The organism is Stenotrophomonas sp. LARHCG68 (assembly GCF_052871705.1).
This window is the reverse complement of record NZ_JBIXJV010000005.1, coordinates 1-56,152: the sequence shown is the minus strand read 5'-3', so window position 1 is coordinate 56,152 and position 56,152 is coordinate 1. Positions and strand designations below refer to the sequence as shown.

Here is a 56,152-nt window from a genome sequence, read left to right as displayed (position 1 = left end):
AGCTACAGCCTGGTGCTGGCCGGCCACGCGCCGCAGCACGCCGCGCTGTGGAACCAGGTGCTGGCAACGCTGGCGCGCCCGCTCCCGACCACGCCGTCGCCCGAACTTGCCGGCTGGGGCTGGGCCGGCGAGCGCAACGTGTTGTGTGGCCTGTCGGCCGACGCACAGGCCATTGCCCCGGACGGCGCGCGCAGCGCCCTGCTGGCCGATCCACAGGCAGGCAACTGCAGTGGCTGGTGGCCGACGCAGGCCGGTTGGCAAACCCTTGCCGCCGGTTCGGCGCAGGCGACGATGCTGCTGCTGGAACCGCAGCAAGCCAGGGCACTGCACGCAACGCAACAGCGGGATGCAACGCTGGCGCTGCGTGGCACCGCCGGCACCGCGCAGGCCGCCATCCGCGTTCCCGGCCCACGCTGGCCATGGCTGTTGGCATTCGTGCTGGTCGCCGCATTGCTGTGGTGGCTGGAGCGCCGCAAGCCCGTCGTGGCAGCGGCCTGAGCCGCGAAGCCGATACCGCATCCTGCCGCGACACGTCGTCTGGTTTTCCCGAAGCATGCATCAGGCGACCGGAAGCCTTCGTGGTTTCGCGGCCAAGGCCGCTCCTGCGCTGCGCCCGCACCGCGGGTGAGGCGCGTCACATACCGGCACGCTCTTCACCCACGGGCGGCCGCGATCCGGTAGAACCACAGCGGCAGGGGGTTCCAACTGAAGGGGTCCTATCGATGATGCACCGTCATACCGCCGTGCTGCTGTCTGCCGTCATCACCAGTATCGTGGCCGCACCCGCGCTCGCCCAAACCTCGCTCAAGGCAGCGCAGGCCGATTCCAGCCAGGCGCTGGACATGCAGTTGAAGATGGAAGAAGCCGTGCTGGCACCGCAGCGCGCGATGTTCCGCCGCTACTTCCAGCAGGCCTACCGCCGCTATCCCTCCATCCCGTCCGGCACGCTGGAGGCGATGGCCTTCGTGCAGAGCCGCTGGTCCAACCTGCAGCCGCGGCAGGCACAGGACGCCAACCACCTGCGCATGCCCGCCTCCTGGGGCGTGATGGGCCTGTACGCCGGCCAGGGCTTCGAAGACCAGGTCGGTGAAGGCGCACGGTTGCTCGGCGTCAGCAGCGACGCGGTGCGCACCGACGTGGCCACCAACATCCTGGCCGCCGCCGCGCTGCTGGATGCGCAGATCCGCCAGGACATCCCCGATGCCGATGCGCGGACCAACGCCACGCCCGAGGCCATCCGCCCCGCGCTGATGCGCTATGCCGGCTTCGCCCCGGCCGGCGCACAGGCCGCGCGCAGCGGCGGCAACATCGACACCTACGCGCGCACCAGCTTCGCCTATGACGTGCTGCTGGCGCAGGACCGCGGCGTCAACGACCGCGGCATCGTGGTGCCGGAACGGCCCATCGCCTGGGAGGATGCCTTCGACGCGCCGCAGCTGGTCACCCTGCGTGCCCCGATGGTGCGCCTGGATGTCAGCGGCGACCGCGTGGACACCGGCGCCTACCACATCGACCCGGTCAGCGAGACCCTGCAGGCCAACGCCGCGCGCGCCGATGCACGGGCCACGGCCGGCATCGACGCGACCATCCAGAGCACCGACTATGGCCCTGCGATCTGGAGCGCCGCGTCCAGTTCCAACTACGCCGCCTCGCGCGCGGCCTCGATCAGCGCGGTCACCGTGCACACCACCCAGGGCAGCTACGCCGGCACCATCTCGTGGTTCAAGAACGCCAGCGCCCAGGTCAGCGCGCACTACGTGATCCGTTCCTCCGATGGCCAGGTCACGCAGATGGTGCGCGACGCGCACACCGCCTGGCACGTGGGCAGCCAGAACAGCTACACGCTGGGCATCGAGCACGAGGGTTACGTCGACAACAGCTCCTGGTACACCAACGCCATGTACGAGGCCTCGGCGGCGCTGGTACGCAACTTCTGCGCCAAGTACAGCGCGATCAGCTGCGCCAGCGCCTACAGCGGCCCGTCCAGCAGCGGCATCAACGTGCTTGCCACCAGTGTCAAGATCAAGGGCCACCAGCACTACAGCGGGCAGACCCACACCGACCCGGGCATCAACTGGAACTGGTCCAAGTACTACGCGCTGATCAACCCGGGCAGCGGCGGCGGCACCGGCGCGGTCACTTACCTGGACCGCTTCGAGAGCAGCGTGGGGCATTTCGACACCAGTCCCAGCTATTCCGGCAGCACCACCGGCATCAGCACCGCTTCCACCGCCACCCGCGACTGCACCACGCAGAAGAACGGCAGCTGTTCGCTGCGCGTGCTGCTGAAGGACAACACCGCCAGCACCGCTTCGTGGGCGGTGCGCCTGCTGTCCGGAGCAGGCACGCCGGCCAACAACACCGCGCTGGCGCGCAGCAACGGCGTGGTCGGCTTCTGGGTGTGGACCGGTGGCAGCGGCGTGAGCGTGGGCGTGGGCATCGACGACAGCGATGGCACCGAGCGATCGACCAGCAAGGCCATCGCCGCCAATACCTGGACCTACGTGTCATGGCCGCTGACCGATGCGGCGCAATGGAACGCCTGGGTCGACGGCAATGGTGCGATCACCGCCTCCAGCGTCAAGCTCGATGCGATCTGGCTGTACCACGCCAACACCGCGTATGACATCAACGTCTACATCGACGACGTGCAGATCAAGAACTGACCTGCGGCAGCAGGCAGCCATGCATCGCGGGGCACCACCGGTTTGTGTTGCAGTGCCTCCGTGCCGGGCAGCGCCCGGCACGGTCACTCACTTCCTGGCGCTGAGGATCGGCGTCAGGTAGTCGGTGCTGCCTTCGATGCGCTCCAGCACCGGATAACGCAGGCCGCCCTGGTAGTCGATGCTCAGGGTGCGGTACACGTCCATCTCCTTGACCAGCAGGCGCACCGGCTGCGGATGGGCCTTGGCCGCACGTACCGCTTCCTCCAGCTCGTCGGCGCTGTACTGCAGGTCGTTGACCGCCAGCACCTGCATGCCGGTGCCCAGGCCGGCGTTGAAGGCCGGGCTGTCCCAGCGCACTTCGCCAACGCGGCCGGCACTGTCCAGCGACATGCCCAGCGAGTAGATGAAGTTGGCGCCCCGGCCCTTCATCATCGCCTTGTAGTAGGCGCTGGGCTTGTCCTGGTAGACCAGCTTCCAACCGGCGGCGGCGATGCCGTCGGTCAGCCCGCGGCGGCCATCCACGCGCTCGCGCAGGAACTGCGTCCAGTCACCGGTGGGCTGCACCTGCTCCAGCGTCGCGGCGACATCCTCGAAGGTATAGGTATCCGGGCGTTCCCATTGGCCATCGTTCTGGCCGAAGAAGGCCTTGGCGAAATCATCCAGGCTGCGCTTGCCGCCACTGAGCCTGCGGATGCGCACGTCGGTTTCCAGCCACAGCATCTGGCCACCCTGGTAGTAGTCCTCGCTCATCTGGTAGCCACGGTACGGCTTGGGCTTGCGGCGGGCGATCACCGGGTCGTTGGTGGTGTCGCCCAGCGAGCGCCATTCCAGCCCCGGGCGGTTGTCTGCGTAGGTGGCGGCCACCAGCGCCAGCGCGTCACGCGAGGCCTCCAGCGGGCGGATGCCGGCGCGCGCGGTGAGCACGTTGCCCCAGTACTGGGTCTGGCCCTCGTACACCCACAACAAGCTGCCCTGCATCGGCACGTTGTAGTTCAACGTGGCCAGGTCGGCCGGGCGGCGGTACTTGCCGTCCCAGGAGTGGGTGTATTCGTGGCCGAGCAGGTCACTGCTGCCGACCTTCGCGTCCCAGCCGCTGAAGTAGTCGCGGTCCTCGCTGTTCTCGCTGGAGCGCTGGTGCTCCAGGCCGATGCCGCCCAGCTGGCTGGTCACCGCGAACAGGAAGTCGTAATGGTCGTAGTGCTCGGCACCGAACAGCTTGCGCGCCTGGGTGACCAGCGCGCGGTGCTGCTCGATGTGCTCGGGCTTGGCCTCCAGGTCCTTGGCGCGGTCGGCGAACACGTTCAGGCGCACCGGGCGGGTGCCGGCCGGGGCCAGGTCGAAGCGGCGGTGGTAGCGGCCGGCGAACACCGGCGAGTCCACCAGGATTTCCAGGTTGGTCGGCGCGTAGTGCACGGTGTCGCCGTCACGGCGCGCCACGGTCAGCGCGCTGGCTGCTTCCCAGCCCTGCGGGTAGCGCGCGTTGGCCTGGTAGGTGATGGCATGGGCGGCATGCCCGGCCGGGTACAGCAGCATCGCGTTCCACTGCAGGTTGAGCATGTTCGGCGTCATCACCGTGCGGCCCTGCGCCGAATCGGTGGGGCTCAGGAACTGGTACTCCATGCGCAGCTCGCCGACGCCTTCGGGCACCTGCACGTTGAAGGTGTAGACGTCGAGCGGGTCGCGCACCCAGTCCAGGCGCTGGCCGTTGCCGGTGATGACCAGGCCGGCCAGCTTCTCGATCTGGCCGGTGGGCGAATGGTTGCCCGGCAACCAGGCCGGGTAGTGGAAGCGCTGCAGGCCAGCCTGCACCGGCACGGTCTGCTTCACCTTGAACACGCGCTGGCCCAGGTCGGTGGCGTCCACGTCGAGCACGATGGTGCCCGGGTAGGCGGCCTCGCTGATCCTGACGCCCCGTGCGTCGGTATCGGGCACGTCCGGTGCCGCATTCGCCAAGCCGATGGCGGCCATCAGGGCCAGCCCCAGCGCCGCAGGACGGAATACATGCATCACCAACCTCTCGTTTGTCTGAGAGCCCCATGATGCGTCGACGCGCACGGCCCTGACACGGGCCGTTAGGCATGGTCGCGGACACCCACGCCGCGGGAGCCGCCTTGGCCGCGATGCATCACCCGACCCCGCTCCTAGGTGCGGACGAAGATCTCCACGCGGCGGTTGAGCTGGCGGCCACCCGGGTTGTCCTTGCCGTTGATCTCGTTGGGCGCGACCGGCTGCGTTTCGCCGTAGCCGTGGGCGCTTGCCCCGGCCGCCGCACCCCGCTGCTGCAGCGCGGCCACCACCGAACGCGCGCGGCGCTCGGACAGGTCCTGGTTGTAATCGTCGCTGCCCTTGGCATCGGTGTGGCCGCGGACCTCGAGGGAGCTGGCCTGCACCGTGCCCAGCGCGGTGGCCAGGGTATCGAGCACCTTGCCGGCATCAGGACGGATGTCGGCCTTGTCGAAGTCGAACAACACCTGGTCGTTGAGCGTGATGACGAAACCACACGGCGCACCGGACGGCTTGAACTTGTCCAGCAACGGGAAGCGGCCGGCCGGCGGCAGCGGCGGCAGCGGCGCCATGCGCACCTCGCGGGCGACCGCGCCCACGGTGCCGGTACCGTCGCCACGGTTCTCGACGATGCCCTCCGGGCCACCGATCCACTTGCCCGAGCCATCGGCATTGATCTCGATGCTGCCCTCCGCGCCGACCCAGCGGCCCGAGCCATCGCCATGGTTCTCGATGTTGCCGAACTCGCCGACCCAGTTGCCGCCCCCCTTGCCGTCCAGCTCGATGTTGCCGTACGCGCCGACGTAGGTGCCCGAGCCATCGGCCTGCACTTCGAAGGTGCCGGCGCTGTTGATGATGCTGCCGCTGCCGTCGGGCGCCACTTCGACCACGTCGTCGCCGGTGACCGCATGGCCACTGCCATCGGCGCCGATCTCGAACACGCCCTGGCCGCTGACGCGCTGCAGGTTGCCCTGCGCATCGACGTTGGTGAAGCCGCTCTCGTTGACCAGCCCGCCGTCGGTGGCGCAGTTGGCCGGACGCACGGTGATGCCGTCGATCGGGTTGATCAGCGCCTGCATCGAGGCCTCCAGCTGCTTCTGCGCCGGGCCGCTGCCGATGATGCTGGGCACCATGATCGGCGGGATCACCGGGAACTCGATGCTGCCGGCGGTCAAGCCTTCCGCTGCCGGGGCGGCGGCGGGGGCCGGGGCGCCTGCGGTGGGCGCGGCGTCACCGGACGCCGGCGCGGCGGGTGGGGTGCGCCCACAGGCGGCAAGCAACAACGACAGACAGGTCAGCGTGGCGATTCCATGGCGCATGCAGGGCGCTCCTTTGCGAGTGATCGACCAAGTTCACCAACGGCATGTGCATTTCCTGTGACTGTCCCCGGTTCAGGATCGATCGCGCCGTCGCCGGCTCAGGATTCGTCCAGCTCGGCGAAGCGCGCGGCGAGGAAATCGATGAACTCGCGCACCGACGGCAACAGCCCGCGCCGCGACGGGAACACCGCGTGCACGATCTCCTTCGGCGGGGCCCAGTCCGGTGCCACGCGCAGCAGGCGGCCCTGCTCCACCGACTCGCGCACGATCATCGAGGGCAGCTGGGCCACCCCGACACCGGCCCAGGCCGCTTCGCGCAGGGCCGTCATCCCGCGCGTGACCAGCCGCGGCGCATGCGCCACCACCGCCTCGGCGCCACCGGGGCCGATCAACCGCCAGACATGCTCGGCCTGCGGCACGCCCAGCGCCACGCTCGGCAGCAGGTGCAGGTCGGCCGGGCCATGCGCCATGCCATGCCGCTCGACCAGCGACGGCGCCGCCACCAGGCATTGGGTGCGCTCGGCCAGCACCTTCAGCACCAGCTCGCTGTCCTCCAGCGGCGGCGGGCGCACGCGGATGGCCAGGTCGAAGCCTTCGGCGATCACGTCGACGCGGCGGTTGGTGGCCTCCAGGTGCACCTGTACGTCGGGGCACTGCGCCATGAAGTCGGCCACCATCTTCGCCACCCGGAAGTCCAGCAGCATGGTCGGGCAGCTCACCCGCACGATGCCGCGTGGCTGCGAGCGGGTCATCTCGATGGATTCGGCCGCCGCCTCGGCCTCGACCAGCATCGCCCGGCAATGCGCGTGGAAGGTCTGCCCGATCTCGGTCACCGAGAAATGCCGGGTCGAACGCTGGATCAGCCGCACCCCCAGCCGTTCCTCCAGCAGGGCGATGCGCCGGCTCAGCTTGGACTTGGGCTCGCCCAGCGCCCGCCCGGCCGGCGCGAAGCCGCCGTAGTCGACCACCTTGGCGAAGTAGTACAGGTCGTTCAGGTCCTGCATGGCGCGTCCCATCGTTCACCAGATAGGACTATGAGACCATTTTTTGCCGTCTACCGGGGGTATCGTCCCAATCCTAATCTTCGCTTCAACGAAGGCGCACCCGCGCCGCCACTGGAGCAAAGACATGAAGAAGATCAGCGGCCTCTACAGCGCCCCCCGCCCGCACTGGGTCGGCGACGGCTTCCCGGTCCGTTCGTTGTTCTCCTACAACACCCACGGCCGCCAGCTCAGCCCGTTCCTGCTGCTGGACCACGCCGGCCCGGCCGAGTTCAGCCCCACCGACACCCCGCGCGGGGTCGGCCAGCACCCGCACCGCGGGTTCGAGACGGTCACCATCGTCTATGACGGCGAAGTGGCCCATCGCGACTCCACCGGTGCCGGCGGCGAGATCGGCCCGGGCGACGTGCAGTGGATGACGGCCGCCTCCGGCATCCTGCACGAGGAGTTCCACTCCGAGGCCTTCACCCGCCGCGGCGGCAAGCTGGAGATGGTGCAGCTGTGGGTGAACCTGCCGGCCAGCGACAAGATGGCCACGCCGGGCTACCAGAACATCGGCAACGCCGACATCCCGGTCGTGCCCCTGGCCGATGGCGCCGGCTCCGTCCGCGTGATTGCCGGTGCGTTCGGTGGCCAGCATGGTCCGGCCCGCACCCACACGCCGATGGATGTCTGGGACCTGCGCCTGCAGCGTGATCACCACGCCACGCTGGACTTCGCCGAAGGCCACACCGTGGCGATGGTGGTGCTGCACGGCACGGTGCTGTTCAACGGCAGCCAGGTGGCCCGCGAAGGCCAGATGGTGCTGTTCGACCGTACCGCCGGCGAGGTGGCGCTGGAAGCCAACGCCGATGCCACCGTGCTGGTGCTGGCCGGTGAGCCGATCGATGAGCCCATCGCCGGCTACGGCCCGTTCGTGATGAACACGCAGGAAGAAATCCGCCAGGCGATGGAGGACTTCAACTCCGGCCGCTTCGGCCAGATCGCCGCTTGAACCCATGACCGGGCGTAACCGCCCGGTCACTTCCCCGTCGCGCCTGCATTACCGATGCAGCGCGACCGTCCCATCGCTACTCAATGAGAGCCCCGCCATGAATGCCTTCCCGTACGCGGCCAACTTCAACGGCGCCAAGCCGGTGATCGACCCGGACAACGTCGCCATGCTGCTGATCGACCACCAGAGCGGCCTGTTCCAGACCGTGCATGACATGCCGTTCACCACGCTGCGCCGCCTGGCCGCCACGCTGGCCAAGCTCGCATCGCTGGCCAGGATCCCGGTCATCACCACCGCCTCGGTGCCGCAGGGCCCGAACGGCCCGCTGATCCCGGAGATCCACCAGAACGCACCGCACGCCAAGTACGTGGCGCGCAAGGGCGAGATCAACGCCTGGGACAACCCCGACTTCGTGCAGGCGGTGAAGGACACCGGCAAGCAGCAGCTGATCATCGCCGGCACCATCACCAGCGTGTGCATGGCGTTCCCGTCGATCGCGGCGGTGGCCGAGGGCTACCAGGTGTTCGCGGTGATCGATGCCTCGGGCACCTATTCCAAGCAGGCCCAGGAAATCACCCTGGCGCGGATGATGCAGGCCGGCGTGGTGGTCATCGACGTGGCCGCCGTGGCCTCGGAGCTGCAGAAGACCTGGAACCGCGCCGACGCCGCCGAATGGGCGCAGGCCTACACGCAGATCTTCCCGAACTACCAGCTGTTGATCGAGAGCTACAGCAAGGCGCAGGAAGTGGTGACCAACCACGAACCGCTGGATTCGCAGCGCGATTGATCCGTTTTCCCCCGCACCGCGTGCGCCCTGCGCGCGGTGCATCCCTCCCTGCAAAGGAGCTTTGTGATGACCAGCGAAACCAAGCGTGACCCGAAGACCGACGATCTGCTGACCCCGGAGAACTCCGCCCTGATCGTCATCGATTACCAGCCGGTGCAGGTGAACTCCATCGCCTCGATGGACCGCCAGTTGCTGGTCAACCACATCGTCGGCGTCGCCAAGGCCGCAAAGGTCTATGGACTGCCGATCGTGCACTCCACGGTCAACGTCAAGACCGGCTTGAACAAGCCGCCGATCCCGCAGCTGCGCAAGGTGCTGAAGGACGAGCCCACCTACGACCGCACCACCATCAACTCGTGGGAAGACGTGGAGTTCCGCAAGGCCGTGGAGGCCACCGGCCGCAGGAAGCTGATCATGACCGCGCTGTGGACCGAGGCCTGCCTCACCTTCCCGGCGCTGGACGCGCTGCGCGAGGGCTACGAGGTGTACGTGCCGGTCGATGCGGTGGGCGGCACCTCGCTGGCTGCCCATGACGCCGCCCTGCGCCGCGTCGAGCAGGCCGGCGCCAAGCTGATCAGCGTGCCGCAGCTGTTCTGCGAGCTGCAGCGCGACTGGAACCGTGCCGACACCGCCAAGCAGTTCATGGAGCTGTTCATCAGCACCGGCGGCACGGCGGGCATCCAGTTCGGCTACGACGCGGCGGAGTGATGCAGGAGTGGATGGGGAGCTCAACCGCATTACCCCACCCCAGCCCTCCCCTTGGCTTACGCCAAAGGGAGGGAGCTGAAAGCACCACTCTGCAGGCTGATCGAACGGCACGAATCGCCCCCTCCCTTTGGCGTAAGCCAAGGGGAGGGCTGGGGAGAGTCGGCATTGGCGGGCAAATCCCTTCAAGCTGAACCCGCCCCTCCATCCAAAAGTCCAGTTCCCCCCGCCTGCACGGGATTGCTACCGTCGCGTCGTAGTCCTCAACCGATAGCCCCCATGCAGACTCCCCAAGACACCGCCTCGGCGCGATTCGCCATCCGCTGCGCCCAGTTCGCCGAGCGCTGGTTCCCCGACTCCTGGGTGTTCGCCGCCCTCGCCCTGGCTGCCGTGTCGCTGGCCGCACTGGCCATCGGCGCCCCGGCCACCGAAACCGCCAAGGCCTTCGGCGATGGCTTCTGGAGCCTGATCCCCTTCACCATGCAGATGGCCTTCGTGGTCATCGGCGGTTACGTGGTGGCCTCCTCCGGCCCGGCCTCGCGGCTGATCGACCGGCTTGCCCGGGTACCGCGCAACGGCCGCACCGCGGTGGCGCTGGTGGCCACCGTGTCGATGCTGGCCTCGCTGTTGAACTGGGGCCTGAGCCTGGTGTTCGCCGGCCTGCTGGTGCGGGCGCTGGCGCGCCGCAGCGAGCTGAAGATGGACTACCGCGCCGCCGGCGCGGCGGGCTATCTCGGCCTGGGTGCAGTATGGGCACTGGGCCTGTCGTCCTCGGCCGCGCAGCTGCAGGCCAACCCGGCCAGCCTGCCGCCGTCGATCCTGTCCATCACCGGCGTCATCCCGTTCACCGAAACCATCTTCCTGTGGCAGTCCGGCGTGCTGCTGGCAGCCTTGGTGGTGGTGTCGCTGGTGATCTCCTACGTCACCGCGCCCAACGCCAACTCCGCGCGTGACGCGGCCGACTGCGGCGTGGACGTGCACCACGACGTCGCCACGCCCAAGGCCACGCCGACCCGCCCCGGCGAATGGCTGGAACACAGCCCGCTGCTGATCCTGCTGCTGGTGCTGCTGGCCGCCGGCTGGCTGGTGCATGAGTTCTCGACCAAGCCGGCCATCCAGGCGATCTCCGGCCTGAACACCTACAACCTGCTGTTCCTGATGCTGGGCGCGCTGCTGCACTGGCGCCCGCGCAATTTCCTGGACGCGGTGGCGCGCGCGGTGCCATCCACCACCGGCGTGCTGATCCAGTTCCCGCTGTATGGCTCCATCGCCGCGATCATGACCACCGTCAACGGCAGCGACGGCCACAGCGTGGCCCACCTGATCTCCACCTTCTTCACCCGGATCGCCAGCCACGACACCTACGCGCTGCTGATGGGCAGCTATTCGGCGGTGCTGGGCTTCTTCATCCCCTCCGGTGGCGGCAAGTGGATCATCGAAGCGCCGTACGTGATGCAGGTGGCCAACGACCTGCAATACCACCTGGGCTGGTCGGTGCAGATCTACAACGCCGCCGAAGCGCTACCCAACCTGATCAACCCGTTCTACATGCTGCCGCTGCTCGGCGTGCTGGGCCTGAAGGCACGCGACCTGATCGGCTTCACCTTCGTGCAGCTGCTGGTGCACATCCCGCTGGTGCTGCTCCTGCTGTGGGCGCTGGGCGCGACCCTGGCCTACGTGCCACCGGTGATGCCGTAAGGCTTTGGCTTTGGCTCCAGCCCCTCTCCCGCCAGCGGGAGAGGGGTTGGGGAGAGGGCAAGAAGCAAAACCCTGCTGACCTCAGCGACACAGTGCCTAGCCCGAACCCTCATCCGCCCTTCGGGCACCTTCTCCGGCAGGGAGAAGGGCGGCTACGACGATGCCTGGAAATTCAGTCAGCCCCCTCCGCCAGTAAAAACAGGAACAACTCCTCGTCCTTGCCCGGCAGCGTCACCACGCCTTCCGCCACGAACCCCAGCTTCTCCAGCAGCGCCACCGAACGCGCATTGCCCTTGGACACGATCGCGCACAGCGTCCCGATGCGCAGCGCATCGCGCGCATACGCCACCACCGCGCGCGCGGCTTCCAGCGCGTAGCCGCGCCCGCCGAATTCCCCCAGCAGCGCGTAACCCACGTCGACGTGGGCCAGGCCATCACGACGCACCAACCCGGCGTTGCCCATCCACGCACCGTCCTCGCGCCGCTCGATCACGTACATGCCGAAGCCGTTGGCCACGTAGCTGGCGAACGGGCCGTTGCGGATGTAGTCGCGGGCCTGCTCCTGCGTGCGCACGCCGCGGTCGCCGATGTACTGGTGGAAACCCGGCTCGTTGAGCAGGGCCAGCATGCCGGCCGCGTCGGTGTCGTCATCGCGCAGCAGGCGCAGGGTGAGGCGTTCGGTCTGGATCAGGGGCTGGGGCATTGCCGGGTTCCGTGCGGGATGTGCAGGCCGAGCTTACCGCTCCCCGGCCCTCCCCTCCGCCTGCGGCGCAAGGGAGGGAGCAAAGCGGTACACGTTGACCTGACCGACCGTCATGATCCGCCCCCTCCCTTTGCCGAAGGCGGAGGGGGTGAAGAGCAGCGTTTGCACGCCATTGGTGTGCGGTCCGATGAACGCCCGAAGGCTGTGCCTGAGGGCCGGGCGGGCTGGGGAGGGGTCAGTCAAACAACGCCTGGATCGCCGCCAACCCCGCCTTCGCGCGCTCCTGCTTGTGCGCGGCATCGGCCACCGGGTCGGCGCCATCGCGCTGGATCTCACTGGCCGGCAGCTCATCGAAGAAGCGGCTGGGCTTGAGCCGGATGTGCTCGCCGAACTTGCGGGTCAGGCGGCTGAAGCTCATCCACAGCTGCACCTTGGCGCGGGTGATGCCCACGTACAGCAGGCGGCGCTCTTCCTGCAGGTTGCCCTCATCCAGGCTGACCTGGTGTGGCAGCACGCCGTCCTCGCAGCCGACGATGAACACATACGGGAACTCCAGTCCCTTGGACGCATGCAGCGTCATCATCCGCACCTGGTTGCCGCCGTCGTCCTTGTCGTTGCGCGAGATCAGCGCCAGCTGCGCGGCCATGTCGGCGGCGCTGGCACCGCGCGGGCCGCTCTCGAACCACGAGGCCAGTTCCTCGACGTTGTTGGCACGGCGCTCGTAGCTGGTGGTGTCCTTGGCCTGGTGGCGCATTTCCGCCAGCAGGCCGGAGTCCTTGGCCACGCGCCGCACCAGGTCACCCGAGCTCATCTGGCGCATGTCCATGCGCAGCGCGCGAAGGATGTCGGTGAACTTGCTCAGGCTGTTGGCCGCGCGCGGCGGCAGCTGCGCCAGCGCGCCCATCGCCTCGGCGGCCTGCGCCATCGGCATGCCCTTCTCCGAGGCCAGCTCGGCCAGCTTGGCCAGCGTGCTGGCGCCAACGTCGCGCTTGGGCGACTGCACCGCGCGCATGAACGCGGTGTCGTCGTCCGGGTTCACCAGCAGGCGCAGCCAGGACAGCGTGTCCTTCACTTCCTGCCGCTCCAGGAACACCGTGCCGCCGTTGAGGTGGTACGGCACGCCGACCAGCTGCATCGCCTTCTCCAGCGGCCGCGACTGGAAGTTGCCGCGGAACAGGATGCAGAAATCACTCCACGGGATCTTGCGGTTGGTGGCCAGGAAATGGATCTCCGAGGCCACCTTCTCGGCCTCGTGCTCGCTGTTGCGGCATTCCCACACGCGGATGCGCTCGCCGTCGGCCTGGTCGGACCACAGCGTCTTCAGGTGCTCGTGCGGGTTGTGCGCGATCAGGGCGTTGGCCGCGCGCAGCACGCGGTTGGAGCAACGGTAGTTCTGCTCCAGCTTGATGATCTTCAGCGCCGGGTAGTCGCGGCCCATCTGTTGCAGGTTTTCCGGGTTGGCGCCACGCCAGGCGTAGATCGACTGGTCGTCGTCCCCCACGCAGGTGAAGTTGCCACGCGGCCCGGCCAGTTGCTTGAGCAGCCGGTACTGGGCGTCGTTGGTGTCCTGGCATTCGTCCACCAGCAGGTAGCCGATGCGCTCGCGCCAGGCCAGGGCGATGTCCGGGTTTTCTTCCAGCACCTGCACCGGCAGGCGGATCAGGTCATCGAAGTCCACCGCGTTGAACGAGGTCAGCCGCGCCTGGTACAGCTCGTAGACCATGGCCGCGTTCTTCTCGCGGCTGCTGCGCGCCGCCGCCATCGCCTGCTCCGGCGACAGGCCGGCGTTCTTGGCCCGCGAGATCAGGTTCTTCATGTCCTCGATGTCGTCGGGCTTGGCATTGCTGCCGCCCAGCAGGTCCTTGATCTGGCCGCCCGCGTCATCGGCATCGAAGATCGAGAAGCTGCGCTTCAACCCCACCTGTTCATGTTCGATCTGCAGGAACTTCAGCCCCAGCGCGTGGAACGTGCAGATGGTCACCTCGGCGGCATCCTCCGCGCGCAGGCGCTTGGCCACGCGCTCGCGCATTTCCTTGGCGGACTTGTTGGTGAAGGTGATCGCCGCGATGCGCCGCGCCGGGTAGCGGTTGCTGCCGATCAAGTGGGCGATTTTCTCGACGATCACGCGCGTCTTGCCACTGCCTGCACCGGCCAGCACCAGCAGGGGACCTTCGGCGTGCACCGCCGCCGCGCGTTGGGGGGGATTGAGGGAGTCGAGCATGGGGTCGAATCAGTCGCAGGGCGGCAGTGTAATCCATCGCCCGTGAGCGCCGGCCGGCGCGGTAAAATGGCCCATGGCCAAGCTTTATTTCTACTACTCGGCGATGAACGCCGGCAAGACCACCACCCTGCTGCAGTCCGCCCACAACTACCGTGAGCGCGGCATGCGGGTGGCCCTGCTCACCCCGCGTCTGGACCACCGCGCCGGCACCGGCGTGGTCGCCTCGCGGATCGGCCTGCAGGCCGAAGCCACCGCTTTCGAGCACGACACCGACCTGCAGAAGCTGATCGAGCAGGACATCGCCCGCCACGGCAAGCTTGGCTGCGTGCTGGTGGACGAGGCCCAGTTCCTGAGCAAGGCGCAGGTCTGGCAGCTGTCCGAGGTGGTCGATGAACTGCGTATCCCGGTGCTGTGCTACGGCCTGCGCACCGACTTCCGCGGCGAGCTGTTCGAGGGCAGCCAGTACCTGCTGGCCTGGGCCGACGAGATGCAGGAGATCAAGACCATCTGCCACAGCGGCAAGAAGGCGACGATGACCGTGCGCGTGGATGAGAATGGTTTTGCCGTGCAGGACGGCCCGCAGGTGGAAATCGGCGGCAACGAGCGCTACGTGTCGGTCAGCCGCGCCGAGTTCAAGAAGATCACGCGCGGCGAAGGACGCATCGACCCGATGCAGGCACCGCTGCCGTTGTGAGGTGATGTGCGGAGGGCACATGCGTTACCCCTCCCCAACCCTCCCCTTGGCTACGCCAAAGGGAGGGGGTGATTTCTGCAGGTCGGTCGAATCACAGTGAGGCCCAGCTTCTGCTCCCTCCCTTTGGCGTAGCCAAGGGGAGGGTTGGGGAGGGGTGCCTCAAGCAGGGACTCGAGCCAATCAATACAACGTCCGCTCCGGCGCATCGGCCGGCGGCGGGCTGTACTGGTAGAGCCACGTCTCGGTCAGGGTCTTGCCGGCGCTGCGCAGGTACAGGCGGACGTCGATCTGGTCGTAACTGCCTTCCGGCGGCACCAGGTCGAACATGGCGCGGTAGCCCTTGATCTCGCGCAACGGGCGCGCCGAGACGATCTCGACCTTGCCGCGGCTGGTTTCCACCACCGCCTCGACCTCGGCCTTGTCGATCAGGCCGGCCAGTTCGCCGCCTTCGAAATCCACCGCGAAGCGCCACGAGAAGTACTCGCGCTTCTTGCCGATGATCCCGCCCAGGCCGGTGCGGCTGGCCACGCAATGCGCCAGCGGCGGCCGAGCCGGCGGCTGCGCGCCCCAGTACAGGCGGTAGCCGACCAGCAGTTCCTGGCCGGGCTGCGGCTTGGCCGTGGGGTTCCAGAACGCGACGATGTTGTCGAAGGTTTCATCGACGGTGGGGATCTCCACCAGCTGCACCGAACCCTCGCCCCACTGCCCCTTCGGCTCCACCCACAGGCAGGGGCGCTTCTCGTAGAACACGCCATCGTCCTGGTAATGGTCGAAGTTGCGGTCACGCTGCAGCAGGCCGAAACCGCGCGGGTTGTTGTCCATGAACATGTTGAAGCGCAGGTGCCGCGGGTTGCACAGTGGGCGCCAGATCCATTCGCCGGCACCGTTCCACATCGACAGGCCGTCGGTGTCGTGGATCTCCGGGCGCCAGTCCCAGTCCATGCGGCGGTCGTTCTCGCCGACCTGGTACATGCTGGTGCACGGCGCGATGCCCAGCCGCTCGATCTGACTGCGCGGGTACAACGCGCTGTCGATGTCCATCAGCAGCACCTCGCCATTGGTGATCGCGAAGCGATACGCACCGGCCACGCTGGGTGAGTCCAGCAGGCCATAGACCACGAGCGTGTCGGAGTCACCGCTGGGCTGTTCCAGGTAATAGGCGATGAAGTCCGGGAATTCCTCCGGCTTGCCCATGCCGGTGTCGATCGCCAGGCCGCGCGCGGACTGGCCGTACTGGCCCTCCTTGCCCACCGCGCGGAAATAGCTCGCGCCGAGGAAGGCGGCGAAGTCGCGATCGGTGTCGGCACGGGTGTTCAGGCGGAACCCGGCAAAGCCCAGGTCGGCCGGCAGGCGCTTGCCGTGCACGCCACTGCTGCCGTAGTCGAACGCATCACCGTCGTAGGCCAGCTCCTGCGCCTTGCCATCGGCCACGTCGAACATGCGCACCGGCGAATGGAAGTACAGCCCCAGGTGGAAGAACTTGGCCTGGAACTTGCCCGGCTGGTTGGCCCACAGGGCATGGTCCTGGCGGTAGCGGATGGACTGGTACTGGTCCCAGTCCAGCGCTTCCAGCTCGGCTGGCAAGGTGCGCTTGTGGCTCTGGTACGGCGCGGCCGCCAGCGCCCGCGCCTGGCCCTTGAGCGCGGCGAAATCGAAGGGCTGTGGCTGGCCGATGCGGCGCAGGCCCAACTGGGTCGGCGTGGCCGCGCAGGCGGCGAAGGAAGGCAGGCCGAAGGCAGCCAGTGCGGCGGCGGCATTGCGCAGGAAATCACGACGTTGCATGCAGTCGTCCGGAGCAAAAAAGGTTGCGCATGATAGGCATACGCCGGCTAACTCTGGAGTGAGCGCCTGCGCGGGGCCGTGGGTAGATCAACCGCAACGGCACCCCTCCCCGACCCTCCCCTGCTGCGCAAGGGAGGGGGCGGTCCCTGCAGATCGGCCAGGTAGCAGCGCAGCCCTGCTTTTGCCCCCTCCCTTTGGCATCGCCAAGGGGAGGGCCGGGGAGGGGTGCCGTTGCTGTTGCAATTGCCCCTGCGCCGCCGCCAGCCACTCACCGCTGGCAATGCCCGCACCACACCGTCGCCCGCTGGCCGATGGTGGCGTGGCGCAGCGCGCGCCCGCACTGCTTGCAGGCCTCCCCCTCGCGCCCGTACACCAACAGCTCCTGCTCGAAGTAGCCGGGAGCACCGTCGGGGCTGATGAAGTCACGCAGCGTGGTGCCGCCGCGCACGATGGCGTGGCCGAGGATGGCCTTCACCGCATCGGCCAGCCGCTGGTAGCGCGCACGCGAGACCTTGCCCGCTTCGCGCAGCGGGTTGATGCCGGCCATGAACAGGCTTTCGGCCGCGTAGATGTTGCCCACCCCGACGACGATGCCCTGGTCCATCAGGAAGGTCTTCACCGCCGCGCTGCGGCCACGGCTGCGCTGGAACAGGTAGTCGCCGTCGAAGTCATCATCCAGCGGCTCCGGGCCCAGGCCGCGCAGCAGTTCATGGGTTTCCCCGGGCGGTTGCCACAGCAGGCAACCGAACCGGCGCGGGTCGTTGAAGCGCAGCAGGCGGCCATCCTCCAGGCTGATGTCGACGTGGTCGTGCGCACGCACCGGCGTATCGCCGGGCAGCACGCGCAGGCTGCCGGACATGCCCAGGTGCAACACCGCGCTGCCCGCTTCGGTGTCCAGCAGCAGGTACTTGGCACGGCGGCGGATCGCGGCGATGCGCTGGCCCGGCAGCTCGGCCTCGATCTCCGCCGGGATCGGCCAGCGCAGGTCCGGCCGGCGCAGGATCACGCCATGGATGCGCCGCCCCTGCAGGTGTGGCTCCAGCCCACGGCGGGTGGTTTCTACTTCGGGTAATTCGGGCATGTCGCGTTCCAGAATCGTTTTTCGTAGGAGCGGCCTCGGCCGCGAAGCTGGCGTTGTTGAACGACCCGCTTCAACCGCCGATGTGCATTGCCTTGCCAGTGCAGGACGTGGTTTCGGTTCCGCGGCCAAGGCCGCCCCTGCGCCGCGCCGTCGCTCAACGCGGCGGTGCCATCAGCTCGCGGGCGCTGAGGAACCCGTCGCCATTGGCGTCCTGCCGCGCGAACCGCGCCAGGATCACCTGCCGCTGTTCCTCGCGGGTGATCGGCTTGCCACGGCCACCGGGTTGTTCTTCCGGCTCCAGCACGCCATTGCCGTTGCGATCCATGCGGTCGAAGGCGTACAGCATCCACTGCAGGTACTCGTCCGGGCTGACCTTGCCGTCGCCATCGGCGTCCATGCGTTGCAGGTATTCGTGGGTGTCCTGTACCTGCGCCATCGCCGGGCCGGCCAGCAGCAGGCCCATCAGCACCGTCACCGTCCTCATGCGGCGCTGAGCGCGTAGCCCTTCAGGCGCGCGGCATAGGCCTGCAGCACCGCACTGCCACTGGCCTCGGCGTCCTGGCACCACTGCTGCAGCTGGCGCAGGCGCTCGGCGGCATCGTGGCTGCGGGCCTCCAGCAGGGCCGACAAGCGCGCACGGTAGTCGACCAGCAGCTGGATGCGCGGGCGCTGCTGCACCCAGTCCTGCAACTGCTCGCGGCAGGCCGGCTTGAGCCAACGGCCATCGTTGACCAGACCCTTGCGCAGGCGCCGCGGCAGCAGTTTGCGCAGCTTGGCACCGGCGGCGGTGGCTTCGTCCTTCAACGCCGGTGCGAACACGTTGCGCTGGTAGTCGGTCATGGCCTGGAAGCGGTGCGAGAGCAGCGCCTTGAGCGTGTCCGCATCGGGCACGGTGATGTTGGGGCGGATGTCCATGCTCGGTGCCACGCGCAGCACCTTGGCCAGGCGCAGCGCCTGCAGCAGCCGGATCGCCTGCCAGCCGATGTCGAACTCCCAGCGCCGCATCGAGAAGCGCGCCGAGCTCGGGAAGGCGTGGTGGTTGTTGTGCAGCTCCTCGCCGCCGATCCAGAACGCCCACGGGGTGAGATTGGTGGAGGTGTCGGCCGACTCGAAGTTGCGGTAGCCCCACCAGTGGCCCAGGCCGTTGACCACACCGGCGGCCCAGAACGGGATCCACGCCATCTGGATCGCCCACAGCGCGATGCCCGGCAGGCCGAACAGCACCATGTTGACCACGAACAACAGCACCGGCCCGAGGTTGGCGTGCGGCGTGTACAGGTGCCGCTCGATCCAGTCCTCCGGCGCGCCGCGCCCGTACTGCTCGATGTCGCCGCGCAGCGCGCGGGCTTCGCGGTACAGCTCCACGCCGCGCCAGAACACGCGGTCGATGCCCTTGGTCACCGGGCTGTGCGGGTCGTCCTCGGTCTCGACCTTGGCGTGGTGCTTGCGATGGATGGCCACCCACTCGCGGGTGATCATCGAGGTGGTCAGCCACACCCAGAAGCGGAAGAAGTGGGCGATGAGCGGATGGAAATCCACGCCGCGATGGGCCTGGCTGCGGTGCAGGTACAGGGTCACCGCGAAGATGGTCAGCTGGGTGACCACCAGCAGCACCGCCAGCATGCCCCACCAGCCCAGGCCGGCGATGCCACCAGTGAGGAAATCAAACAGGGCGTCAGGCATGGCGGGACTCCGTGGCAGGTCGGTGCCAGATGAAACAACCGCTACACATGATGGGGGCTGTCGGCGCAAACTTCATCCACCGGCGGGTCGTCCGTTGGTCGAATCCTCAGCTGCCGCTCACCTCCTGATGTCCATCGCCCCCGCCGCCAGCCCGGCCCCCCTGATCGAACTGGACCATGCCTGCGTCATCCGCGGCCAGGTCCGCGTCCTGCATGAATTGAAACTGCGCATCGAGCAGGGACAGCACACGGCGATCCTCGGCCCCAACGGCTGCGGCAAATCCTCGTTCATCAAGCTGATCACCCGCGAGCTGTACCCGCTGGCACGTGCGGACGGTCACATACCGGTGCAGGTGCTGGGCCAGACCCGCTGGCAGGTGGACCGGCTGCGCTCGCAGCTGGGCATCGTCACCGGCGACCTGTCCAGCAACCTGTCCGACATGCCCGGGTTGAGCGTGGAGGAAGCGGTGATCTCCGGCTTCTTCGCCAGCTACGTGGTGCCGGCGCACCGCGACGTCACCGACGCCATGCGCCAGCGTGCCCGCCAGGCGCTGGAACTGGCCCGCGCCCTGCCCCTGCTGGGCCGCAGCTACGCCGAGCTGTCGGCCGGGGAAACCCGCCGCGTGCTGATCGCGCGGGCGCTGGTCAACCAGCCACGCGCCCTGCTGCTGGACGAACCCTCCACCGGGCTGGACCTGATCTCGCGCCAGCACCTGGTCGACACCATGCAGCACCTGGCCCGGGAGGGCATCACCCTGGTGCTGGTCACCCACCACATCGAGGAAGTGATCCCGGAAATCGGCCGCGTTGTGCTGATGAAGGGCGGCCGCATCCTGGCCGACGGCCCGCGCGCGGAGCTGTTGTGCTCCGGGCCGCTGTCCGAGCTGTTCGGCGGGCCGGTCCAGGTCCGCGAGGACGAAGGCCGGCTGACCGCCTGGGTCGGGTAAACGGGCCATCGCCACTGCCCCGATCCACCGGGGCGGTGCCGGCAATGCGATGATGCCGGTCCGTTCCGTCGTTTCCGCCGTACCCGAATGTCCCGTACCCGCTTCCCGCTGCGCCTTGCCGCAGCCGTTTCGCTGGCCGCCGCCCTGGCCGCCTGTTCCAGCACTCCCACCCGTTCCGGTGCGCCGGACGAGGACCCCACCCAGCACGCCAGCGGCTACCTGCAGGGCGATGCCATTCCCGACAGCCTGGCGCTGAGCCCGGCCCCGCCGGCCCCGGGCTCGGTCTGGGCGCAGCTGGACGAGGCCGTGGCCCGCGAGGCCATCGGCATGCGCGGCAGCGCGCGCTTCCAGCAGGCCCATGCCGACGCCGACCTGTCCTTCCCGGCCGGCGCCGAGCAGTTCAGCTGCGCGCTGGGCGTGGCGGTCACCGCGCAGGACACGCCGACGCTGTACACCCTGCTCGAACGCAGCCGCATCGATGCCAGCGCCGCCACCAAGGCCGCCAAGCACCACTACCAGCGCCCGCGTCCGTTCATGGTCAACAACGAGCCGACCTGCACCCCGGAGGACGAGCAGGACCTGCGCAAGAGTGGCTCCTACCCGTCCGGGCACACCTCGATCGGCTGGGCCTGGGCGTTGATCCTGGCCGAGATCGATCCGGAGCACGCCACCGCCCTGATCGAGCGCGGCCGCAACTACGGCCACAGCCGGCTGGTCTGCAACGTGCACTGGTTCAGTGACGTGCAACAGGGACGCTTCATGGGTGCGGCCACGGTCGCCCGCCTGCACGACAACCCCGAGTTCGTCGCCGACCTGGCCAAGGCACGCCGCGAGCTGGCGTACGCCCGCACGCTGAAGCGATCGTTGCCGCGTGACTGCGCCGCCGAGACCGCCGCGCTCACCTCCGACATCTCCGAAGCGCGCTGAGCAATGCGGGGGAGTGCCGGGCCATGCTCGGCAAGGGGCGTTACCGTTGAAGCCCCAGCCGAGCATGGCTCGGCACTACGGAAATGAAGAAGGCGCGGATTGCTCCGCGCCTTCTTCGTTCAACCTGCAGACCGGCGCTTAGAAGCGGGTCTTGAACTCCACGCCCCACAGGCGCGGCTCGTTGATGAAGCCGGTGAGGTTGTTGAAGTCGATGCCGCCAGTGGCGCGGATCTGGTTGGTGATGTTGCGGCCGTACAGCGCCACGTCGTAGTCCCCGTCGTTCCACTGGTAACCCAGGCGCAGGCCGCCTTCCAGCAACGACTTGCCGGTGAATTCCCTGGACTCGTACAGGAAGAAATTCACTTCGCTGCGGTACGCCCAGTCGGTGAACACGTAGAACTGCGCACCATCGGCCAGCGGCAGCGACCAGCGTGCGGTCAGGTTGTGGGTCCACTCCGGTGCCTGCGGCAGTGAGTTGCCGTTGATCCGCGCCTTGCCATCGATGACAGGGTTGGTCACGGTGCACGAGAAGCACGGTGCAACGCTGAGATCGGCGTCCTTGATCTCGGTGTGGTTGTACCCGCTGCCCAGCGTGACCAGCAGGTTGTCGGTCAGGTAGGCCTGCAGGTCCAGCTCGAAGCCCTGGCCCACGCTCTTGTCGGCGTTGAGCAGGATGTTGGCGTTACCCAGCTCGCCGCCCACGGCGGTCAGCTGCTGGTCCTTGACCCGGTAGTGGTAGACGCTGGCATTCAGGCGTGCACGGTTGTCCCAGAAGTCCGCCTTCACGCCGGCTTCGAAGGACAGCACGGTTTCCGGGTCGGCCACGGTCTTGTCGTTGAAGGCGCCGGCCGACTGGATCGAGCTGCCGCGGAAGCCGGTGGCAACGCGCCCGTAGACGTTGACGGTGTCGTTGACGGCGTAGGTGGCCGAGAAGTCCCAGTTGAACTTCTTGTCCTTGGTCGAGGCCGACAGGTACGGGTCCACCGCGTCACCACGGGCGAAGGCCGCCTGCTGGGCGGCGAGCAGGCCGGCCAGGTCGCACTTGGCCGACAGCACGCACGGGGAGAAGCCGGTGTTCCAGTAGTCCTTGACCACCAGGTCCTTCTTGTCGACGGTGTAACGCACGCCGGCGCGCAACTCCAGCTTGTCGGTGGCCTGGAAGGTCACCCCACCGAACGCCGCCCAGGCATCGTTGGTCTGGTTGATGCGCTGGAAGCCATCCTGCCTGCTGCCGTTGGTGGTGTCGTAGCTGTAGCTGTCGACGTCGTAGTCTTCCTTGAAATAGAACAGGCCGGCCTGCCAGTTCAGCGGCCCGTCGTTGAGCGATTCCAGGCGCAGTTCCTGCGTCCACTGCGAATGGCTCGGGATGCCGTCGGCGGTTTCGGAGGCAAACGGCACTTCAGGGGTGAAGTACGGGCCGGAGGTGCCGTCGATGTCACCCACGCTGTAGGTGTCCACGGTTTCGTAGCCGGTGATCGAGGACAGCTTGAGGTTGCCGAAGTCCCAGCTCAGGCGCGCGTTGGCACCGCTGCTGTCCAGCTCGGAGTGGTTCAGGCCGTCGATGGACACCTTGTCCTCGTCGAAGCCGGCGACGAAGTCGTTCGTGCCCGGCTTGAAGATGTTGCCGCGGAACAGGCGCGCGGTGCCGTTGAGGTGGCGCTTGTGCGCACCCAGCAGCGCCTCGAAGTTGTCGCTTTCGTACAGGAACTGCACGCGCACGGCGGACTCGTCATAGCCTTCCAGGCCGTCGTTCGGGCCGGTGCCGGTGTTCTTCACCCAATCGTCGCGACGCTGGTACAGCGCCGACACGCGGGCCGACCAGCGCGCGCTCAGCGCGCCGCCGACGGCGGCCTCGACGTTCCACAGGTTGTCGCTGCCGTAGCCGACCTTGCCGTAGCCGTTGAACTCCTGGGTCGGGCGCACCGAGTCGAACTTCACCACGCCGGCCGGGGTGTTGCGGCCGAACAGCGAGCCCTGCGGGCCGCGCAGCACTTCCACCTGCTCCACGTCGAAGATCGGGAAGCCCTTCAGGATCGGGTTCTCCTGCACCACGTCGTCGTACACCAGCGACACCGGCTGCGAGGTGTTCAGGCGGAAATCGGTGTTGCCGTAACCGCGGATGTAGAAGCGCGGGAACGCACGGCCGAACGAGGATTCGATGTTGAGGCTGGGCACGCGGCCGGACAGGTAGCGCACGTCGGTGCCGCCGGAGGCCAGCGCGTCGAGCTTCTCGCCGCTGACGGTGCTGATCGAGACCGGCACGTCCTGGATGTTCTCCACCTTGCGCGCGGCCGTGACCTTCACGGCGTCCAGCGTGGCGGCTTCCTTCTGTGCGGGGGTGGCGTCCTGGGCCATCGCGGCCAGGGGGAGCAGGGCGGCTACAGCGACGAACAGCGGATGCGCAGCCGGGAAGCGGCCGCGGACAGTACGGGTCGGGGACATGGCGAAGAAGGGCCTGTTGGGAGGAATGGGGAACTGCGCCTAGCACGGAATTGTTGCAGTACAACATTCGTATCGCAATCGTTCAGGTATTCAGACGCATGACGCCTGTCAGGGGTGAAAAAGCCACCGCACTGCATAGACTTGGGCTTCCTTACCCACACCAGGCGATGCGCCATGACCCAGTGGTATTTCCATGTTCCCGGCCAGTCCGACCGGGTCGGCCCGCTCGATGAGGCAGCGGCCCGCGCCTACGCCCAGGCCAACCGCCAGGCACTGGCCTGGCGGACCGGCATGCAGGGCTGGCAGCCGGTCGGCGAAATCGCCGAGTTCGGCGGCCAGGCCGCCCCGCCGCCGATGCCGCCGCCGGTCGGGGGCAACCGTAGCCGGGCCGATGATATCGACTTCCGCATCGTCGGCCATGAGATGCAGTTCGTCGAAATCGAACTGGACCCGGGCGAGAGTGCCATCGCCGAAGCCGGCGCGCTGATGTTCAAGGACGCCTCCGTGCAGATGGACACCGTGTTCGGCGACGGCCGCCACGAGGGCCAGGGCGGCTTCATGGACAAGCTGCTGTCGGCCGGCAAGCGCGTGATCACCGGTGAAAGCCTGTTCGCCACCGTCTACACCCATACCGGCCAGGGCAAGGCCAAGGTCGCTTTCGCCGCGCCCTACCCCGGCACGGTGCTGGCGATGAAGCTGGACCAGCACGGCGGCAAGCTGGTCTGCCAGAAGGACAGCTTCCTGGCCGGCGCCCGTGGCGTGCAGGTCGGCGTGCACCTGCAGCGCAAGGTGATGACCGGCCTGTTCGGCGGCGAGGGGTTCATCATGCAGAAGCTGGAGGGCGACGGCTGGGTGTTCGTGCACGCCGGTGGCTGCGTGGTCGAACGCGAGCTGGCCGCCGGCGAGCGCATCGACGTGGATACCGGCTGCGTGGTGGCCTACCACGCCGGCGTGGACATGGACGTGCGCCGCGTCGCCGGCCTGAAGAGCATGTTCTTCGGTGGCGAAGGCGTGTTCCTGGCCACCCTGACCGGCCCGGGCAAGGTGTGGCTGCAGTCGCTGCCGTTCTCGCGCCTGGCCGGCCGCATGTTCGCCGCCGCCCCGCAGGGCGGTGGCCAGAGCCGCGGCGAAGGCTCGGTGCTGGGCGGGCTGGGCCGCATCCTGGACGGTGACAACCGCTTCTGAAGCCGTCGCGGTCCCGGGCCTCCGGCATGCCGGATGGTCCCGGGCCCGGGGGCGCTGCGCCTGCCCGGGCGACGCCTGGCGTCCTTGCCTGTGCGTGGCCGGTTGTCTACCCTCCGCGTTCGTTTTCCGGGGGGAACCGGCCACGCATGGACGCACACGACAACATCTACGCACCCCCACAGGTGCCACTGGAAACCCGCACCGCCGAGCGCCCGGCGCTGCCGCCGTTCTACGTGGTGTCCCTCCGCAAGCTGGTGCTGCTTTCCATCGCCACCGTGGGGCTGTATTCGCTGTATTGGTTCTGGCGGCACTGGAAGCTGCACAAGCTCGACCGGAAGCTGGACATCTGGCCGGTCCCGCGCGCCATCTTCGCCATCTTCTTCGCGCATGGCCTGAACGAGGAAATCGACCACCGGCTGCGGCGCGCGGGCCAGCGCCACGACTGGTCGCCGGGCACGTGGGCCACGGTGTACGTGGTCTCGGCGATCATCGGGCAGATCATCAGCCGCCTCCCGGATGCCATGCTGGCACCGGGTCCGAGTTTCGGATTGGCCATGCTGACCGTCGGCGGCGGCACGCTGGCGATGGTCCAGGCCCAGCGCGCGGCCAACCTGGCCTGCGGCGACCCGACGGGCTCGGCCAATGCCCGGCTCACGCCGCTGAACTGGCTGTGGCTGGTGCTCGGCGGCCTGTTCTGGTTGCTGGTGCTGGTGGGCCTGGCGCTTTCCCTGGGCGACAGCTGAGCCGGGGCCCCTGGCCCAGCGAAGCCCCGCCTAAACGGCGCGGCCACCGGCACGGTCCCTGCCCGGCGCAAAGCGCTATGCTGGCGCCCTTTTCAACGCCCCCTGTTCATCATGAAGCCGCGCAACGCCCGCCTGCTGCTGTCCCTTGCCCTGTTCGGCCTGCTGGCCGCATGCGGTGGTGAAAACACCAAGCCGACGCCGCCGCAGGCGGCGCGACCGAGCACCCCGCTCAAGCCGGTGAAGATCGGCGTGGCGCTGGGTGGCGGCGCGGCCAAGGGCTTCGCCCACATCGGCGTGATCAAGATGCTCGAAGCCAACGGCTTCGAGCCGGTGGTGGTGTCCGGCACCAGCGCCGGCAGCGTGGTCGGTGCGTTGTACGCCAGCGGCATGGATGCCTTCCAGATGCAGCAGAAGGCCGTGGCCCTGGACGAGGCCAGCATCCGCGACGTGCGCCTGTTCTCCGGCGGCCTGGTACAGGGCCAGAAGCTGCAGGACTACGTCAACGCCCAGGTCGGCAACAAGCCCGCCGAACAGCTGCGCAAGCCGTTCGCGGCGGTCGCCACCCAGCTGGAGACCGGTGACCGCGCGGTGTTCGTGCGCGGCAACGTCGGCCAGGCGGTGCGTGCTTCCAGCTCCATCCCCGGCGTGTTCGAACCGGTCACCATCGGCGGCAAGACCTACGTCGACGGCGGCGTGGTCAGCCCGGTGCCGGTGGATGCCGCGCGCCAGCTCGGCGCCGAGTTCGTCATCGCCGTGGACATCTCCAGCCGCGCCAACGGACAGCGCCCGACCAGCCTGCTCGGTGCGGTCAACCAGTCCATCACCATCATGGGCCAGCGCCTGGGCGAGCAGGAGCTGGGCCGCGCCGACGTGGTGATCCGCCCGGCGGTGCTGGACATCGGTGCGGCCGATTTCGAGCAGCGTGGCCGCGCCATCCTGGAAGGCGAGAAGGCCGCGATGGCCGCGATGCCGCAGATCCGCGCCGGCGTTGCCCGCCTGCAGCAGGCCCAGGCCACGGCGATCCGCACCGCCGAAGCCCGCACCGCCGCCGCCCAGGCCGAAGCCCACCAGCGTTGCCAGGACAGCCGTTCGCGCATCGAGAAGCTGCGCGGCGTGGTGAAGGACTGCAGCGCCCCGGCGCGTTGATGCTTCAAGCCGCTCCCCTTTGGCGTAGCCAAGGGGGAGGTTGGGAGGGGGCGCTTCCGGTTCTGCGCAGTGGATGACATCACCGCAGAAAGCGCCCTCACCCCAACCCCTCTCCCGCACACGGGAGAGGGGCTTCAAAGCTGCAACATCCGTTCATTACCGCCCCAGCTGCGACAGCGGCAGCGCGCGGAACTCCTTGACCGTGCGCAGCACGAAGCTCGAGTTGACGTCGGCCACGCCGGCCGCATCGAGCAGCTTGTCCAGCAGGAAGGCCGAGAAGTGGTCCAGGTCGCGCACGTAGACGTGCAGCAGGTAGTCCATGTCGCCGGTGAGCGCGTGGCAGGCCACCACTTCATCCCACAGCTGCACCGCCTCCACGAAATGATTGATGGCCGCCTGGCCGTGCTTGGACAGCTGCACCCGTACGAACGCCTGCAGGCCCAGCCCGATCGCACGCGGCTCCAGGCGAGCGCCATAGCCGGCAATGACACCCTCCGCTTCCAGCCGTTGCACCCGCCGCAGGCAGGCGGACGGTGACAGGTTCACCCGTGCTGCGAGCTCGGCATTGGTGGCGCGCCCATGCTGCTGTATTTCGGCCAGAAGCCGAAGATCCGTGCGATCAAGCGTGACTGAAGCCATGTTTGTTGCTCCGCAACATTAAATCGCCGCAACAATATTGCGCCAGGAGCGGCTGACGGGGCAATTTCGCAAACCTGTTGCGCGGCAAGCTTCCTACCATGCGGTTATCTATTCCCTTATGGAGCTGCCGCCATGGAAGCCAACCCGCGCCGCGTCGAACACCAGCAGACCGACAAGGGTTACGTGCCGGTCTATACCACCGCCGTGGTGGAGCAGCCGTGGGACAGCTACAGCGCCGACGACCATGCCACCTGGAGCACGCTGTACCAGCGCCAGCGCGAGCTGCTGGTCGGCCGTGCCTGCCAGGAGTTCCTGGACGCGCAGGACGAGATGGGCATGAGCGAGCACATGATCCCGCGCTTCGACCAGCTCAACGAAGTGCTGGGGGCCGCCACCGGCTGGACCCTGGTCGGCGTGGAAGGCCTGCTGCCGGAACTGGATTTCTTCGACCACCTGGCCAACCGCCGCTTCCCGGTGACGTGGTGGATCCGCCGCCCGGACCAGATCGACTACATCGCCGAGCCGGACCTGTTCCACGACCTGTTCGGCCACGTGCCGCTGCTGATGAACCCGGTGTTCGCCGACTACATGGCCGCCTACGGCCGTGGCGGGGTCAAGGCGCATGCGATCGGCCCGGAGGCACTGCAGAACCTGACCCGCCTGTACTGGTACACGGTGGAGTTCGGCCTGATCAACACCGCTGACGGGCTGCGCATCTACGGCGCCGGCATCGTCTCGTCCAAGGGCGAATCGCTGTACTCGCTGGAGTCGGCCGCGCCCAACCGCATTGGCTTCGACCTGGAGCGGATCATGCGCACCCGCTACCGCATCGACACCTTCCAGAAGAGCTACTTCGTCATCGACGGCTTCGAGCAGCTGATGGCCGCCACCGACCCGGACTTCACCCCGATCTACGCGCGGCTGGCCGCGCAGGAGCATTTCCCGGCCGGTGACGTGCAGGACGGCGACCGCGTGTTCCAGCGCGGCACCGGCGAAGGCTGGGCCAGCGACGGCGACGTCTGAGCCACGCAGCGCCTCCACGCTCCCGGGGACCGCGACCGCCGGCACTCACTCCGCCGGCGATTGCATCCGCGGCGACGGCGTCGGCCGGGTTCCGCGGCGCCCGCCATACTTGCGGTTCAAGCCGTAGCCGATGAGCACGGCCACCAGCACCGGCGCCGCCCACGGGAACAGCTCGATCAGCAGCGGCGGCACGGGCGTGTGCGCCTGCAGCCACTGCCACACCGGGCGCATGCCGATGCTCAGGAACGCCACATGGGTGGCAATGCCCGCCCCCAGCATCGACTGGTAGTGCTGGCGGAACGCCCAGTCCGGCCGCCCCGGGCCACGGCGGCTGAAGTTCCACATGCGCCAGCCTGCCCACAGGCCGATCACCGAAAAGCCCAGGAACAGCATCTGGCCGCGCTGCACGCCCACCACCAGCACCGCCCCTGCCAGCAGCACCATCGGCCACAACGCCAGCTTCCAGCCCACACGCGCCACCATCTGCTTCCAGTCGCGCTTGTCGGTGACCGCCCGCCACGCCAGCCAACTGGCATTGCCGGTGATGGCGATCAGGTACGCCAGGAACAGCGCGGTCAACGGCTGGTGGCGGAAGAAGGCGAACTGCACGGTGATCGGCACCGCGGTGACCACGATGGCGGCCATCGCCCCCAGGTACACCTTGCCGAGCAGGCGGTGGCGCGGTGAGCCCTTCTTCATCAGCGCCGCGGCCCAGAACCCGGCCAGCGCGACCACACCGGCCACCACGTGCAACATGACGATCAACGAATATCCAGGCATGACGGCGTTCTCTCCAGGCAATGCCGTCCGGATGCAACGGCTGGTGCACAGGCTCGCGCAGGCGACAGCGCGCGGGCAGTCACCGCGGTCACCCGCGGACCCTGCCGGAAGTCACTTTCTGCATCCACCCCCTTGCCGCCGGCGCTGCGCGCCACCAGCATGCCGGCATGGAAATCGGCCCTCAGCCGCGCTGGCGCGGACTCCTCCACCCCCTCAACCTCGCCGGCCTGCTCACCTGGCTGGCGGTGGCCTTCACCCTGCGCTACGGCGAGGCCGCGCAGCTGCCGTGGCGCTGGGGCTGCGCGGCGGTGTTCCTTGCAGCCTTCCTGGTCGCCACCGTGCTGCCGCGCCGGACCTGGCAGCGCCCGGTGTTGCTGCTGGTTGAAGCGGTGAGCGCGCTGGCGCTGGTCCGGCTGGCCCACTACAGCGGCGTGGCGCCGGCCCTGCTGGTGATGCTGGCCGCGCAGATCGCCGCCACCTGGCCGCTGCGCATCACGCTGCTGCTCATCGCCGCGGTGAACGTGGGCATGTACCTGGTCCTGCGCGACGTGCACGCGCATGCCGGCGTGGTGGTGCTGATCTTCGCCGGCTTCCAGGCCTTCGCCATGCTGACCACCCACTACGCGCACAGCGCCGAGCAGGCACGCGACCGCCTGGCACTGGTCAACGCCGACCTGCTCGCCACCCGTGCCCTGCTCGCGGAAAGCTCGCGCGATGCCGAACGGCTGCGGCTCTCGCGCGAACTGCACGATGTGGCCGGCCACAAGCTCACTGCGTTGCGCCTGCAGCTGCGCGCGCTGGCCGGGCGCAGCGACGCGCCGGCCGAACTGGCCCTGTGCGAGCAGCTTTCGGCCGAACTGCTGGGGGACATCCGGGCGGTGGTGCATTCCCTGCGCGACGGCGGCCAGCTCGACATCGCCACCGCGCTGCATGCGCTGGCCGCACCGCTGCCGCGGCCCCGCCTGCACCTGGCGATGGACGAGGCGGTGCAGGTGAGCACCACCGCCAAGGCCGAAACCCTGCTGCGCTGCGTGCAGGAAGCGTTGACCAACAGCGCCCGCCATGGCGAAGCACAGGTCCTGCAGGTGACACTGCACCAACACGAAGGGAGATTGCTGCTGGACATGCACGACGATGGCAGGCTGCGCGGCCAACTGCGCGAAGGCAACGGACTGACCGGCATGCGCGAGCGCGTGGCGGAGCAGCACGGCACGCTGGAACTGCAACGCACCGCCACCGGCGCACTGCACATCCACGTGGAGTTGCCGGCATGAGCACCCACCCTCGCATCGCCCTGGTCGACGACCAGGCGCTGATCCGCGCCGGCCTGCGCGCCTTGCTGCAACAGCAGGGCGTGGAGATCGTGTTCGAGGCCGACAGCGGCCAGGCCCTGCTGGAGCAACTGCCGCACCAACCGGTGCAGCTGATCGTCTCGGACATCCGCATGCCCGGCATGGACGGCATCCAGGCACTGCAGGCACTGCGCGAGCGCGGCGACGCCACGCCCTGCCTGTTCCTGACCACCTTCGATGAAAGCGACCTGCTGCTGCGCGCCACCGACGCCGGCGCACAGGGCTTCCTGCTCAAGGACGCCGCGCCGGAGGACCTGCGCCAGGCCATCGACCGCATCATCGCCGGCACCACCCTGCTGCAGCCGGTCAGCACCGACCCGGTGCGGCAGCGCTACCGCTATCACGCCGATGACGCGCCGAAGGAGCTGTTCAGCCAGAAGGAAGTGGCGGTACTGCGGTTGATGGCCGGCGGCTACAGCAACCGCGAGATCGCCGGCAGCCTGTTCCTGGCCGAGGGCACGGTGAAGAACTACGTCTCGACCATCCTGGACAAGCTGGACACCCGCGACCGTACGCGGGCAGTGCTGAAAGCCATCACGCTGCGGATCATCTGAGGCGCACGCATGACCGCCCCCTCCCTTGCATAGCGGGGAGGGCTGGGGAGGGGTGCCTTTCACGATGCACGCAATCACCGCTCCAACAGCAACCCCTCCCCAACCCTCCCCTTTGCTCCGCAAAAGGGAGGGAGCAAAAGCGCCAGCTCCGCAACCTGCACGCACACGCAGAACCGCCCCCTCCCTTGCGCAGCAGGGGAGAGCCGGGGAGGGGTGCCTTTCACGACGCACCCAATCACCGCGCCAACAGCAACCCTTCCCAAACCCTCCCCTTTGCTCCGCAAAAGGGAGGGGGCAAAAGCGCCAGCTCCGCAACCTGCACGCACACGCAGAACCGCCCCCTCCCTTGCGCAGCAGGGGAGGGTCGGGGAGGGGTGCCTTTCACGACAGACCCAATCACCACGTCAACCGCGCGCCCTCCCCCCAACCCTCCACCGTTGCTCCGCAAAGAAAGGGAGAGAGCAACAGCAGCCGCCGCACCTAGCCGGCGCTGCGCACTTCCACCGTCACGTGCACGATCTCCTCATGGATCGACAGCGCGCGGTGGAACACATCCGCACCGACACCCGGCGCGGTCACCACTTCCATCGCGCAGGAAAAGCGCCCACGACCCACCTGCCAGACATGCAGGTCGCTGATGCGCGCCGGTACGTCGCCCTGCTCCACCGCTTCGCGGATCTCGGCCACCACCGGTGCATCCATCTCCGCATCCAGCAGTACGCGGCCGGTCTGGCGGATCAGTCCCCAGGCCCAGACCGATACCAGCACCGCGCCAACGATGCCCATCAGCGGGTCCAGCCAGGACGCGTTGAAGTACAGCCCACCCAGCAGGGCGATGATCGCCAGTACCGAGGTGGCCGCATCGGCCAGCACGTGCAGGTAGGCCGAGCGCTGGTTCAGGTCATGATGGTGGTGGTGATGGTCGTGTCCGTGATGGTGACCGTGGCCATGACCGTGGCCATGATGATGGTGCGCGTGCTGGTCGCGCAGCCACCACGCGCACAGCAGGTTCACCGCCAGGCCCACCACCGCGATCGCGATGGCCTGCTGGTAGTGGATGGGGCTGGGCTTGAACATCCGCGCGATCGACTCGAACGCCATGATCCCGGCCACGCCCAGCAGCAGGATCGCGCTGGTGTAGCCAGCCAGGATCTCGATCTTCCAGGTACCGAAGGCGAAGCGCGGGTCGTCCCGGTACCGCCGCGCGCAGGCATAGGCGAAAGCGGCCAGCCCCAATGCCAAGGCATGCGAGCTCATGTGCCAACCGTCGGCCAGTACCGCCATCGAGTTGAACCACCAGCCACCGGCGATCTCCACCACCATCATCACGACGGTCAGGGCCATGGCCCGGCGCGTGTTCTTCTCCGCCATCGGGTTGCCGTCGCTGAAGGCGTGGCTGTGCTGGCGGGACTGGGCAAGGGTTTCAAGGTTCATCATGGCGGCCTTCTCATATACCCCATAGGGTATACGATCCCGACCATGGCACATATCCAACGTGACAGGAAGAAGCTGCTCGCCCGGGTCCGCCGCATCGCCGGCCAGGTGGCCGCGCTGGAACAGGCGCTGGAAGCCGGCGACGACTGCGACGCCGTGCTGGTGCAGATCGCCGCCGCCAAGGGCGCGATGCACGGGCTGATGATGGAAGTGATGGCCGGTCACCTGAACGACCATGTCGTCGCCGAGAAGGACCCGGCCAAGCGCGCCAGCGAAGCCGAGGTGCTGCTGGACCTGCTCAAGCGCCACGCCAGGTGAGAAAAGGCACGCTGCAGGTGCGGCCTTGGCCGCGAAACACGTCGCGCTTCAGGTTGCTGCGGAGCATGCAACCGCATTGATCCCTTTGTCGGCGTTGGCCGACGCATCACCAGCTTCGCAGCCAAGGCCGCTCCGACAGAAAATCCGCACGCCTTTCGCGCTGCCGGGCGCTGGCGGTAGTGCCGAGCCATGCTCGGCAGGCGCCGTCCCGGCCCAACCACAGCGCAGCATGGCGGCGCTCTACACGGGGTTGGGGCTGGTCTGCGCCCAGATGCTGTCGGTATGGCCCTGCTGCAAGCGCAGGCGCGTGCGCCGGGCGATGTACAACAGCACCGGCACCGACAACAGCGCAGTCACGTCCACCGGCCAGCTGCCGGCATGGCTCCATGCACCGCCGATGCCCCACACGCCGGCCAGGCTCGACAGCGGTATGGCCAGCGTGAACACCGCGCTGGCCCACAGCAGTTCCACCGCACCGCGTGATGCGCCGCGCAGGAACGCCCAACCGATCGCGGCCACGAACACCGCGTAGTAGATACCGGTGTGCCACGCCTTCAGATCCGCCACCAACGCGGGCAACCATTTGGTTGCGGCGAGGCTGGCGGAGATGCCGGCCACGCAACCCAATGACACGCCCACCGTCAGGCAGCCCAGCACCCAGCCCGATAGTTTCTGCGCGGGTGTCTCCGGCCCCTTGCGCTTGCGTCGCCGCGATTCCACCCACAGCAGGTTGCCGGTGTAGAACAGCGCCGCGCCGGCCAGGCCCATCAGCACGTACAACCAGCGCACCGGATTTCCGCCGAAGCTGCCGAAATGCAGCATGAAGAACGCATTGACCGATTCGTCCCAGCCATCCATGTGGCCGGGCAGGTCATGCGGATCGACCTGCCCGCTGTACGGGTCCAGGTGCGTGCTGGCGTACAGCCGTGCGCGCGTGCCGTGGCGCACGTCCAGCCCGGTTACCGTCGCCTCGACATACCCGTCCTTACGCTGGAACCCAAAGCCCTGCACGTCGAAACCGGGCAACTGCACTTCCACCCGACGCAGCAGCTCGGCCGCCGGCAGCACGCGCGCACCGGTGGGCGCGTCGTCGTGTGCCTGGTTCCACTCGATGCCGCCTGGGTACACCACCGCGCCCTGCGCGCCGTAGAACGGGTCATGGAAGGCGAACACCACGCTGGTCAGCGCGATCACCAGGTGGAACGGCAGGCTGAACAAGCCCAGCGCGTTGTGCGCGTCCAGCCACATGCGCTTGATGTTCTTGCCGATGCGCAGCGCGAACACATCCTTGGTCAACGTCGGCAGCAGCACGATCAGGCCCGACACCAGCGCCACGGCATAGGCCAATGCCACCGCACCCATGACGGGCCGTGCGATCGCATCGGGGAACGGCAGGCCGACCAGCTGGTGCAGGGTATCCACCAGCTGCGCCACCGGCGCCTTGCGTGTCTGCTCCACCTGCAGGCTGCCGTCGGCGCCGAAACTCGCCCCGTACTCCTTGAACTGGCGACGCCCCCCGGCACGTTCCTGCCAGTACACCCGCGCCGGCTGGTCGGCACCGGGCTTGACCGAAATGAAGTAGCGCGCCGCAGCCTGGGGATGTTCGGCCAGCACCGCCTCAACCAGCGCATCGGCGCGCTCCAGCGACGGCGCGGCGGCCAATGTGGAAGGCGGCGTGGCCCAGCGCTCCAGCGGCTTCTCGAACATCGTGACCGAGCCCGCGTAGAAGGCGATGAACAGCATCAGCCCGCAGACGATGCCGATCCAGATGTGGACGTCCTTGTAGACCTTGATGATGTCGCTGCGGATCTTCATGCCTGCATCCTCACGCCATCACCCAACGCGCCAGCGCCAACATCCCGAACGTGGTCATATTGGCCGCGCCCAGCCACAACCAGGCACGCAGGCTGTCGCGGAACAGATGGACGAAGCACAGCACCGCCGCCCAGATCGGTGCCATCAGCCACATGGTGAACTGGTTCTTGCCGCCGCCGGCGCCAATGCCGTCCGGTCCCAGCCAGGCGAACAGGCCGGACAACGCCAGTGCCAGGCCGAAGCCCAGCACCACGCCGGCACAGGTCTTGCCGAACCAATGACGGCTCTCCAGCCGCGCACGTGCTTCGCTCATGCGGACCTCCGCGCGCGTACGCGGGCGCGCCACGCGCCCAGAAATGGTGCGGTCGACCACACCAGCGTCAGCAGCACCAACCACGCCGATATCGCTTCAAGCGGCGCCATCAACTGCCACATCGCCAGCAACGAGACGAGCGCAAGCACGCTGCCCGGCCACCACGCATGCCGCGTTGGCCACGGCCCGGCAGCGCGCAGTTGCTGTTGTGGCGAGGCGACGTACAGCAGCATCGCCGCAGCGCTACCGGCAACGGTCGCCAGGAGTGCCAGCAGCAGGTTCATGGTGTGGCACCACGCGGTTCGAGGAAGGCGTTCATTCGGTCTGGCTCATGGCGGGACAATGAAGGCGCCCACCGGGGCCTGCCCGATGGACGCATGCTGCATCACCAGCTGAAACGCGCGGTGGCGGTGACGGTGCGGCCGGTGCCGTAGTAGCAGGAAGACACGCCACCGCAGGTCGAGACAAAGCGCTTGTCGGCCAGGTTGCTGACGTTGAGTGCGAACTGCGTGCCCACCGCGCCGTGTTGCCCCACGTCGTAACGGATGGCCGCATCCCACAGCGTGTACCCCGGGATCAGGTACAGGTTGGCGCTGTCGCCATGGCTTTCGCCGTTGTAGCGCACGCCTGCGGCCAGGCTCAGCCCTTCCAGGCCACCGGCCTGGAATGTGTAGTCCGCCCACAGCGCGGCGGTCCAGTCCGGCACCATCGCCAGCTGCTTGCCGATGTAGCCGTTGTTGCTCTTGGTGACTTCCGAATCCATCCAGCTGGCGGCACCGATCACGCTGAAGCCTTCCAGCGGGGTGATGCGGCCCTCCAGTTCGACGCCGCGCACGCGGCCTTCGCCATCCTGCACCTGGCACTGGCTGTTGCCGGCGGTGCCGCAGGTGTTGTGCGTGAGGTCCGGGTCATTGGTGAGGATGTTCTGCTGGCGCAGGTCGTAGGCCGAGAACGTCAACAGGCCATCGAAGGACGCCGGCTGGTACTTGATGCCCGCTTCCCACTGTTTGCCGGTCACCGGGTCGAACGCCGACAGCGTGTAGCTCATGTTGGTGTTGCTGCCCGAGGGCTGGAACGACTCGGCGTAGCTGAGGTACGGGGTCAGCCCGTTGTCAGCCACGTACAGCACGCCGAGGTTGCCGCTGAAGGCTTCTTCCTCGCCGCGGGTCGGAATACGGGCACCGTAACGATTGTTGGCCACGGTGTAGCTGCGGGTCCAGGTGTCGTCACGGGTCCAGTCATAGCGGCCGCCAAAGGTCAGCCGCCACTGGTCCAACGCAACTTGATCCTGCACGTACACACCGGTCTGCCGGTTGATGCCACCGGAGTAGCTGATGCTGGTGGTGACCGGCACGTAGTTCGTATAGACCGGGTTGAAGATGTCGATGTCGCGCGGGTTGACCATCGCGCCACGCGCACCGGTCCAGTCGGCCTTCTGCCAGTCCACGCCGATCAGCAACGTGTGCTCGGCCGCGCCGGTGCTGAACTTGCCGGTGATGCGCGTATCCACCGTATCGCCCTTGGAGTCACCTTCGCCCCAGGTGGCACGCCGCTTCTGGGTGCGCCCATCGGCGTTGAGGCCGCCATTGGTCACCACGGTGCGGAACAGCGATTGGACATCGGTATGGCGCGCGCTCTGGCTCAGCGTCCAGTTGCCGTTGAAGCTGTGCTCGAACAGATAGCCGGCGGTCCAGAGGGTGCGGTCATAGGTGTTCCAGCCGGGCTCGCCGATGAAGGTGGTGTTCTTCATGTGGCCGTAAGGCGTGGCCACCAGCGTGCCGTCCATCGGCAGGAACTGGTAGGTCGAACCGCCGTCATCCTTCTGGTACAGGCCGAGCAGGGTCAGGCGCGTGCGTTCGGCGATCTGGAAGGTGTAGCTCGGGGCCAGGAACCCGTGCTTCTGCTCGGTGTGGTCGATCTGGGTCTGGCCATCGCGGTACAGGCCGACCAGGCGCAGCAGGTGGCGGTTGTCGTCACTGCCGGCGCCCACGTCGAAGGCGGTGTTGTACTGGCCGTTGCCGTCGATGCCCAGGCGCAGTACCTGCTGCGGGTCCGGCGTCGGCGTCTTGCTGACCTGGTTGACCATGCCCCCCGGAGCCACCTGCCCGTACATCACCGCCGACGGGCCCTTGAGCACTTCCACCCGCTCCAGGTTCCAGCTGTCGACCATGGTGCGGTTCCACTGGCTGCCCTGCGGCGCGCGCATGCCGTCAATGGTGACGTTGTTGGACCAGCTGCCGGCATCGAAGCCACGGATGCGGAAGTCATCGACGCGGTTGTCGATGCCGCTGCTCTCCAGGGTCACGCCGGCCACGTAGCGCATGGCCTCGTTGAGGTTCTGCACGCCACGGGCGTCCAGCTCCTCGCGGGCGATCACCGAGACCGACTGCGCGGTCTCGGCCACCGCGGTATCGGTCTTGGTCGCGCTGGAAGCATGCGAGGTGGTGCGGTAGGCGTTGACGTGGACGGCATCGAGCGTCCGCGCCGGGTCCGCGGCTTCGGCCAGCTCGGGACCGGCGGCAAGGGCGGTGACGGGGGAAAGGGCCATGGCGACGGCCATGGACAGCAGCGCCGGACGGGCGGCACGGAAACGAGGGAGGGACACGGCATCAACCTGCGGTGGGGCGAGGATTGGCTGACTGCGCGCGGCAGCGGCTGATGGAGCGACATTGTACGAACAAGAATCATTCTCAACAATGATCCAGATCAATCCAGCCGCCAACCGCCTGAATACCACTGGCCGGGCGAAGTCACGCCCGCCATGTAAAATGCTGATTTTTTAGTCAGGACCCATGGCGAAAGCTTCCCAACGGGCGCCCGTGCTGGGCCCGGCGTTCATTCGCCTGCTGGCCCGCTTCAAGGACGATGCCACCTCGCCTACGGCGCCGGACGTGTCGGCGCGGCTGGCCACGTGGTTTGACTGGAACCGCGCCATCACCCTGTCCCGCGCCCTGGACAACCCGCCTGCACCCGCACCGGACGGCGCCACCTTCGACCAGGACCACGACGCCGACTGCACCCGCGTGCGGGACCGTCTGCTCCAGGCCATCCATGCCGAGATCGCACCGGTCGCGCCCGTCGATGCCGACGCGCCCGACCCGTACGCGCCCTACCGGCAGCATTACCAGGCCCAGCAGCGCGCCATGCAGACCGCCACCGGCAACCTGCGTGGCCGGCTGCGCGACATGCTGGCCCGGCAGTCCCCGGCCAAGGCCCGCCTGGCCGAGGTCGACGCAGTGATGGAAGCCACCCTCAGCCCGCGAGAACACACCCTGCTTTCCCATGTGCCGGCCCTGCTCGGCCTGCACTACCAGCGGCTGCATGACAGCGCCGCCAGCGCCGATGCCCAGGCATCGGCCACCACCACGGCCCTCTTCCTCCAGGACCTGCGCACCGCGCTGCTGGCGGAACTGGAGGTCCGTTTCCACCCCATCGAAGGCCTGCTTGCAGCGCTCCGCACCCGGTAACCCGCTCCCTATGTCCAGAAACCTCGTCGCAATCGTCGTCTTCCTCGTGGGCCTGCTGGCCGTGTGCTGGATCGGTGTCGGCTATGCAGGCACGCACCCGCTGGCCGCGGTGGTCGCCGCGGTCATCGCCGCCTGCTACCTGGCCGGCGCGTATGAGCTGTTCCGCTACCGCCAGGCCACCACCACGCTGGTGCAGGCACTGCCGGCCATCGCCGACGGCGCGGACAACCTGGACGGCTGGCTGTCGCGGCTGGCCCCCAGCCTGCGCAACGCGGTGCGCCTGCGCGTGCAGGGCGAACGCGTCGGCCTGCCGGCCCCGGCCCTGACCCCGTACCTGGTCGGCCTGCTGGTGCTGCTGGGCATGCTCGGCACCCTGCTCGGCATGATGGCCACGCTGCGCGGCACCGGCCTGGCGCTGGAAAGCGCCACCGACCTGGACGCCATCCGCAGCTCGCTGGCCGCTCCGGTCAAGGGCCTGGGCTTCGCCTTCGGCACCTCGATCGCCGGCGTCGCCAGCTCGGCCGCGCTGGGCCTGTTGTCGGCGCTGTTCCGCCGTGAGCGCGCCCAGGCCGTGCAGGAACTGGATGCCGGCATCGCCGCCCAGCTGCAGGTGCATTCGCCGGCCTTCCAGCGCAATGAAACCTTCCGCCTGCTGCAGGAGCAGAACGCGCTGATGCCGGCCCTGGTCGATCGCCTGCAGGCGATGATGGGCAGCCTGGAACACCAGCAGCACGGCAACAACGAACGCCTGCAGGCCAACCAGCAGGCGTTCCACGAGCGCACCGAGGCCGCGTACTCGCAGCTGGCCGCCTCGCTGCAGGCCGCCATGCAGGACGGCATCCGCCACCAGGCCAACGCGGTGGGCACGGCCCTGCAACCGGTGGTCGACGCCACCATGCAGGGGCTGGCCGAACGCTCCAACGCCCTGCATGCGGCCATCGACGATGCGGTGCAGAAACAGCTCGACGGCCTCAACACCGTGGTCCGCGAGGCCGCCGCCGGCGCCAGCGACAGCTGGAAGACCGCACTGGCCGAACAGCAACGCGCCAACGCCGCGCTGACCGGCGAACTGCAGCAGGCCCTGCAGCAGTTCAGCACCGGCTTCGACCAGCGCGCGAGCGCCCTGGTCGACGGCGTCGCCACTCGCATGGAAGACAACACCCGGCGCACCGCCGATGCCTGGACCGCCGCACTCACCCTGCAGCACGGCACCCACGATGCCCTGGCCCAACGCAACGAGCAGGCGCTGCTCGCCGCTTCGGACAGTTTCCAGGGCCACGCCCGTTCGCTGGTCGACGCGCTGCGCCAGTCGCACGACGAACTGCAGGCCGCCTTCGCCGCACGCGATGAACAACGCCTGGGCAACTGGTCGCAGGCCCTGTCGGCGATGGTCGAACGGCTGGACCAGAGCTGGACGCACAACGGCGCGCAGGTCGCCGCCCGCCAGCAGCAGATCTGCGACACGCTGGCACAGACCGCGCAGGCCATGGGCGAGCAGTCGCAGGCGCATGCGCGCGACACCCTGGCCGAGATCTCGCGGCTGGTGCAGACCGCTTCCGAAGCGCCGCGCGCGGCCGCCGAGGTGGTCGCCGAGCTGCGCCAGAAGCTGTCCGACAGCATGGTCCGCGACACCGCGATGCTGGAGGAACGCGGCCGCCTGCTGTCCACGCTGGAAACCCTGCTCGACGCGGTCAACCACGCCTCCACCGAACAGCGCAGCGCCGTCGATGCCCTGGTCAGCACCTCGGCCGACCTGCTGGAGCGCGTCGGCAGCCGCTTCAGCGCGCAGCTGGAAGACCAGACCACCCGCCTGGACGGCGCCGCGGCCCAGGTCACCACCAGCGCGGTGGAAATGGCCAGCCTGGGCGATGCGTTCGGCACCGCCGTGCAGTTGTTCGGCCAGTCCAACGAGGCGCTCAGCCAGCGCCTGCAGCTGATCGAGACCGCGCTGGACAAGTCGCTGGCACGCAGCGACGAACAGTTGGCCTACTACGTCGCCCAGGCGCGCGAGGTCATCGACCTGAGCATGCTCTCGCAGAAGCAGATCATCGGTGAGCTGCAACAGCTGGCCGAAGCCCGCGACGGCAGCGGGGCCTGAGTGGCATGAGCGACGAGATCGAGTTCGACGCCGAATCCACTGCCACCACCTGGGCCGCGTTCGGCGACCTGATGTCGGTGCTGCTGGGTGCATTCGTGCTGATCCTGGCCAGCGTCATCGGCATCCAGCTGCTGCTGCACAACCGCCTGGACGAGGAAGTGAAGCAGCGCCAGGCGCAGACCGCCAAGCTCAAGACGCTGGAGCAGGCACTGGCCGCGCCGATGGCCGCCGGCCGCATCACCGTCATCGACGGCCGCATCGGCATCAGCGGCAGCGTGCTGTTCGCGCTCAACTCCGACCAGCTGCAACCGGAAGGCCGCGAACTGCTGCAGAGCATCGCCGGCCCGCTGCGTGAGTACCTGCACGCACGCGAGGAGATCCTGATGGTCAGCGGCTTCACCGACAACCAGCCGGTGCGCGTGGCCAATGCCCGCTTCGCCGACAACCTGGAGCTGTCGGCCGCGCGCGCGCTCACCGTCACCCGCACCCTGATCGCCGATGGCGTGCCGTCGGCGTCGGTGTTCGCCGCGGCCTTCGGTGCCGAGCAGCCGGTCAGCCCCAACGACGACGAAGCCGGGCGTGCGAAGAACCGCCGCGTCGAGATCGCACCGATTCCGCGGCCGCACACCGAAGGCAAGGCCGATGCCCGCTGATCCGGCGGTGCACGCACGGCTGGATGCGTGGCGCACCCAGGGCGCCGACCGCATCGATCCGCTGCGCTTTGGCCTGATCGAAGCACTTGCCCGCCGTGCCGGTGCCTACGACGGCGCGGTCCGCACGCAGCTGGAAGCGCGCCTGTCGCAGCTGCTCGACGACTACGCCGGGATCGTGCAGCGGCACGTACCGGACACGGCCGCCGGCGAGGACGCACCCAGCCCGCTGCGGCAGCTGATCACGCTGCTGACCACCGAGCCGCTGCAGTACCAGCTGCCGTTGAATGCGGCCGGCCGCACCGAGGCGGCGGCCGAGGACACCGGCGACGGCACCGCGCTGCCGGTACTGGACGAGTTCCAGCAGCTGTGGGGCCGCATCCGCATCGAGAGCCTGCTGCGGCAATGCCTGGATGCCCTGCCCGAAGACGCCGGCCCGCTGCATTCCAGCGTGCTCACCTACCGTGCCATGGCATTGATGCAGGAGATTTCGCCGGACTACCTGCAGCACTTCATCGCCTATGTCGACGTGCTTACCTGGATGGAGCCGCTCAGCGGCAACGACACCGCGCCCGAGCCCAGCCGCAGCGCCAGCAAGCGCAAGGCCGCCCCGCGAAAGAAGAAACCGGCGCCGTAGGCCGCGATTTCGCCCCGGCAGGCGCCACGCACGCCTCCCCTGTGCGCATGAATGCGCACAGGGGGCCGAATACTGTGGACCGGTTGGCGTTTCACCACGCCGTCTACACATCAGGGATGAAAGGCTGCACGTGACGGCTCGCCCGTCACGTCATCCCCCCGATGACGCCCTCTTGGTTGCAGAGCCCAATCTGCAACGAACCGGCCGCTGGCCCTGCCAGTGCGGGACGCCCGAAAGGCTCGTCGTGAACCGGTGTTTCGTCGCCTCCCCTGCTCCGGACCCGCCCGCATGACGGCCAGACGCCGCTGCCACGGCCTTGCGGTCGCGGCAACGGCGGGTCCTTGAAACCGGCTTACAGCGCGGCGGTATCGACCAGCACCAGCTCCGAATCCTCCAGCGCGCGGATGGTGATGCTGTCCTCGCCGGTGATGGCGGCGCCGTCACGGGCATCGAGCGGCACGCCGTTCACTTCCACCTTGCCGGTGTTGGGCACCAGGTAGCCGTGGCGGCTGGCGTCGCTGAAGCGGTACTCGGTGCTTTCACCGGCCTTGAGCGTGGCACCGGACACCCGCGCATTGGCACGGATCGGCAACGCGTCGTCGTCGCCTTCGATGCCGCTGGCCAGCGTCACGAAGCGGCCGCTGCGCTCGCCCTTCGGGAACGGCTTGGTGCCCCACGACGGCTTGCCACCGCGCTCATCCGGGAAGATCCAGATCTGGAAGATGCGGGTGATGCCCGGCTCCAGGTTGTACTCGGCGTGGCGGATGCCGCTGCCGGCACTCATCACCTGCACGTCGCCGGCCTCGGTGCGGCCCTTGTTGCCCTGGTCGTCCTGGTGGCTGATGGCACCCTCGCGCACGTAGGTGATGATCTCCATCTCGGCGTGCGGGTGCGGCGGGAAGCCGGTGCCGGGCTGGATGGTGTCGTCATTCCAGACCCGCATCGCACCCCAGTTCACGCGCTTGGGGTCGTGGTACTCGGCGAAGGAAAAATGATGCTTGGCATCGAGCCAACCATGATTGGCTCCACCAAGGCTGGCAAACGGGCGACGTTCAATCATGGCGTTCTCCTGGGAAACAGTGGTTTGTCGATGGGCGCCAGTCTAGGCCTGCCCCGTAATGCAGAGAATAGAAACAATGGAAATTCATGCTTTCCATTTCTGCGATACTGCGCGCAACGCCCTGCCCTGGATGCCCGATGAGCCGCCTGCCTGATCTTGAAGCCTGGGCCATCTTCGCCAAGGTGGCCGAAGCCGGCTCCTTCGCCCGTGCCGCCGAGGAGCTGTCGCTGTCGCAGGCCACCGTCTCCAAGGCCATCACCCGGCTGGAGGCGCGCGTGGGCACGGCCCTGCTGCACCGCACCTCGCGCCGGGTCTCGCTGACCGACGCCGGCCAGGGCGCGCTGGAGCGCGCCGTGCGCATCCTCGATGAGGGCGAGGCCATCGAATCGGAGGTCGCCGAGCGCTCCACCGCCCTGCGCGGCTTGATCCGCGTCGCCGCACCGATGTCCTTCGGCGTGGCCCGGCTGGCCCCCTTGTTGCCGGCGTTCATGCAGGCCCATCCGGACGTGGAGCTGGACCTGCAGCTCAGCGACGACATGGTCGATATGGTCGCCGAACGCTTCGACATGGCCCTGCGCATCACCAACCTGGCCGATTCCAGCCTGCGCGCGCGGCGCCTGTGCCAGGTCCGCATCCTGCTGGTGGGCGCACCGGCCTACTTCGCCGCGCATGGCCGGCCCCGGCATCCGCGCGACCTCGCCCGGCACCGGGGCTTCCAGTACAGCTACACCCGCGGCGGCAACACCTGGCGCTTCCGCCACGCACGCCACGGCGAGTTCGCGCAGACCGTGCCGCGCCCGCTGCAGGCCAACAACGCCGAAGTATTCGCCCCCGCGTTGCATGCCGGTCTTGGGCTGGCGCTGCAGCCGGAATTCCTGGTCTGGGAAGACCTGCGCGCGGGGCGGCTGGAAACGGCGCTGGACGACTGGAAGGTCGAACCGTTGGCGCTGAGCATCGTCACCCCGCCGGGCCTGCGCCGGCCCGCACGCGTGCAGGCACTGATCGACTACCTGGCGCAACGCCTGGAAAAGGAGCCATGGGCCCTCCAGGCGACCTGATGCCCGCGGGGGCTACCGGGTCGTCGGATACGCCAGCATCACCACCAGGTCCTCGTCGCCGGTCTGCTGCAGGGCATGCGTGCTGCCACTGCGGGTAAGCAGCGCGTGGCCGGGGCCCACTTCGTACTGCTGGCCGTCAAGCACGTACAGGCCACGCCCGCTGACGATGTAGTAGATCTCGTCCTTGTGCTGCGGGTGCAGGCCGATGCCTGCGCCCCTGTGCAGCACGCGCTTGCGCAGCACGAACGGCAGGTCGCCGACCTCGGCGAAGAAGGAGTACGCGGTGGTCGGGCCGGCGCCGCCATGCGGCCCGGGCTGGGTGCGGGCAATGTCCTGCTCGCGGATCACCCGCGAGCCGTGCGCATCGACCGCTGCTTTGGCCGGAGCCACGGGCGCGGCGACGGCTGCCGTCGTGGCGGCGGGCGCTGGCGGTGCACTGATCGCGCCGCAATCGATGTCGCGTTGCAGCCCCTCCCGCATCCGCGGCTGCAGCTCGACCCAGCCACGCATCACCAGGCAGGCCACCGCGGTCGCGCCGGCGCTGCTGAAGTGGGTGCCGTCCGCCTTGCCCTGCGCCGGCACGAACATGAAGTAGGGCCTGGCCCCCTGCTCGCCCAGTGCGCGGATCCACGCCATCGAGCGGGCATTGAGATCGATCAGCGCCACCTGCCGCTCGCGCGCCACCCGCTGCATGGCCTGGGTATAGCGACCATGCGTGTCCAGCAGCGCGCCGAAGTCGTACAGCAACCGTGCCGCCGGCGTGACCAGGATCGGCGTGGCCCCCTTCTCCCGCGCCACGGCGATGTAGCGCTCGAGGAACATCACGTAGTCGCCGTCCGGCGCGGTGTAGCGGCTGGGGTCCTCGAACTTGGCATCGTTGTGGCCGAACTGGATCAGCAGCACATCACCGGGGCGCAAGGCATGGCCGATCGCGTCCAGCCGTCCTTCGGCGATGAAGCTGCGCGTGCTGCGCCCACCCACCGCATGGTTGTGCACCTGCCATCGCGCCGGATCCAGCCAGCCCTGCAGCATCTGCCCCCACCCCGCCTGCGGCGCACGCGCCGGGCCATAGCTGGCCGCGGTGGAATCACCCGCGATGAAGACCGCATGCGGCCCATCCCCGGCAACCGCGTTGCCCGCCATGCACAGCAGGAGCAAGCAGGAAGAAATGAGCTTCATCAAAGCGACGCCTCCGACCGCCTGGCGGCCATGTAGGAGCGCCCTCGGGCGCGAAGCCGGCCCCTGATCCGGAGCCGGCAACCTCACTGCGGTTCCACGCCCGCAACCGGTAACAACAAGGGCGCCGCCCGGCGCCCTTGTCCGCCCGCAAGGGCATTACCGCGACACCAGGCGCTTACTTGCCCAGCACGCCCTTCACGTAGGCCACGATGTCCGCGTCCTGGGCGTTGTCGAAGAACGCCTTCTGGAAGCGCTCGCCGCCCACGGCCTGCTTCACCAGCTCCTGGTCGATGGCCTTCAGGCCTTCGACGAAGTCCTTCGACGCGCCCTGCTTCACCTGCGCCAGGATGCCGGCATTGGCCATCTGCGATTCCTTGCGCTCGGCCGGGTAGCCCTGGCCGCGCTCACCGGCGAACGCCTTCTCGAAGATGAAGCGGATGTTGATCTCCGCGCCCCAGCCGTAGCCCTTGGCGAACGGCAGCGCCAGCGCGTTGCCGTTGTTGACCTGGGCGAACAGGAACGCATCGGTCGGCTCGATGCAGTAGCCGCAGTACACGCCCGGCCAGGCATTGAGCGACATCATCGCGCCCTGCCCGGTGCCGCAGCCGGCGACCACGAAGTCCACGGCCTTGGCGTTGAGCAGCAGCGCGGCGCAGATGCCCAGGTGGATGTAGGTCAGGCGGTGGTCGTTGTCACCGTCCATGCCCACGTTGAACACGTCATGGCCCTGTGCGGCGGCCACGGTGTTGAGCTGTTCCAGCACCACCGGATTCTTGGCGGCCTGGCTGAATTCCTGCATCAACGCGATCTTCATTGCATGACTCTCTTGTATGGGAAACGTTGTTGTTGATGAGTTGAAAGCCAGAGCAGGGGCTTCCCTCATCCGCCCCTTCGGGGCACCTTCTCCCGCACGCGGGAGAAGGGAAATCCGTGCAGCTCGCCATTGCTGCCTGGGCTGTCGCTTCGGCTTTGGCTTCGGCTAATGCAGTTGCTTTGGCTTTGGCTTTGGCTTCGGCTTCGGCTATCGCAGTTGCTTCGGCTATTGCTCTCCCCTCTCCCGCCTGCGGGAGAGGGGTAGGGGTGAGGGCGCTTCCAGCTTTTCAGCGTTTGACGCCTTGGCTCTGGCCTTCCAGCCGTCACCTCATCACCTTCAACCCTCAGCGCGCCAACCAGCCACCATCGACCGGGATGATCGCGCCGTTGACGTAATCCGACGCACTGGACGCCAGGAACACCGCGGTGCCACCCAGGTCTTCCGGCTTGCCCCAGCGGCCGGCCGGGATGCGGTCCAGGATGGCCTTGTTGCGGTCTTCGTCGGCACGCAGCTGCGCGGTGTTGTCGGTGGCCATGTAGCCCGGCGCGATCGCATTGATGGTCACGCCCTTGCCTGCCCACTCATTGGCCAGCAAGCGGGTGATGCCGGCAATGCCGCTCTTGGAGGCGGTGTAGGACGGCACCCGGATGCCACCCTGGAAGGACAGCATCGAGGCGATGTTGATGATCTTGCCGCTGCCCTGGGCGATGAAGTGCTTGCCCGCAGCCTGGCTCATGAAGAACGCCGACTTGATGTTCACGTTCATCACGTCGTCCCAGTCCTTCTCGCTGAACTCCACCGCGTCGGCGCGGCGGATCAGCCCGGCGTTGTTGACCAGGATGTCCAGGCCACCCAGCCCGGCCACGGTCTCGGCGACCACCCGCTCAACCGGCTCGATGCTGATCAGGTTGGCCTCGATGTTGAGGAAACGGCGGCCCAGCGCGCGCACCTTCCCGGCGGTCTCCTCGGCCGGGACGATGCCGGCACCGGCGATGTCGGCACCGGCGGCGGCCAGCGCCAGCGCGATGCCCTGGCCCAGGCCGGTATTGGCACCGGTTACCAGTGCGACCTTGCCTTCGAGACTGAATGGATTCGTCATGGTGTTCCTCTCCCTGAGCGGTGGTTCGTGGGTTGCTGCCGGCAGCGTGGCCGGAGGGGTTGCGGTGGCTGCGTTTGGCGCCTGCCGCGGCGGGGTCCGGCCGGCCCGGGAGCACGGCTCCAGGGCGGGTTCGGGACGATTCTAGCGGTTATGGAAACCGGTGTCATTTTGCGCCGCAAGAATAAGCGTTTTCCTTTTGGAACAATTACTTGGGGGTCAGTCCTGCGGTGGCTGGCAGGAATCGCGCACGACCAGGTGCGGGCGCACGCTGGCCAACGGCAGGGCACTCTTGCCCTCGGGCTGGATCAGCATCGCCGCGGCGGTGCGCCCGGTATCGCGGGTATTGCGCCGCACCGAGGTCAACGACGGCCACAGCCGCGAGGCCAGCGGGCTGTCGTCATACCCCACTACCGACAGCTCGCGCGGGATGTTGATGCCCGCACGCATGGCCACCTTGTACACACCGGCGGCCATTTCGTCGTTGCCGGTGAAGATGGCGGTCGGCCGCTGCTTGCCCAGCAGCAGCTTCTCGGCCGCGGCCACGCCCGACTCGAAGGTGTAGCCGGCCTCGATGATGCGCGCCGGCGGCAGCTCGATGCCCCGGTTCTGCAACGCCTCGATGAAGCCGGCGGTGCGCTCGTGCGCGGAGCGGTAGGCGGTCGGCCCGGTGATCAGCGCGATGTCACGGTGGCCCAGCGACAGCAGGTAGTCGGCGGCCTCGGCGGCGCCGTCGCGGTCGTGGGTGATCACCATCTGCGAGGTGTCATCCAGCGGCAACGCGGCGATGCGGGTGAAGCGGCAGCCGATCTCGTCGAGCATGTCGGCCAGCGCCTGGTCTTCGGAGGCACGCGGCACCAGGATCACCCCGTGCAGCTTCTGCTGCTGCACGAAGCGCTTCACCCCCTCGATGTAGCCGGGGCTGCGCGTGTCGCAGGGGTGCACCACCAGCTCGAAGCTGGAGCCACGCAGCGCGTCCAGCGCGCCGTTCTGCATGTCCACCACGTACTGCGCGGTGGGGTTGTCGTAGACCATGCCGATCAGGAACGAACGCCGGAACGCCAGGCCACGGGCCAACGGGTCGGGCGCGTAGCCCACCTCACGCATCAATGCCTCGACCTTCTCGCGGGTGTCTTTGCGCACCAGCGGCGAGTTGTTGATGATCCGCGACACCGTCTTCTTGGAGACACCGGACAGGCGTGCGATGTCGTTGATCGTGGCGGGTCGGCCCAGGTTGTGGGCCGGGGCGTCGACGTCGGTCTTCTTGCGCAAGGCGAGGTCCTTGAAACCGTTCAATGCAGTCATTCTATCGGGCCGCGCTCGTTCCAGAGCGCGGGCGTGGGCGTTGCGGGAAGGCACCCCGGTGTTGCCGGCGGCAGGCTCATGGCCTGCACCGATGCCCGTTTGATCCCCGCCACATTGTGAGGGCAGTCGCGGCGCGCCATCTGAACGGGGCGCGCCGCCGTGCTGTACCCAACCGGGGGCGACATGCCTCCGGCAGCCACCGCCGGCGGGCACCTGGCCGGCGGCATCAACTACGCAGCAGCGCCGGCAGCCACAACGACATCTCCGGGAAGAACGTCACCGCCAGCAGCACGCCCAGGCCGGCCAGCCAGAACGGCCAGATGGTCTTCATGCTCTCACCGACGGTGATCTTGCCGATCGCCGTGCCGATGAACAGTACCGAGCCCACCGGCGGCGTCACCAGGCCCAGGCCACCGGTCAGCACCAGCACCAGGCCGAAGTGGATCGGGTCGATGCCGTAGGCCTTGGCCACCGGCAGGAAGATCGGCGTGCAGATCAGGATCATCGGGGCCAGGTCCATGAAGGTGCCCAGCAACAGCAGCATCACCACGATCATCAGCAGCACCATGTACTTGCTGTGCGCGAAGGACTGCAGGAACTCCACCGCCGCCGCCGGCACCTGCAGGTAGGCCAGCAACCAGCCGAACACCGCCGCGGTGGCGATCACGAACAGGATCACGCCGGTGCTGCGCGCGGCATGCACCACGGTGGCCATGAACTCCTTCCAGCGCAGCTGGCGGTACAGCACGGTGGTCACCAGCAGCGCGTACACCACCGCGATCGCCGCCGACTCCACCGCGGTGAAGATGCCGGCGCGGATGCCGAAGAAGATCAGGCCGACCAGGCCCAGGCCCGGCAGCGCCGCGACCAGCCGCAGCAGTACCGCGCGCATGCCCGGGAAGGCTTCCACGCCGTAGCCGCGACGGCGCGCCACCACGTAGCCGGTCACCATCAGCACCACCGTCATCAGCAATGCCGGCACGATGCCCGCGGCGAACAGGTCGGCGATGGACAGACCACCACCGGCCGCGGCCGAGAACAGGATCAGGTTGTGCGACGGTGGCACCAGCAGCGCCACCAGCGCCGCGGTGATGCTGACGTTGACCGCGAAGTCGCGGTCGTAGCCACGCTTGACCATCTGCGGGATCATCGTGCCGCCCACCGCCGAGACGTCGGCGATCGCCGAGCCCGACACGCCACCGAAGAACAGCGAGGACAGGATCGACACCTGGCCCAGGCCGCCGCGCATGCGCCCGACCAGCGACGAGGCCAGCGAGATCAGGCGCTCGGAGATGCCACCGCGCATCATGATTTCACCGGCGAAGATGAACAGTGGAATGGCGATCAGCGAGGCCGAGCCGGTGCCGGCGGAGATCTGCTGCACCAGCACGATGCTGGGCAGGTCCAGGTACAACAGGGTGGCCAGTGCCGCGGCGGCCAGCGCATAGGCGACCGGCACGCCGATCAGCAGCAGCACGCCGAACACGGCGAAGAGGATTGCGATACCCATGGCTCAACGGTCTCCTTCAGCGGTGCCGGCACTGCCCGCGCCGGCCTGCAATGCCTGCGCCATCCGGTTCAATGCGAACACCGCCATCAGCGCGCCACCGATGCTCAACGGCAGGTAGTTCACGCTCTGCGGCAGGTTGGCGCCAGCGGTCTTGATGTGCAGGCCGTCCAGCCACAGCACCCAGCCCCACCAGGCGATGAAGCCGCCGATGACGGCGATGATCAGCGGCACCAGTGCATCGATCACGCGCTTGATCGCCGGGTTGATGTAGTCGGCCAGCAGGAAGAAGCCGAAGTGGCGGTTGGTATACACGCCGGCCGCCGCGCCCAGGCTCATCGCCGTGCTCAGCAACAGCAGCGTCACCGGCTCGGTCCAGCTGGGCGAATCATTGATCACGTAGCGGGCGAAGACCTGCCAGCCCTGCACCACCACCAGCCCGAGCAGGGCCAGCACGGCGATATGGATGACGACGTCGGCCAGCCGTTCCAGCACGCGCTGGACGCCCGTCGTCACCGTGGTTTCGTTGGTATCAGACATCGTGGCGCGGTCCTCAGGCGAAGTCGCGGATGCGACGGTGCAGCGCGGCGATGTCCGCCTGCTTCAGGTAGTCGCGCAGCAGCGGTGCCGCCGCTTCGCGGAAGGCCGGCATGTCCACCGCATTGGCTTTCACGCCGTAGGCCAGCACCGCTTCGCGCGCCTTGTCCTCGGAGGCATCCCACTCCCTGCGCATCACCTGCACCGACTGCCGCGCCAGCTCCAGCAGCAGTTGCCGGTCGGCCGGGGACAGCGCCTCCAGGCTGCGGCGCGACATCAGCAGGATGTCCGGCGCATACGAATGTTGGCTCTCGGACCAGTAGTGCGCCGCCTCGAAATGGCGGCTGGAGTGGAAGCTGCGCATGTTGTTCTCGGCGCCGTCGATCATGTGCGTCTCCATGCCGGAGAACGTGTCGCCCAGCGACATCGGCGTCGGGTTCGCCCCGAACATGCGCATCAGCTGCAGGAAGATGTCCGAGCTGGCTACGCGCAGCTTCAACCCGTGCAGGTCGCCGGGTTCGACGATCGGGTGCTTGGTGTTGTAGAAGCTGCGTGCACCGGAGTCATAGACCGCCAGGCCGACCAGCCCGCGGCTCTCGAAGCCGCGCAGCACCGCATCGCCGATGCCACCGTCCAGCGCACGCCGCATGTGCTGCACCGAGTCGAACGCGTACGGCAGACACAGGGCCTGGGTCAGCGGGAAGGCATTGTTCAACGCGCCGGAGTACACGCGGGTGATGTCGATGGCACCGAAGCGGGCCATGTCGATCGCCTCGGACTCGCGGCCGAGCTGGCCGGAGTGGTACTGGTTCAGGCGCAGCCGGCCGCCGGTCTGCTGCTCCAGCTGCTGGCCGATCCACTTCACCGCCGTGACGGTCGGATAGTCGGCCACGTGCACGTCGCTGGCGGTCAGCACCTGCCCGCCTCCCGGCGCGCCCTTGCCACCCGCGCCGCAGGCGGCCAGCATCGGCGCGGCCAGCGCGCCCAGGCTGGTAGTGAGAAAACCTCGTCGAGTAACCATTGCGCCCTCCCGCGCGTGATGGATGGTGCCGCGGTATCACCCGGCGGGTACGGCCCTGCACGAAATCTCGCCGCAACCGGCGAAGCGGATCAATGCCTGCTGGCCCACGCCGATGTCATGGATGCCGGTGGCATTGCCGGTGGCGATCAGCTCGCCCTTCCTCAACGGCCGGCCACGCTTGGCCGAACGCGACAGCGCGAAGGCGTAGGCCGCGCGCAGGCCACCGGGCAGGTGGGTGGCGCCACCGGTACCGACCACCGTGCCATCGATCAGGGTTTCCGCGCGCAGGTCCGGTTCGTCACGCCGGGTCCAGTCCGGAATCTCCGCGCCGAGCACCAGCCCGTTGTTGTTGCCGAAGTCGGACACCACCACGCGCGGCCCCAGGATATTGATCGTCGCCAGCGGGCTGCTGGCCACTTCCACGCCGATGAACAGACGGGCTGGCAGCGCCTCGGCCTCTTCCGGGGTCCAGTCGAGCTTGTCCGCCGGCGCGTCGGCCTCCAGCTGCAGCACGTACTCGGCCTCCACCGCGGCAAAGCCGCCGGCGGCCGAAAACACCGGGATATCCACGATGGCACCGGTAGCATTCCAGAGATTGCGCTGGAAAATCGGGCCCAGCAGACGCTCGTCGCCGGAGCCATCACGGCGCTCGGCCGCGATGTAGCCCACCTTCCAGCCCACCACCACGTCGTCCCAGCGACCGATGGCCAGGTCCTGCACGCGGTAGGCAGTCACCAGATCATCCGGGATCGTGCCGGGAAAATCCGGAAGCGAACGTCCCTGGCGGCGGGCTTCCACAAAACTGCGGGCAATGTCGTCCAGCCCGGTATCCGACGGGTGCTGACTGCCTGGGTCGTTGCTCAAGTGACTCTCCTGATGTCTTTGTTGCACTGCCAATCGACAGTTGCCTGGTTGGCTGTATAAGGTAAACCGGTGTCATCTGACAATGTGCAGTGCACCAGAAGCGACGATCCCCTGCCATGCCGGATCCAACATGCTCCCACACACAATACGTAATCTTCTGTATTTACTGGCTTTTTATCTTTTCATGCTGACCGCCCCGCTATTCGCCCAGAGCACGCCGGATGGCGAGCCGGCCGTGGGTTCGACCGACCGCATCGCGCTGTGGCCGGATGGATTGGCACCGGGGGACAAGCCATTGCCCTCGCCGCGTCGCATCGTCGAACGCAGCGCCGACCCTGCCCTGCCGGACCGCTACATCGACCACGTCAGCACGCCCTATCTGGTCGTCCACCGCCCGGCACGGCCCAATGGCGACGCGCTGCTGGTCATCCCCGGCGGCGGCTACCAGCGTGTCGTGCTCGACAAGGAAGGCACCGCGCTGGTGCCGGCCTTCACCGAGCAAGGCGGCACCACCTTGTTCGTGCTGCGCTACCGCCTGCCAGGCGAGGGCCGTGCGGACCGCGAAGCCGCGCTGGCCGACGCGCAGCGTGCACTGCGGCTGATCCGTCACCGGGCTGGCGAGTGGGGGATCCGCCCGCACCGCATCGGCGTGATGGGCTTCTCCGCCGGCGGTCACCTCGCCGCACGACTGGGCACCGGCTTCGATGCATCCGTCTATCCGCCCACCGACGCCATCGATGGGGAGAGCGCGCGCCCGGACTACCAGCTGCTGGTCTATCCGGTCATCGACATGCACGGCCCCGACACGCATGCCGGTTCGCGCCAGCGCCTGCTCGGCGATACCCCGTCCCCTGAGCTGCTGCAGCGCTACTCGATGCAGACCCGGGTACGCGCGGACACGCCGCCGACCTTCCTGTTGCACGCCGGCGATGACGATGTGGTCCCCGTCGGCAACAGCCTGCTGTTCTACCAGGCGCTGCGCACGGCCGGTGTCACCACCGAGCTGCACCTGTTCCCGCACGGCGGCCACGGCTTCGGTGTCCGCGGCACCGCCGGCCTGACCAGCGCGGCCTGGCCACGCCTGGCGCTGGACTGGATCACCTCGCTCCCCCCGCCATCCCGCACCGCCCCCTGAATCCCTCTCCGATGGAGAGAGGGGTTGGGGTGGGGCCGTCATCTCCCTCCATCGCCCGCCGACCATGACCCAGCCACCCAGCAATCCCCATCGTCGCCAGTTCCTCCAGCACGCCGGCCTGCTCACCGCCGGCATCGGTTTGGCCACCGCTCACACCGCCGGCTGGGCGCACACCGGCCATGCGCCCATCGCCCGCACGCGCAGCGGCCGCATTGCGGGCCAGACCGAAGGCGGCATCCATGTCTTCCGTGGCATTCCCTACGGTGCCGACACTGCTCCACGCCGGTTCCAGCCAGCCCTGCAGGAGTCGGCCTGGAACGGCATCCGCGATGCACTGGCCCGTGGCCCGGCCGCCCCGCAGGCCGGCAATGAGGGCCCGGGGAGCGAAGACTGTCTTTACCTCAATGTCTGGACCCCGGCCCTGCACGATGGCGGCAAGCGCCCGGTGCTGTTCTATATCCACGGCGGCGCCTACAACAACGGCTCCGGCAGCGACCCGCTGTATGACGGCGGCAACCTGTGCCGGCGTGGCGACGTGGTGGTGGTCACCGTCAACCATCGCCTCAACCTGTTCGGCTATCTGCACCTGGCCCAGCTCGGCGGCCCTGCCCTGGCCGACTCCGGCAATGTCGGCCAGCTCGACCTGCTCCAGGCCCTGCACTGGGTCCGCCAGCATGCGGCCGAGTTCGGTGGCGACGCGGACAATGTCACCGTGTTCGGCCAGTCCGGCGGCGGCGCCAAGATCGCCACCCTGATGGCCATGCCGGCGGCCAACGGGCTGTTCCATCGTGCCTGGACGATGAGCGGACAACAGGTCACCGCCGCCGGCCCACGCGCCGCCACCCAACGTGCGCGGTTGGTCCTGGAGCATTTCAAGCTCGGCGATGCCGACGCACTGCGCCAGCTGCCGATGCAGCAGCTGCTGGAAGCGGTGAAACTCCGCGATCCCTCGCGCGTGGAGAGCACCGGCCTGTACGTCGGCCCGGTGGTGGACGCACGCAACCTGCCTGTACACCCGTTCTGGCCGCAGGCACCGGCGCAGTCGGCCGCCATTCCCATGGTCATTGGCAACACCCACGACGAAACCCGCGCCTTCCTCGGCAATGACCCGGCCAACCACACGCTGAGCTGGGAAGCGCTCCCGGCCAGGTTGGAAGCCCAGCAATACGTCGACCTGCTGCCGACGGTCGTCATCGCCGAATACCGCCGCCTGTATCCGCACTACACGCCGTCGGAGATATTCTTCGCCGCCACCACCGCCGGCCGCTCCTGGCGCGGTGCGATCGAGGAGCTCGAAGCCCGCGCCCGCCAGGGCGCCCCCACCTGGGCCTATCAACTGGACTGGTACGACCGCGGTGGCGACGCCGCGCACCTGCGCGCCTTCCACACCCTCGACATCCCGCTGGTGTTCCACAACCTGCAGCAGCCCGGCGCGCGCACCGGCAGCGGCCTGGAGGCCCAGCGCGTCGCCGACACGATGAGCGACGCCCTGCTTGCCTTCGCCCGTCACGGCGATCCCAACCACCCCGGCCTGCCGCACTGGGAGCCCTACGCCCTCGACCGCCGCCAGACCCTGCAGTTCGACGCCAACAGCCACCTCGGCGACGACCCGCGCGGCGGCGAGCGCAGACTCTACGCGCAAGCCCCGTTCATCCAGCGCGGCACATTCTGACGCCCCGAATCCTGACGCCCTCGAATCCCTGCCAACCACCGGCGAACCCCATCCCCTCTCCCGCAAGCGGGAGAGGGTGCCCGAAGGGCGGGTGAGGGCGCCTTTGCCTCGCTCTTCATCAAGCGCCCGACCACGAACAGCGCACCCAACCGCATCCGCTGCCGCCCGATAACCCACTGACAACGGAATCTTTACCGCCCTCGCCTAGACTGCGGGCATGACGTTGGATACTTCGCACTACCCCGATTTTCCCGGCCGTCAGCATCTGCTCGATGGCATCGACGCCGCCCTGCAGGCCGGAAACACGTCTGCAACCGTCATCCAGGTGCAGCGCGTGCTGGAACGGGCCATCAACGATCCCCGCATCAGCCTGCCGCCCGTCATCCACAATCCGATCAACGATCACTACGCCCGCCGCGAGCTTTATCGCAGCCCGAGGCATGGCTACAGCATCATCGCCATGACCTGGGGCCCGGGACAGGGCACACCACTGCACGATCACGACGGCCTGTGGTGCGTCGAAGGTGTCTGGCGCGGCGACCTGGACATCACCCCGTACCAGCTCATCGAGCACCAGCAAGAGCGGTTCCGCTTCAGTCCCCGCCGATGCCTGCGCGGCACCCGCGGCAGCGCCGGCAACCTGATCCCGCCCGACGAATTCCACACCCTGCGCAACGCCAGCAGCGACGCCATCGCCGTCTCGGTCCACGTCTATCAACGCGCCATGGATCGCAGCCACGTTTTCGAAGCCATCGCCGGTAAACCCGGCTGGTACCACCGCCAAGCCCGCGCGCTCTCCCTCGACGCCTCCCCATAGACGCGCCCACCGGGATCACCCGCGGTCCATCGCCCATGGGTAGGAGCGCCCTCGGGCGCGAAGCCCTCAGTCCCGCACTCCCCGGCCAAGCCCGCCTCAGGCATCACCGGATCACCGGCATTCCCCCCCTGAACGATCTCCGGCATGGCGCCTGCGGGCGCACCTCCCGGGCGCACGCCCACCGACGATGTTTCGGGCAAAGAAAAAGCCCGCTGCGGCGGCAGCGGGCTTTTGGGTTTAAAACCTGGCGATGACCTACTCTCGCACGGCTTGAGCCGCA

General features: G+C 68.1%; 50 protein-coding genes (1 of these 50 cut by a window edge). 24 read left to right on the top strand and 26 right to left on the bottom strand.

Features of this window, described 5'->3' with window-relative positions; all coding sequences use genetic code 11:
• A protein-coding gene (locus ACIPR8_RS15675) for a carboxypeptidase regulatory-like domain-containing protein (protein ID WP_446541605.1) crosses the window boundary here: on the top strand, positions 1–498 show its final stretch. 1,236 nt of this gene lie to the left of the window's left edge; 498 of the gene's 1,734 nt are visible here — the last part of the coding sequence; its start codon lies off the left edge, out of view; its stop codon occupies positions 496–498.
• A 224-nt stretch (positions 499–722) separates the two neighbouring features.
• Positions 723–2,666: an N-acetylmuramoyl-L-alanine amidase gene (locus ACIPR8_RS15670; protein WP_446541604.1), complete on the top strand. Its 1,944-nt coding sequence runs from the start codon at positions 723–725 to the stop codon at positions 2,664–2,666.
• A gap of 87 nt (positions 2,667–2,753) precedes the next feature.
• Here ACIPR8_RS15670 and ACIPR8_RS15665 read toward each other — a convergent pair whose 3' ends face one another.
• The 3 genes from ACIPR8_RS15665 to ACIPR8_RS15655 form a co-directional block, all read right to left on the bottom strand.
• Positions 2,754–4,673 carry a M61 family metallopeptidase gene (locus tag ACIPR8_RS15665; protein ID WP_446541714.1) on the bottom strand — a complete coding sequence of 640 codons (1,920 nt, stop codon included), beginning with the start codon at positions 4,671–4,673 and terminating at the stop codon, positions 2,754–2,756.
• Between the two features lie 134 nt (positions 4,674–4,807).
• Positions 4,808–5,989: an OmpA family protein gene (locus ACIPR8_RS15660; RefSeq protein WP_192288335.1), complete on the bottom strand. Its 1,182-nt coding sequence runs from the start codon at positions 5,987–5,989 to the stop codon at positions 4,808–4,810.
• 98 nt (positions 5,990–6,087) lie between these two features.
• Positions 6,088–6,993, bottom strand: a complete 906-nt coding sequence (locus ACIPR8_RS15655) for a LysR family transcriptional regulator (protein ID WP_446541603.1) — start codon at positions 6,991–6,993, stop codon at positions 6,088–6,090.
• Between the two features lie 124 nt (positions 6,994–7,117).
• Between ACIPR8_RS15655 and ACIPR8_RS15650 the strand changes: the two genes are divergently transcribed.
• The 4 genes from ACIPR8_RS15650 (at position 7,118) to ACIPR8_RS15635 (ending at position 11,174) form a co-directional block, all read left to right on the top strand.
• Positions 7,118–7,984: a pirin family protein gene (locus ACIPR8_RS15650; protein WP_446541602.1), complete on the top strand. Its 867-nt coding sequence runs from the start codon at positions 7,118–7,120 to the stop codon at positions 7,982–7,984.
• 97 nt (positions 7,985–8,081) lie between these two features.
• Positions 8,082–8,771, top strand: coding sequence for an isochorismatase family protein (locus ACIPR8_RS15645; RefSeq protein WP_446541601.1), 690 nt, complete (start codon positions 8,082–8,084; stop codon positions 8,769–8,771).
• A gap of 66 nt (positions 8,772–8,837) precedes the next feature.
• Positions 8,838–9,479: a hydrolase gene (locus ACIPR8_RS15640; protein WP_132862316.1), complete on the top strand. Its 642-nt coding sequence runs from the start codon at positions 8,838–8,840 to the stop codon at positions 9,477–9,479.
• A 267-nt stretch (positions 9,480–9,746) separates the two neighbouring features.
• Positions 9,747–11,174: a short-chain fatty acid transporter gene (locus ACIPR8_RS15635; RefSeq protein WP_446541713.1), complete on the top strand. Its 1,428-nt coding sequence runs from the start codon at positions 9,747–9,749 to the stop codon at positions 11,172–11,174.
• Between the two features lie 172 nt (positions 11,175–11,346).
• On the opposite strand, the gene ACIPR8_RS15630 is transcribed toward ACIPR8_RS15635, so the two are convergent.
• Both ACIPR8_RS15630 and ACIPR8_RS15625 read right to left on the bottom strand, forming a co-directional pair.
• Positions 11,347–11,877: a GNAT family N-acetyltransferase gene (locus ACIPR8_RS15630; RefSeq protein WP_446541600.1), complete on the bottom strand. Its 531-nt coding sequence runs from the start codon at positions 11,875–11,877 to the stop codon at positions 11,347–11,349.
• A gap of 235 nt (positions 11,878–12,112) precedes the next feature.
• The gene (locus ACIPR8_RS15625; RefSeq protein WP_446541599.1) at positions 12,113–14,098 is read right to left on the bottom strand and encodes a UvrD-helicase domain-containing protein; all 1,986 of its coding nucleotides are present in this window, start codon (positions 14,096–14,098) and stop codon (positions 12,113–12,115) included.
• Between the two features lie 73 nt (positions 14,099–14,171).
• On the opposite strand from ACIPR8_RS15625, the gene ACIPR8_RS15620 reads away from it, so the two are divergent.
• Positions 14,172–14,792 (top strand): thymidine kinase, encoded by a 621-nt coding sequence (locus ACIPR8_RS15620; RefSeq protein WP_192288341.1) that lies wholly within the window; start codon positions 14,172–14,174, stop codon positions 14,790–14,792.
• A gap of 180 nt (positions 14,793–14,972) precedes the next feature.
• Here the strand turns inward: ACIPR8_RS15620 and ACIPR8_RS15615 are convergent, their stop codons facing one another.
• The 4 genes from ACIPR8_RS15615 to ACIPR8_RS15600 all read right to left on the bottom strand — a co-directional run bounded on the left by ACIPR8_RS15615 (position 14,973) and on the right by ACIPR8_RS15600 (position 19,338).
• On the bottom strand, positions 14,973–16,574 hold the full coding sequence (locus ACIPR8_RS15615; RefSeq protein WP_446541598.1) for a glucan biosynthesis protein: 1,602 nt from the start codon (positions 16,572–16,574) through the stop codon (positions 14,973–14,975).
• Positions 16,575–16,842: 268 nt separating this feature from the next.
• Entirely contained in the window at positions 16,843–17,655 is an 813-nt protein-coding gene (gene mutM / locus ACIPR8_RS15610; protein ID WP_446541597.1) for a bifunctional DNA-formamidopyrimidine glycosylase/DNA-(apurinic or apyrimidinic site) lyase, read from the bottom strand.
• 154 nt (positions 17,656–17,809) lie between these two features.
• On the bottom strand, positions 17,810–18,139 hold the full coding sequence (locus tag ACIPR8_RS15605) for an EF-hand domain-containing protein (RefSeq protein ID WP_446541596.1): 330 nt from the start codon (positions 18,137–18,139) through the stop codon (positions 17,810–17,812).
• The gene (locus ACIPR8_RS15600) at positions 18,136–19,338 is read right to left on the bottom strand and encodes a DesA family fatty acid desaturase (protein ID WP_446541595.1); all 1,203 of its coding nucleotides are present in this window, start codon (positions 19,336–19,338) and stop codon (positions 18,136–18,138) included. The genes ACIPR8_RS15605 and ACIPR8_RS15600 overlap by 4 nt, the downstream gene beginning before the upstream one ends.
• Positions 19,339–19,465: 127 nt before the next feature.
• Here ACIPR8_RS15600 and ACIPR8_RS15595 point away from each other — a divergent pair, with 127 nt between their 5' ends.
• Complete coding sequence (locus ACIPR8_RS15595) at positions 19,466–20,284, top strand: ABC transporter ATP-binding protein (protein ID WP_446541594.1); 819 nt, start codon at positions 19,466–19,468, stop codon at positions 20,282–20,284.
• A gap of 87 nt (positions 20,285–20,371) precedes the next feature.
• Positions 20,372–21,211: an acid phosphatase gene (locus ACIPR8_RS15590; protein ID WP_192288347.1), complete on the top strand. Its 840-nt coding sequence runs from the start codon at positions 20,372–20,374 to the stop codon at positions 21,209–21,211.
• 138 nt (positions 21,212–21,349) lie between these two features.
• On the opposite strand, the gene ACIPR8_RS15585 is transcribed toward ACIPR8_RS15590, so the two are convergent.
• Positions 21,350–23,653, bottom strand: coding sequence for a TonB-dependent receptor (locus ACIPR8_RS15585; RefSeq protein ID WP_446541593.1), 2,304 nt, complete (start codon positions 23,651–23,653; stop codon positions 21,350–21,352).
• Positions 23,654–23,827: 174 nt separating this feature from the next.
• Between ACIPR8_RS15585 and ACIPR8_RS15580 the strand changes: the two genes are divergently transcribed.
• The 3 genes from ACIPR8_RS15580 (at position 23,828) to ACIPR8_RS15570 (ending at position 26,727) form a co-directional block, all read left to right on the top strand.
• Positions 23,828–24,838 (top strand): TIGR00266 family protein, encoded by a 1,011-nt coding sequence (locus ACIPR8_RS15580; protein WP_446541592.1) that lies wholly within the window; start codon positions 23,828–23,830, stop codon positions 24,836–24,838.
• Between the two features lie 146 nt (positions 24,839–24,984).
• A complete protein-coding gene (locus ACIPR8_RS15575) occupies positions 24,985–25,581 on the top strand; it encodes a hypothetical protein (protein WP_446541591.1) in 597 nt (198 codons plus the stop codon).
• A gap of 108 nt (positions 25,582–25,689) precedes the next feature.
• Positions 25,690–26,727: a patatin-like phospholipase family protein gene (locus tag ACIPR8_RS15570; RefSeq protein WP_207911836.1), complete on the top strand. Its 1,038-nt coding sequence runs from the start codon at positions 25,690–25,692 to the stop codon at positions 26,725–26,727.
• 156 nt (positions 26,728–26,883) lie between these two features.
• Here ACIPR8_RS15570 and ACIPR8_RS15565 read toward each other — a convergent pair whose 3' ends face one another.
• Positions 26,884–27,366: an Lrp/AsnC family transcriptional regulator gene (locus ACIPR8_RS15565; protein ID WP_192288350.1), complete on the bottom strand. Its 483-nt coding sequence runs from the start codon at positions 27,364–27,366 to the stop codon at positions 26,884–26,886.
• Between the two features lie 132 nt (positions 27,367–27,498).
• Here ACIPR8_RS15565 and phhA point away from each other — a divergent pair, with 132 nt between their 5' ends.
• Positions 27,499–28,389: a phenylalanine 4-monooxygenase gene (gene phhA / locus ACIPR8_RS15560; protein ID WP_132862301.1), complete on the top strand. Its 891-nt coding sequence runs from the start codon at positions 27,499–27,501 to the stop codon at positions 28,387–28,389.
• Between the two features lie 45 nt (positions 28,390–28,434).
• Here phhA and ACIPR8_RS15555 read toward each other — a convergent pair whose 3' ends face one another.
• The gene (locus tag ACIPR8_RS15555) at positions 28,435–29,169 is read right to left on the bottom strand and encodes a hypothetical protein (RefSeq protein WP_446541590.1); all 735 of its coding nucleotides are present in this window, start codon (positions 29,167–29,169) and stop codon (positions 28,435–28,437) included.
• Positions 29,170–29,336: 167 nt separating this feature from the next.
• Between ACIPR8_RS15555 and ACIPR8_RS15550 the strand changes: the two genes are divergently transcribed.
• Positions 29,337–30,443, top strand: a complete 1,107-nt coding sequence (locus ACIPR8_RS15550) for a sensor histidine kinase (protein ID WP_446541589.1) — start codon at positions 29,337–29,339, stop codon at positions 30,441–30,443.
• Complete coding sequence (locus ACIPR8_RS15545; protein WP_446541588.1) at positions 30,440–31,075, top strand: response regulator transcription factor; 636 nt, start codon at positions 30,440–30,442, stop codon at positions 31,073–31,075. The genes ACIPR8_RS15550 and ACIPR8_RS15545 overlap by 4 nt, the downstream gene beginning before the upstream one ends.
• A 480-nt stretch (positions 31,076–31,555) precedes the next feature.
• On the opposite strand, the gene dmeF is transcribed toward ACIPR8_RS15545, so the two are convergent.
• Positions 31,556–32,509: a CDF family Co(II)/Ni(II) efflux transporter DmeF gene (gene dmeF, locus ACIPR8_RS15540; protein ID WP_446541712.1), complete on the bottom strand. Its 954-nt coding sequence runs from the start codon at positions 32,507–32,509 to the stop codon at positions 31,556–31,558.
• Between the two features lie 45 nt (positions 32,510–32,554).
• Here dmeF and ACIPR8_RS15535 point away from each other — a divergent pair, with 45 nt between their 5' ends.
• Positions 32,555–32,827: a metal/formaldehyde-sensitive transcriptional repressor gene (locus ACIPR8_RS15535; protein ID WP_323438889.1), complete on the top strand. Its 273-nt coding sequence runs from the start codon at positions 32,555–32,557 to the stop codon at positions 32,825–32,827.
• 240 nt (positions 32,828–33,067) lie between these two features.
• Here ACIPR8_RS15535 and ACIPR8_RS15530 read toward each other — a convergent pair whose 3' ends face one another.
• From ACIPR8_RS15530 to ACIPR8_RS15515, 4 genes are all read right to left on the bottom strand, one after another.
• On the bottom strand, positions 33,068–34,642 hold the full coding sequence (locus ACIPR8_RS15530; RefSeq protein WP_446541587.1) for a PepSY-associated TM helix domain-containing protein: 1,575 nt from the start codon (positions 34,640–34,642) through the stop codon (positions 33,068–33,070).
• A gap of 10 nt (positions 34,643–34,652) precedes the next feature.
• Positions 34,653–34,955, bottom strand: a complete 303-nt coding sequence (locus ACIPR8_RS15525) for a hypothetical protein (protein ID WP_313254837.1) — start codon at positions 34,953–34,955, stop codon at positions 34,653–34,655.
• Positions 34,952–35,239 carry a hypothetical protein gene (locus tag ACIPR8_RS15520; protein ID WP_446541586.1) on the bottom strand — a complete coding sequence of 96 codons (288 nt, stop codon included), beginning with the start codon at positions 35,237–35,239 and terminating at the stop codon, positions 34,952–34,954. Before ACIPR8_RS15520 ends, ACIPR8_RS15525 begins: the two co-directional genes overlap by 4 nt.
• Positions 35,240–35,340: 101 nt before the next feature.
• A complete protein-coding gene (locus tag ACIPR8_RS15515; protein WP_446541585.1) occupies positions 35,341–37,560 on the bottom strand; it encodes a TonB-dependent siderophore receptor in 2,220 nt (739 codons plus the stop codon).
• Between the two features lie 187 nt (positions 37,561–37,747).
• On the opposite strand from ACIPR8_RS15515, the gene ACIPR8_RS15510 reads away from it, so the two are divergent.
• From ACIPR8_RS15510 to ACIPR8_RS15495, 4 genes are read left to right on the top strand one after another with little or no spacing between them, the layout of a single operon-like run.
• On the top strand, positions 37,748–38,422 hold the full coding sequence (locus tag ACIPR8_RS15510) for a DUF3348 domain-containing protein (RefSeq protein WP_446541584.1): 675 nt from the start codon (positions 37,748–37,750) through the stop codon (positions 38,420–38,422).
• 10 nt (positions 38,423–38,432) lie between these two features.
• Positions 38,433–40,520, top strand: coding sequence for a DUF802 domain-containing protein (locus tag ACIPR8_RS15505; protein WP_446541583.1), 2,088 nt, complete (start codon positions 38,433–38,435; stop codon positions 40,518–40,520).
• A gap of 5 nt (positions 40,521–40,525) precedes the next feature.
• On the top strand, positions 40,526–41,173 hold the full coding sequence (locus tag ACIPR8_RS15500) for an OmpA family protein (protein ID WP_446541582.1): 648 nt from the start codon (positions 40,526–40,528) through the stop codon (positions 41,171–41,173).
• Positions 41,163–41,807: a DUF2894 domain-containing protein gene (locus ACIPR8_RS15495; RefSeq protein ID WP_446541581.1), complete on the top strand. Its 645-nt coding sequence runs from the start codon at positions 41,163–41,165 to the stop codon at positions 41,805–41,807. The genes ACIPR8_RS15500 and ACIPR8_RS15495 overlap by 11 nt, the downstream gene beginning before the upstream one ends.
• Positions 41,808–42,159: 352 nt before the next feature.
• Here the strand turns inward: ACIPR8_RS15495 and ACIPR8_RS15490 are convergent, their stop codons facing one another.
• Positions 42,160–42,867 carry a pirin family protein gene (locus tag ACIPR8_RS15490; RefSeq protein ID WP_192288362.1) on the bottom strand — a complete coding sequence of 236 codons (708 nt, stop codon included), beginning with the start codon at positions 42,865–42,867 and terminating at the stop codon, positions 42,160–42,162.
• Between the two features lie 137 nt (positions 42,868–43,004).
• On the opposite strand from ACIPR8_RS15490, the gene ACIPR8_RS15485 reads away from it, so the two are divergent.
• Positions 43,005–43,925, top strand: coding sequence for a LysR substrate-binding domain-containing protein (locus tag ACIPR8_RS15485; protein ID WP_446541580.1), 921 nt, complete (start codon positions 43,005–43,007; stop codon positions 43,923–43,925).
• Positions 43,926–43,937: 12 nt separating this feature from the next.
• On the opposite strand, the gene ACIPR8_RS15480 is transcribed toward ACIPR8_RS15485, so the two are convergent.
• The 8 genes from ACIPR8_RS15480 to ACIPR8_RS15445 all read right to left on the bottom strand — a co-directional run bounded on the left by ACIPR8_RS15480 (position 43,938) and on the right by ACIPR8_RS15445 (position 52,248).
• The gene (locus ACIPR8_RS15480) at positions 43,938–45,104 is read right to left on the bottom strand and encodes a GDSL-type esterase/lipase family protein (RefSeq protein WP_446541579.1); all 1,167 of its coding nucleotides are present in this window, start codon (positions 45,102–45,104) and stop codon (positions 43,938–43,940) included.
• Positions 45,105–45,279: 175 nt separating this feature from the next.
• Positions 45,280–45,918, bottom strand: a complete 639-nt coding sequence (locus ACIPR8_RS15475; RefSeq protein WP_192288365.1) for an RpiB/LacA/LacB family sugar-phosphate isomerase — start codon at positions 45,916–45,918, stop codon at positions 45,280–45,282.
• A gap of 343 nt (positions 45,919–46,261) precedes the next feature.
• The gene (gene kduD / locus ACIPR8_RS15470) at positions 46,262–47,017 is read right to left on the bottom strand and encodes a 2-dehydro-3-deoxy-D-gluconate 5-dehydrogenase KduD (RefSeq protein WP_132862285.1); all 756 of its coding nucleotides are present in this window, start codon (positions 47,015–47,017) and stop codon (positions 46,262–46,264) included.
• Between the two features lie 216 nt (positions 47,018–47,233).
• Positions 47,234–48,319: a LacI family DNA-binding transcriptional regulator gene (locus ACIPR8_RS15465; protein ID WP_323438603.1), complete on the bottom strand. Its 1,086-nt coding sequence runs from the start codon at positions 48,317–48,319 to the stop codon at positions 47,234–47,236.
• A gap of 226 nt (positions 48,320–48,545) precedes the next feature.
• Positions 48,546–49,829 carry a TRAP transporter large permease gene (locus ACIPR8_RS15460; RefSeq protein ID WP_132862283.1) on the bottom strand — a complete coding sequence of 428 codons (1,284 nt, stop codon included), beginning with the start codon at positions 49,827–49,829 and terminating at the stop codon, positions 48,546–48,548.
• Positions 49,830–49,832: 3 nt separating this feature from the next.
• Positions 49,833–50,366 carry a TRAP transporter small permease gene (locus ACIPR8_RS15455; protein ID WP_192288366.1) on the bottom strand — a complete coding sequence of 178 codons (534 nt, stop codon included), beginning with the start codon at positions 50,364–50,366 and terminating at the stop codon, positions 49,833–49,835.
• A 13-nt stretch (positions 50,367–50,379) separates the two neighbouring features.
• Positions 50,380–51,384, bottom strand: a complete 1,005-nt coding sequence (locus ACIPR8_RS15450; protein WP_446541578.1) for a TRAP transporter substrate-binding protein — start codon at positions 51,382–51,384, stop codon at positions 50,380–50,382.
• A 36-nt stretch (positions 51,385–51,420) separates the two neighbouring features.
• Positions 51,421–52,248, bottom strand: coding sequence for a 2-keto-4-pentenoate hydratase (locus tag ACIPR8_RS15445; RefSeq protein ID WP_446541577.1), 828 nt, complete (start codon positions 52,246–52,248; stop codon positions 51,421–51,423).
• A 130-nt stretch (positions 52,249–52,378) separates the two neighbouring features.
• Here ACIPR8_RS15445 and ACIPR8_RS15440 point away from each other — a divergent pair, with 130 nt between their 5' ends.
• The 3 genes from ACIPR8_RS15440 to ACIPR8_RS15430 all read left to right on the top strand — a co-directional run bounded on the left by ACIPR8_RS15440 (position 52,379) and on the right by ACIPR8_RS15430 (position 55,872).
• Positions 52,379–53,383 carry an alpha/beta hydrolase gene (locus ACIPR8_RS15440; RefSeq protein ID WP_446541576.1) on the top strand — a complete coding sequence of 335 codons (1,005 nt, stop codon included), beginning with the start codon at positions 52,379–52,381 and terminating at the stop codon, positions 53,381–53,383.
• Between the two features lie 64 nt (positions 53,384–53,447).
• The gene (locus ACIPR8_RS15435) at positions 53,448–55,055 is read left to right on the top strand and encodes a carboxylesterase/lipase family protein (protein ID WP_446541575.1); all 1,608 of its coding nucleotides are present in this window, start codon (positions 53,448–53,450) and stop codon (positions 55,053–55,055) included.
• A 217-nt stretch (positions 55,056–55,272) separates the two neighbouring features.
• Positions 55,273–55,872 carry a cysteine dioxygenase gene (locus ACIPR8_RS15430; protein WP_446541574.1) on the top strand — a complete coding sequence of 200 codons (600 nt, stop codon included), beginning with the start codon at positions 55,273–55,275 and terminating at the stop codon, positions 55,870–55,872.
• The last annotated feature ends 280 nt before the right edge of the window (positions 55,873–56,152 follow it).

Bases quoted from the DNA above. Each gene is read 5' to 3' on its own strand.
- ACIPR8_RS15495 (WP_446541581.1), top strand. From the start codon at position 41,163: ATGCCCGCTGATCCGGCGGTGCACGCACGGCTGGATGCGTGGCGCACC.
- ACIPR8_RS15550 (WP_446541589.1), top strand. From the start codon at position 29,337: ATGGAAATCGGCCCTCAGCCGCGCTGGCGCGGACTCCTCCACCCCCTC.
- ACIPR8_RS15625 (WP_446541599.1), bottom strand. From the start codon at position 14,098: ATGCTCGACTCCCTCAATCCCCCCCAACGCGCGGCGGCGGTGCACGCC.
- mutM (WP_446541597.1), bottom strand. From the start codon at position 17,655: ATGCCCGAATTACCCGAAGTAGAAACCACCCGCCGTGGGCTGGAGCCA.
- ACIPR8_RS15640 (WP_132862316.1), top strand. From the start codon at position 8,838: ATGACCAGCGAAACCAAGCGTGACCCGAAGACCGACGATCTGCTGACC.
- ACIPR8_RS15665 (WP_446541714.1), bottom strand. From the start codon at position 4,673: ATGCATGTATTCCGTCCTGCGGCGCTGGGGCTGGCCCTGATGGCCGCC.
- ACIPR8_RS15500 (WP_446541582.1), top strand. From the start codon at position 40,526: ATGAGCGACGAGATCGAGTTCGACGCCGAATCCACTGCCACCACCTGG.
- ACIPR8_RS15660 (WP_192288335.1), bottom strand. From the start codon at position 5,989: ATGCGCCATGGAATCGCCACGCTGACCTGTCTGTCGTTGTTGCTTGCC.
- ACIPR8_RS15450 (WP_446541578.1), bottom strand. From the start codon at position 51,384: ATGGTTACTCGACGAGGTTTTCTCACTACCAGCCTGGGCGCGCTGGCC.
- ACIPR8_RS15505 (WP_446541583.1), top strand. From the start codon at position 38,433: ATGTCCAGAAACCTCGTCGCAATCGTCGTCTTCCTCGTGGGCCTGCTG.
- ACIPR8_RS15630 (WP_446541600.1), bottom strand. From the start codon at position 11,877: ATGCCCCAGCCCCTGATCCAGACCGAACGCCTCACCCTGCGCCTGCTG.
- ACIPR8_RS15530 (WP_446541587.1), bottom strand. From the start codon at position 34,642: ATGAAGATCCGCAGCGACATCATCAAGGTCTACAAGGACGTCCACATC.
- ACIPR8_RS15510 (WP_446541584.1), top strand. From the start codon at position 37,748: ATGGCGAAAGCTTCCCAACGGGCGCCCGTGCTGGGCCCGGCGTTCATT.
- ACIPR8_RS15455 (WP_192288366.1), bottom strand. From the start codon at position 50,366: ATGTCTGATACCAACGAAACCACGGTGACGACGGGCGTCCAGCGCGTG.
- ACIPR8_RS15525 (WP_313254837.1), bottom strand. From the start codon at position 34,955: ATGAGCGAAGCACGTGCGCGGCTGGAGAGCCGTCATTGGTTCGGCAAG.
- ACIPR8_RS15485 (WP_446541580.1), top strand. From the start codon at position 43,005: ATGAGCCGCCTGCCTGATCTTGAAGCCTGGGCCATCTTCGCCAAGGTG.
- ACIPR8_RS15655 (WP_446541603.1), bottom strand. From the start codon at position 6,993: ATGCAGGACCTGAACGACCTGTACTACTTCGCCAAGGTGGTCGACTAC.
- ACIPR8_RS15460 (WP_132862283.1), bottom strand. From the start codon at position 49,829: ATGGGTATCGCAATCCTCTTCGCCGTGTTCGGCGTGCTGCTGCTGATC.
- dmeF (WP_446541712.1), bottom strand. From the start codon at position 32,509: ATGAACCTTGAAACCCTTGCCCAGTCCCGCCAGCACAGCCACGCCTTC.
- ACIPR8_RS15435 (WP_446541575.1), top strand. From the start codon at position 53,448: ATGACCCAGCCACCCAGCAATCCCCATCGTCGCCAGTTCCTCCAGCAC.
- ACIPR8_RS15440 (WP_446541576.1), top strand. From the start codon at position 52,379: ATGCTCCCACACACAATACGTAATCTTCTGTATTTACTGGCTTTTTAT.
- ACIPR8_RS15600 (WP_446541595.1), bottom strand. From the start codon at position 19,338: ATGCCTGACGCCCTGTTTGATTTCCTCACTGGTGGCATCGCCGGCCTG.
- ACIPR8_RS15465 (WP_323438603.1), bottom strand. From the start codon at position 48,319: ATGACTGCATTGAACGGTTTCAAGGACCTCGCCTTGCGCAAGAAGACC.
- ACIPR8_RS15580 (WP_446541592.1), top strand. From the start codon at position 23,828: ATGACCCAGTGGTATTTCCATGTTCCCGGCCAGTCCGACCGGGTCGGC.
- kduD (WP_132862285.1), bottom strand. From the start codon at position 47,017: ATGACGAATCCATTCAGTCTCGAAGGCAAGGTCGCACTGGTAACCGGT.
- ACIPR8_RS15490 (WP_192288362.1), bottom strand. From the start codon at position 42,867: ATGATTGAACGTCGCCCGTTTGCCAGCCTTGGTGGAGCCAATCATGGT.
- ACIPR8_RS15590 (WP_192288347.1), top strand. From the start codon at position 20,372: ATGTCCCGTACCCGCTTCCCGCTGCGCCTTGCCGCAGCCGTTTCGCTG.
- ACIPR8_RS15575 (WP_446541591.1), top strand. From the start codon at position 24,985: ATGGACGCACACGACAACATCTACGCACCCCCACAGGTGCCACTGGAA.
- ACIPR8_RS15595 (WP_446541594.1), top strand. From the start codon at position 19,466: ATGTCCATCGCCCCCGCCGCCAGCCCGGCCCCCCTGATCGAACTGGAC.
- ACIPR8_RS15585 (WP_446541593.1), bottom strand. From the start codon at position 23,653: ATGTCCCCGACCCGTACTGTCCGCGGCCGCTTCCCGGCTGCGCATCCG.
- ACIPR8_RS15645 (WP_446541601.1), top strand. From the start codon at position 8,082: ATGAATGCCTTCCCGTACGCGGCCAACTTCAACGGCGCCAAGCCGGTG.
- ACIPR8_RS15620 (WP_192288341.1), top strand. From the start codon at position 14,172: ATGGCCAAGCTTTATTTCTACTACTCGGCGATGAACGCCGGCAAGACC.
- ACIPR8_RS15555 (WP_446541590.1), bottom strand. From the start codon at position 29,169: ATGCCTGGATATTCGTTGATCGTCATGTTGCACGTGGTGGCCGGTGTG.
- ACIPR8_RS15650 (WP_446541602.1), top strand. From the start codon at position 7,118: ATGAAGAAGATCAGCGGCCTCTACAGCGCCCCCCGCCCGCACTGGGTC.
- ACIPR8_RS15520 (WP_446541586.1), bottom strand. From the start codon at position 35,239: ATGAACCTGCTGCTGGCACTCCTGGCGACCGTTGCCGGTAGCGCTGCG.
- ACIPR8_RS15430 (WP_446541574.1), top strand. From the start codon at position 55,273: ATGACGTTGGATACTTCGCACTACCCCGATTTTCCCGGCCGTCAGCAT.
- ACIPR8_RS15545 (WP_446541588.1), top strand. From the start codon at position 30,440: ATGAGCACCCACCCTCGCATCGCCCTGGTCGACGACCAGGCGCTGATC.
- ACIPR8_RS15535 (WP_323438889.1), top strand. From the start codon at position 32,555: ATGGCACATATCCAACGTGACAGGAAGAAGCTGCTCGCCCGGGTCCGC.
- ACIPR8_RS15475 (WP_192288365.1), bottom strand. From the start codon at position 45,918: ATGAAGATCGCGTTGATGCAGGAATTCAGCCAGGCCGCCAAGAATCCG.
- ACIPR8_RS15480 (WP_446541579.1), bottom strand. From the start codon at position 45,104: ATGAAGCTCATTTCTTCCTGCTTGCTCCTGCTGTGCATGGCGGGCAAC.
- phhA (WP_132862301.1), top strand. From the start codon at position 27,499: ATGGAAGCCAACCCGCGCCGCGTCGAACACCAGCAGACCGACAAGGGT.
- ACIPR8_RS15565 (WP_192288350.1), bottom strand. From the start codon at position 27,366: ATGGCTTCAGTCACGCTTGATCGCACGGATCTTCGGCTTCTGGCCGAA.
- ACIPR8_RS15670 (WP_446541604.1), top strand. From the start codon at position 723: ATGATGCACCGTCATACCGCCGTGCTGCTGTCTGCCGTCATCACCAGT.
- ACIPR8_RS15605 (WP_446541596.1), bottom strand. From the start codon at position 18,139: ATGAGGACGGTGACGGTGCTGATGGGCCTGCTGCTGGCCGGCCCGGCG.
- ACIPR8_RS15615 (WP_446541598.1), bottom strand. From the start codon at position 16,574: ATGCAACGTCGTGATTTCCTGCGCAATGCCGCCGCCGCACTGGCTGCC.